Annotated in this window: 36 protein-coding genes; 21 read left to right on the top strand and 15 right to left on the bottom strand. The window is 39.1% G+C overall.

Annotated features, from left to right (window positions below; all coding sequences use genetic code 11):
• The first annotated feature begins 531 nt into the window (after positions 1 to 531).
• From CH362_RS18280 to CH362_RS18270, 3 genes are all read left to right on the top strand, one after another.
• The gene (locus CH362_RS18280; protein WP_100706411.1) at positions 532 to 1,281 is read left to right on the top strand and encodes a YebC/PmpR family DNA-binding transcriptional regulator; all 750 of its coding nucleotides are present in this window, start codon (positions 532 to 534) and stop codon (positions 1,279 to 1,281) included.
• Between the two features lie 185 nt (positions 1,282 to 1,466).
• Positions 1,467 to 1,952 (top strand): crossover junction endodeoxyribonuclease RuvC, encoded by a 486-nt coding sequence (locus CH362_RS18275; protein ID WP_100711754.1) that lies wholly within the window; start codon positions 1,467 to 1,469, stop codon positions 1,950 to 1,952.
• 15 nt (positions 1,953 to 1,967) lie between these two features.
• Entirely contained in the window at positions 1,968 to 2,558 is a 591-nt protein-coding gene (locus tag CH362_RS18270) for a WG repeat-containing protein (RefSeq protein WP_100711753.1), read from the top strand.
• 13 nt (positions 2,559 to 2,571) lie between these two features.
• Here CH362_RS18270 and crcB read toward each other — a convergent pair whose 3' ends face one another.
• Genes crcB through CH362_RS18255 form a run of 3 tightly spaced genes read right to left on the bottom strand, consistent with a single transcriptional unit; the run spans position 2,572 to position 4,452 of the window.
• The gene (crcB, locus tag CH362_RS18265) at positions 2,572 to 2,928 is read right to left on the bottom strand and encodes a fluoride efflux transporter CrcB (RefSeq protein WP_100711752.1); all 357 of its coding nucleotides are present in this window, start codon (positions 2,926 to 2,928) and stop codon (positions 2,572 to 2,574) included.
• Positions 2,925 to 3,701 carry a type III pantothenate kinase gene (locus CH362_RS18260; protein WP_100711751.1) on the bottom strand — a complete coding sequence of 259 codons (777 nt, stop codon included), beginning with the start codon at positions 3,699 to 3,701 and terminating at the stop codon, positions 2,925 to 2,927. The genes crcB and CH362_RS18260 overlap by 4 nt, the downstream gene beginning before the upstream one ends.
• A 1-nt stretch (position 3,702) precedes the next feature.
• A complete protein-coding gene (locus CH362_RS18255) occupies positions 3,703 to 4,452 on the bottom strand; it encodes a biotin--[acetyl-CoA-carboxylase] ligase (protein ID WP_100711750.1) in 750 nt (249 codons plus the stop codon).
• A gap of 171 nt (positions 4,453 to 4,623) precedes the next feature.
• Here CH362_RS18255 and CH362_RS18250 point away from each other — a divergent pair, with 171 nt between their 5' ends.
• Together CH362_RS18250 and CH362_RS18245 are read left to right on the top strand one after the other, a co-directional pair.
• Entirely contained in the window at positions 4,624 to 7,761 is a 3,138-nt protein-coding gene (locus CH362_RS18250) for an efflux RND transporter permease subunit (RefSeq protein ID WP_244280646.1), read from the top strand.
• Positions 7,739 to 9,214: a TolC family protein gene (locus CH362_RS18245; protein ID WP_100711757.1), complete on the top strand. Its 1,476-nt coding sequence runs from the start codon at positions 7,739 to 7,741 to the stop codon at positions 9,212 to 9,214. The genes CH362_RS18250 and CH362_RS18245 overlap by 23 nt, the downstream gene beginning before the upstream one ends.
• Before the next feature lie 34 nt (positions 9,215 to 9,248).
• Here CH362_RS18245 and CH362_RS18240 read toward each other — a convergent pair whose 3' ends face one another.
• Positions 9,249 to 11,012, bottom strand: a complete 1,764-nt coding sequence (locus tag CH362_RS18240; RefSeq protein WP_100711748.1) for an acyl-CoA dehydrogenase family protein — start codon at positions 11,010 to 11,012, stop codon at positions 9,249 to 9,251.
• A 360-nt stretch (positions 11,013 to 11,372) separates the two neighbouring features.
• Between CH362_RS18240 and msrB the strand changes: the two genes are divergently transcribed.
• From msrB to CH362_RS18225, 3 genes are all read left to right on the top strand, one after another.
• Entirely contained in the window at positions 11,373 to 11,768 is a 396-nt protein-coding gene (msrB, locus tag CH362_RS18235; RefSeq protein ID WP_208859618.1) for a peptide-methionine (R)-S-oxide reductase MsrB, read from the top strand.
• 15 nt (positions 11,769 to 11,783) lie between these two features.
• Positions 11,784 to 12,629: an isocitrate lyase/PEP mutase family protein gene (locus CH362_RS18230; RefSeq protein ID WP_100711746.1), complete on the top strand. Its 846-nt coding sequence runs from the start codon at positions 11,784 to 11,786 to the stop codon at positions 12,627 to 12,629.
• Positions 12,630 to 12,737: 108 nt separating this feature from the next.
• Positions 12,738 to 13,634: an esterase/lipase family protein gene (locus CH362_RS18225; RefSeq protein WP_100711745.1), complete on the top strand. Its 897-nt coding sequence runs from the start codon at positions 12,738 to 12,740 to the stop codon at positions 13,632 to 13,634.
• 6 nt (positions 13,635 to 13,640) lie between these two features.
• Here CH362_RS18225 and CH362_RS18220 read toward each other — a convergent pair whose 3' ends face one another.
• The gene (locus tag CH362_RS18220; protein ID WP_100711744.1) at positions 13,641 to 15,311 is read right to left on the bottom strand and encodes a DUF6055 domain-containing protein; all 1,671 of its coding nucleotides are present in this window, start codon (positions 15,309 to 15,311) and stop codon (positions 13,641 to 13,643) included.
• A 39-nt stretch (positions 15,312 to 15,350) separates the two neighbouring features.
• On the bottom strand, positions 15,351 to 17,252 hold the full coding sequence (locus CH362_RS18215) for a CASTOR/POLLUX-related putative ion channel (protein WP_208859617.1): 1,902 nt from the start codon (positions 17,250 to 17,252) through the stop codon (positions 15,351 to 15,353).
• A 960-nt stretch (positions 17,253 to 18,212) separates the two neighbouring features.
• On the opposite strand from CH362_RS18215, the gene CH362_RS18205 reads away from it, so the two are divergent.
• Positions 18,213 to 19,061: a hypothetical protein gene (locus CH362_RS18205; protein WP_100711741.1), complete on the top strand. Its 849-nt coding sequence runs from the start codon at positions 18,213 to 18,215 to the stop codon at positions 19,059 to 19,061.
• 5 nt (positions 19,062 to 19,066) lie between these two features.
• On the opposite strand, the gene CH362_RS18200 is transcribed toward CH362_RS18205, so the two are convergent.
• On the bottom strand, positions 19,067 to 19,678 hold the full coding sequence (locus tag CH362_RS18200; RefSeq protein ID WP_100711740.1) for a TetR/AcrR family transcriptional regulator: 612 nt from the start codon (positions 19,676 to 19,678) through the stop codon (positions 19,067 to 19,069).
• A 154-nt stretch (positions 19,679 to 19,832) separates the two neighbouring features.
• Between CH362_RS18200 and CH362_RS18195 the strand changes: the two genes are divergently transcribed.
• From CH362_RS18195 to CH362_RS18185, 3 genes are all read left to right on the top strand, one after another.
• Positions 19,833 to 20,696, top strand: coding sequence for a thioesterase family protein (locus CH362_RS18195; RefSeq protein ID WP_100711739.1), 864 nt, complete (start codon positions 19,833 to 19,835; stop codon positions 20,694 to 20,696).
• A gap of 52 nt (positions 20,697 to 20,748) precedes the next feature.
• A complete protein-coding gene (locus CH362_RS18190) occupies positions 20,749 to 22,074 on the top strand; it encodes a thiolase family protein (protein WP_100711738.1) in 1,326 nt (441 codons plus the stop codon).
• 218 nt (positions 22,075 to 22,292) lie between these two features.
• Entirely contained in the window at positions 22,293 to 23,618 is a 1,326-nt protein-coding gene (locus CH362_RS18185; RefSeq protein ID WP_100711737.1) for a thiolase family protein, read from the top strand.
• 59 nt (positions 23,619 to 23,677) lie between these two features.
• Here CH362_RS18185 and CH362_RS18180 read toward each other — a convergent pair whose 3' ends face one another.
• Positions 23,678 to 24,574 carry a bile acid:sodium symporter family protein gene (locus CH362_RS18180; RefSeq protein WP_100711736.1) on the bottom strand — a complete coding sequence of 299 codons (897 nt, stop codon included), beginning with the start codon at positions 24,572 to 24,574 and terminating at the stop codon, positions 23,678 to 23,680.
• Positions 24,575 to 24,593: 19 nt separating this feature from the next.
• Entirely contained in the window at positions 24,594 to 26,813 is a 2,220-nt protein-coding gene (locus tag CH362_RS18175; protein WP_100711735.1) for a SpoIIE family protein phosphatase, read from the bottom strand.
• A gap of 333 nt (positions 26,814 to 27,146) precedes the next feature.
• On the opposite strand from CH362_RS18175, the gene CH362_RS18170 reads away from it, so the two are divergent.
• A complete protein-coding gene (locus tag CH362_RS18170; RefSeq protein ID WP_100711734.1) occupies positions 27,147 to 28,223 on the top strand; it encodes a hypothetical protein in 1,077 nt (358 codons plus the stop codon).
• A gap of 73 nt (positions 28,224 to 28,296) precedes the next feature.
• On the opposite strand, the gene CH362_RS18165 is transcribed toward CH362_RS18170, so the two are convergent.
• The gene (locus CH362_RS18165; protein ID WP_100711733.1) at positions 28,297 to 28,884 is read right to left on the bottom strand and encodes a hypothetical protein; all 588 of its coding nucleotides are present in this window, start codon (positions 28,882 to 28,884) and stop codon (positions 28,297 to 28,299) included.
• A gap of 56 nt (positions 28,885 to 28,940) precedes the next feature.
• Entirely contained in the window at positions 28,941 to 29,762 is an 822-nt protein-coding gene (locus CH362_RS18160; RefSeq protein WP_100711732.1) for an extracellular medium-chain-length polyhydroxyalkanoate depolymerase, read from the bottom strand.
• A 350-nt stretch (positions 29,763 to 30,112) separates the two neighbouring features.
• Between CH362_RS18160 and CH362_RS18155 the strand changes: the two genes are divergently transcribed.
• A complete protein-coding gene (locus CH362_RS18155) occupies positions 30,113 to 31,162 on the top strand; it encodes a DUF3089 domain-containing protein (protein WP_100711731.1) in 1,050 nt (349 codons plus the stop codon).
• 92 nt (positions 31,163 to 31,254) lie between these two features.
• Here CH362_RS18155 and CH362_RS19445 read toward each other — a convergent pair whose 3' ends face one another.
• Positions 31,255 to 31,398, bottom strand: a complete 144-nt coding sequence (locus tag CH362_RS19445) for a hypothetical protein (RefSeq protein ID WP_244280645.1) — start codon at positions 31,396 to 31,398, stop codon at positions 31,255 to 31,257.
• Between CH362_RS19445 and CH362_RS18150 the strand changes: the two genes are divergently transcribed.
• From CH362_RS18150 to CH362_RS18135, 4 genes are all read left to right on the top strand, one after another.
• The gene (locus CH362_RS18150; protein WP_244280644.1) at positions 31,373 to 33,580 is read left to right on the top strand and encodes a sigma 54-interacting transcriptional regulator; all 2,208 of its coding nucleotides are present in this window, start codon (positions 31,373 to 31,375) and stop codon (positions 33,578 to 33,580) included. The two genes, CH362_RS19445 and CH362_RS18150, sit on opposite strands and share 26 nt — an antisense overlap.
• 96 nt (positions 33,581 to 33,676) lie before the next feature.
• Entirely contained in the window at positions 33,677 to 34,108 is a 432-nt protein-coding gene (locus tag CH362_RS18145; RefSeq protein ID WP_100711729.1) for a YiiD C-terminal domain-containing protein, read from the top strand.
• A 201-nt stretch (positions 34,109 to 34,309) separates the two neighbouring features.
• Positions 34,310 to 36,610, top strand: a complete 2,301-nt coding sequence (locus tag CH362_RS18140; protein WP_100711728.1) for a neutral/alkaline non-lysosomal ceramidase N-terminal domain-containing protein — start codon at positions 34,310 to 34,312, stop codon at positions 36,608 to 36,610.
• Positions 36,611 to 36,700: 90 nt separating this feature from the next.
• Positions 36,701 to 37,246, top strand: a complete 546-nt coding sequence (locus CH362_RS18135) for a glutathione peroxidase (protein ID WP_100711756.1) — start codon at positions 36,701 to 36,703, stop codon at positions 37,244 to 37,246.
• A gap of 64 nt (positions 37,247 to 37,310) precedes the next feature.
• On the opposite strand, the gene CH362_RS18130 is transcribed toward CH362_RS18135, so the two are convergent.
• Positions 37,311 to 38,009: a dienelactone hydrolase family protein gene (locus tag CH362_RS18130; protein WP_100711727.1), complete on the bottom strand. Its 699-nt coding sequence runs from the start codon at positions 38,007 to 38,009 to the stop codon at positions 37,311 to 37,313.
• A gap of 121 nt (positions 38,010 to 38,130) precedes the next feature.
• Between CH362_RS18130 and CH362_RS18125 the strand changes: the two genes are divergently transcribed.
• The 3 genes from CH362_RS18125 to CH362_RS18115 are packed head-to-tail and all read left to right on the top strand — an operon-like array spanning position 38,131 to position 43,302.
• A complete protein-coding gene (locus tag CH362_RS18125; RefSeq protein ID WP_100711726.1) occupies positions 38,131 to 38,988 on the top strand; it encodes a ChaN family lipoprotein in 858 nt (285 codons plus the stop codon).
• Between the two features lie 47 nt (positions 38,989 to 39,035).
• Positions 39,036 to 41,720, top strand: coding sequence for a transglycosylase domain-containing protein (locus CH362_RS18120; RefSeq protein ID WP_100711725.1), 2,685 nt, complete (start codon positions 39,036 to 39,038; stop codon positions 41,718 to 41,720).
• Complete coding sequence (locus CH362_RS18115) at positions 41,710 to 43,302, top strand: hypothetical protein (protein WP_100711724.1); 1,593 nt, start codon at positions 41,710 to 41,712, stop codon at positions 43,300 to 43,302. The genes CH362_RS18120 and CH362_RS18115 overlap by 11 nt, the downstream gene beginning before the upstream one ends.
• A 13-nt stretch (positions 43,303 to 43,315) precedes the next feature.
• Here the strand turns inward: CH362_RS18115 and CH362_RS18110 are convergent, their stop codons facing one another.
• Positions 43,316 to 44,647, bottom strand: coding sequence for an amidohydrolase family protein (locus tag CH362_RS18110; protein ID WP_100711755.1), 1,332 nt, complete (start codon positions 44,645 to 44,647; stop codon positions 43,316 to 43,318).
• An 8-nt stretch (positions 44,648 to 44,655) separates the two neighbouring features.
• Entirely contained in the window at positions 44,656 to 45,135 is a 480-nt protein-coding gene (locus tag CH362_RS18105) for a DUF4405 domain-containing protein (RefSeq protein WP_100711723.1), read from the bottom strand.
• Positions 45,136 to 45,315: the final 180 nt, after the last annotated feature.

Below are 45,315 nucleotides of genomic sequence, written 5' to 3'. Positions count from 1 at the left end.
GCACTCGTTTGGCATCGATTCTCTCTGCCACCGACTCGTTGAAAACGGTCATCTTCTCGCTCCCTATGGGTCGCTACGATTGGGTGGGGAGATCTTTTTCAAAACAATAGCCCCCATACACAGTAGATCCTTCTCTTACAATTCGCGGCAGCGATGCGAAGGGCTTTAGTCCGGGCTTGCCCGGATGAGCGCTTTTGCGCGAAACCGTAGCAGCGCGGTCTGAGTTTCACGAAGAGCCGCCCAGATTTTTCTTGGAAGAATTTTAAGAATTTATAATATTCCTTTCGTTTTTTCTGACTTAAATTTGGTAGGGGATTGGGAATTTTTGTTAGGCTGACAGGTTTAGATTTTGTTGGAAGGATTTGGGTTTTGGCTTGGATTTCTTGGAAGGATGGGGAGGCCAAAAAGGATGGACAGACTGGAAAAACCGGGTTTTGTTGAAAAAGTAGGATCGGTTTTTGGCCGACTTTCCTGCTTCTGATCTTATATATTTTTTAAACCTATCTATTCTTAAATATAAGGGGAAATCCGATGTCCGGGCATAGTAAGTGGGCAACGATTAAACGTAAAAAAGACGCTATCGATTCTAAAAGAGGGGCGATTTTCACTAAGGTGGTCAAGGAGATCACTGTTGCGGCGCGTATGGGTGGAGGGGATGTTAATACCAATCCAAGACTTAGGCTCGCGGTCCTGAAAGGAAAGGCAAGCAACATGCCCAAAGATAATATCGATAGGGCGATCAAGAAAGGAACTGGAGAGTTGGAAGGCGTTGTATATGAAGAATGCCTTTATGAATGTTTTGGACCAGGTGGAACTGCGATCATGGTGGAAGCAGTAACCGATAAAAAAACCAGGACAACTCCGGAGATTAAAAGTATTCTTACTAAGTTGGGCGGTTCTTTGGCGACTACAGGTAGCGTTAGTCGTCTTTTCGAAAGAAAAGGTATTATCGTAATTCCTTCTGATCAAATTTCCGAAGAGGAATTGTTCGAATTAGCTGTAGGCGCAGGTGCGGAAGATGTTCAGAACGAGGGCGAAGTTTTCAGAGTAGTAACTTCGCCTGACGATTATGAAGCAGTCCAAACAGCTTTGACAGACAAAGGGATTAAATCGGAAGAATCCGAGATTAAATTCGTTGCATTAGTTGGCGCAGAAGTTTCTGACAAAGAAATTGCAGAAAAAGTAATGAAGCTGATCGACAACTTGGAAGCTCATGACGATGTCCAAGGTGTGAACTCCAACTTCGAACTTTCTCCTGAATTGGAAAAAGAATTCGGCTGAGATTTGTTGGAATTCCAACAAGGTTTTGCGCGTGGAATTCGATTGTCAGTTTGATTAGTCTGTGATAGAGGGGAATTTCCTCTCCCACGGGCCACTCCCCCCACCCGAAGCCGGGCGGGGGCGCCCCTTGCCCCATGTAGGAACTCCTACAATAAGAGCATAATTTTAATTCAGGAGTCTTTTTGGTGAAAATTTTAGGAATAGACCCTGGGTCCCATCGTCTAGGTTATTCCGTTCTTCAGAAAGATAAGTCTGTAATTCGTGTTCTCACTTATGGTACGATAGAAGTTCCGAGTGGAACAAAAAGTCCTGTTAATTTAATTGCTATTCGCAGACAGTTGGATGCGATTTTGGATGAATATCACCCTGATCTCGCTTCTGTCGAAGAATTATTTTTTGCTAAGAATAGAACTACAGCAGCTAAAGTTTACGAAGCGAGGGGAGTTGTTTTGCTTACATTAGGAGAGCATAATGTTCCTGTCGTAGAACCGACTGCTTCTCAAATCAAAAAAGGAACTACCGGTAGTGGAACTGCAGATAAAAAAGATATTAAAGCAGCTTTAAAACTTCTTTTGGGTATGGAAAATTTAACTGGGCATGATGATTCTTGGGATGCTATTGCGTCTGCTTATGTAGGTTTCGCGATGAGCGGCTCTTTTAGAAATAAATGATATATTGGAGGATCTATGGATCGAAAAATTTACCTTTTAGTGATTTTGTTATTTTTGCCTTTGCTGGTTTTCTGCTCTAAAAAATTACAATTAACTGCTTTCGAAGAGAATGGTGTTTATGGTTATAAGGACCAGAACGGAAAAGTCCTAATCTCTCCTCAATATGCACTCGCATATGATTTTAATGAGAATGGTGTAGGTTTTTCTTTTCGCAAAGATGGATGGGTCTGTATAGATTCTCAAAACAAGGTCTTATTAAATACTTTTACTTATGATAATGGTCCGGATTATTTTTCAGAAGGTTTAGCTCGGTTTGTAGAAAATTCTAAATTTGGATTTTTCGATGCTTCTTGTAATAAGGTGATTTCTGCAAATTATGATTTTGCTTTTCCGATCCAAGAAGGTTTTTCTTTGGTTTGTAACAGTTGTGAATCCGAAAGTGATGGAGAACATTCCTCTATTCACGGAGGAAAATACGGCATGATCGACAAAACAGGAAAAATTGTGATCCCGATCGAATACGATTTGATTTCCGAGGTTGATCCTAAATCAAAAACTGTAAGGGCATCCAAGGGGAATGTAAAATCAGAGATCCGTCTTCCCTAAGAGTGATCTCTTCTTATTTACTTAAGTAAACACCCAATAGCACGGCAGTAATACAAACTGTCGTGCTGAGAAGTATATATGCAAAAAAACTAAAATAGCTTCCTGATTGGAGTAATTTGAAGTTTTCTAAAGCAAAAGCGGAGAAGGTTGTGAATCCTCCGCAAAATCCTACTGTTGCAAACAGTCTAAATTCTTCTGAAATTTTTCCCTGAGATAATCCGTAAAATACTCCGATGAGGAGTGAACCAGCTATATTTACAATAAACGTAGAGATCGGAAAAGGGCCGGAATCCTTAGGAATCGCCTGAGATATCATGTATCTACAAACTGATCCTAAAAATCCTCCCAATCCAATGATCAAAAGATTCATTTTGCATTATCTTCGTATAATATTTGTAATCCCCTTAAAGTAAGTAAGGGTTCTATCTTATCGAAAATTTTTGGATTTGCTGCGTGAATGGTAGTTACGAGTCCGCCGGTTCCGATCACTCTATAATCATTTCCATGAGCAGCTCTAACTTCTCTGATAATACCTTCTAAAAGGCCAATCCATCCAAAGAAAAATCCAGCCTGTATAGATTCTATAGTAGAATCTCCTAATATTTTACTCGGAGCCTGGAATACGATTGGAGGTAATTGCGCAGTATTTCTAGTCAAAGCATCCATAGAACCTTTTAGTCCTGGAGCAATCACTCCTCCCAAATAATCAGGAGTATCATCTACTACGCAGAATGTAGTAGCAGTTCCTAAATCTATGATGATTGATTTTCCTGGATGATCCTTTACTGCAGCAGCAGCATTTACTAATCTATCTGCGCCTATCTCGAAAGGTCTGGGATATTTTATCCCAAAAGGAAGTTTCATTTGATACTGAACTCTGATAGGTTCTATCTGGAACCAATCCTGTATCATTCTTTCAATGATTGGATTCAGCGTAGGAACCACAGAAGAATAAATTCCACCAACAATTTGGCTGCTATCTATTTCAAATTCTCGGAGAAAACCTTTAAGATAAAGTCCCATTTCATCGGAGGTCCTATCTCTTCGAGTAACTGTTCTTCTATGGAAAATTGGCTCTTTGGAACCGTTCTTATAAATGCCGAAGACAGTGTTGGTATTTCCAACGTCGATTACTAAGATCATTCTATCCCAAGGACCTGAAATCCTCGGGGCTGTCAATGAATTCGACCATGTTTCCGACCGAGGTCCGGGCTAATAATTTTCCTTCTTCATTTACTCCTAACAAAGTTGCGGTTTTTTGTTCTCCGCTTTCTGTCCAGGCTATGGTTTCTCCTTTCCAGAGAAGTTTTTCATTTATGAATTCTATTCTTTTTTCTCCATCTGAGATTGCGAGTACTGCATCGTTCAGAAGAGGAAGTAATGTTTCTAAAAATCGGGCCCTTCTTCCTTTTTCATTTTGATCATCAGTGATAAACCCTGCGTCACTCAGATAATCTGGAATTTCAGTGCCGTACAGATTGGCGCCGATGCCTAGGATCCAATCCCAAACTTCTCCTTCCTTCTCTGTCTCTATCAATATACCGCAGACTTTTTTTCCATTTAAATAGATATCATTCGGCCATTTGATCCTAAGATCTTTTTTACTGGTAGAAGGGTATACGGACAAAATCGCCTTTGCTACCGCAACTCCAACATACAAAGAGAATAGTCCGGGAGAAGATAGGTTAGAATCAGAGGAGAATTTGCCTGAAAAAATAAAAGGCTCTTTTCCCAATATACTCCAGGTTTTTCCTTTTCTGCCTCGTCCGGAAGATTGAAAATCCGCTAGGATCCAGGATCCTGGAGGGAATTCCTTTCCTTTTAGGATGGTATTCGTTGAGCCTGCTTCCGAGAGAAATATTCCTTTTTCGGGATCCAATAATTGAAACGACATGAGTCTGATTTAGTACACTTTTCTGATACTTCGGACAAGAAAAAATCTGGCACTTGTGCGAAAAAGACAGGTCCTATTACTAAACAAAAAATTCCTCCCTACAAATATATATAGAAAGAGGTTCCTTTGAAGCTTTCCGAGGTTTCTATTCGCAATCCAATTTTCGCATGGATGATGATGGCTGCAATCATCCTGCTGGGAAGTATCGGCTTCTCCCGTATGGGTCTTTCTCAGATGCCAGATGTGGACTTCCCGATCGTGAACGTTACTCTCAACTTGACCGGAGCAAACGCTCAGGTTATGGAGACAGACGTAGTCGATCCAATCGAAGAAGTTTTGATGACAGTCCAAGGTGTGGTAGAAGTTCGTTCTGTTTCCACGGACGGTTCTGCCACGATCACCGTTGAGTTGGAACTCAAACGTGACGTAGATGTCGCAGTCCAAGAGATCCAAACTAAGATTGCACAGGTAAGTAATAAACTTCCAGACGATTTAGATCCAGCAATCATAATGAAATCTAATCCGGATGATCAACCGATTATCTGGGTTGCATTAACCGCTCCCAACAGAACTGACCAGGAAAAGATGGTTTTCGTTAAAACCAGGCTCAAGGACAAGTTCCAAGAAATTCCAGGAGTGGGAGAAATCATACTCGGAGGTTATGTAGACCGCACTATCAATGTGTTTTTGGACCCGATCCGACTTTTAAGAGCGGAACTTACTGTAAACGATATCATAAATACATTAACAGAACAGAATATAGAAGTTCCATCTGGAAGAGTGCAAAATAAACTCTCCGAAGTTTCCTTAAGAGCTGTAGGAGACGTTCCAACTGTAGAACAATTTTCTAATATATATATCAATTCCAGAAGCGGTGCTGCGATGTTCCGTCCAGTTCGTTTGAGAGAAGTTGCCAAGATCGAAGATGGTCTAGACGAAATCAGAAGAATTTCCAGATTTAATGGAGTTTCTGCTGTTGGTCTCGGGATCAAAAAGATCAAAGGAGCAAACGCTGTAGAAGTTGGCGACAAGGTGAAGGAGAAATTAGAAGAACTAAGACCTACTCTTCCTCCTGGATTCGAACTGAATGTCTCCAATGATAATACTACTTTTATCAGGGACTCAGTTCATGAATTAGTTTTTACTCTCATACTTTCTGCAGTGCTAACAGGAATTGTATGTAGATTGTTCTTAGGAAATTGGAGTAGTACTTGGAACGTTCTTCTTGCGATTCCTACTTCAGTGATGGGAACTTTTTTGATCCTGTATTTTGCTGGGTTTACATTAAACACATTCACATTGCTCGGACTTTCTTTGGCGACAGGTATAGTCGTGGATGATGCAATCATGGTGTTGGAGAATATCAGTAGGCATAGAGAATCTGGAAAAACCTGGTTCCAGGCTTCATTGGATGGAGCATCCGAAATTAGATTTGCTGCGTTAGCTGCCACACTCGCGATCATTGCGATTTTCCTTCCTGTTGCGTTCATGAAAGGGATTATCGGACGTTACTTTTTGGAATTCGGAGTTACAGTTTCTGTAGCAGTTGCTCTTTCTCTTTTTGAAGCATTAAGTTTTACTCCAATGAGAGCTTCTCGTTATAAAGAAAGTAAAGAAGCACAGAAAAAACAAAAATCAAAGTCTCCGTTTACTTTACCGGCAGATACTCTCTTTTCTAAATTAAAGAATACTGCAGATCGTTTTTCTTTTTTCAAAAGAATGGATCCAGTTATAGAGAACTTTCTTCAATTTACTGAAAGAGTGTATGGAAAAGTTTTAGAATTTGTAATTCGTAAACCTGCAACTGTGATCGTTTCTTCTATTCTGTTTTTTGCATTTTCCATCATCTTTTTATTCTTACTGAAGAAGGAGTTCATTCCTCCCCAGGATATGGGAAGATTTATTGTTCGAGCAAAAATGCCTATTGGCTCTTCTATCATTCGTACTGATGAAGCAATGAAGAAGGTAGAAGGTTATCTTAGTACTCGCCCAATTGTTGAAAAATATATGAGCAATATAGGCGGAATGGGAGGAACGGAATCCAATACTGGCATGTTCTTTGTTACCATGAAGGATATGGGAAACCGTCCTAAGAGTAAAAAAACCGGAAGAGAGATCACTCAGTCTGAAGTATTCACAGAATTCAGAAAGGATCTGAAAGAACTTGTACCTGAAGCGAAATTTTCCGTACAAGATCTTTCTCAAAGAGGTTTTAGTGCTGGAAGGGGTTATCCTGTTGAATTGGTTCTGACAGGACCTGATTGGGCAACGCTCGCAAAACTTTCAGATTCTATTCGAGAAAAATTAGATTCTTCTAAAACGATTTTGGATATAGATACTGATTATGTTTCAGGACAGCCTGAAGTCAAAATTCTACCCAACAGAGAAGCAGCTGCGGTTCGCGGTGTGAGTATGGCGAATATCGGAAATACGATCGGACCTTTGATGGGAGGACGTAACGTAAGTCGTTTTACTGAGAATGGTAGAAGTTTCGATGTTAGAGTCAAGATAGACAAAGACCAAGGAGAAAGCACGGATATTATTCCGAATATCGGTGTTAGAAACACTTACGGAGAAATTGTTCGTTTGAAAGAAGTTTTGGTTCTTCAAGCAACCAACACTCTTAAAAATATCACCAGGGTGAATCGAGATAGATCGATTAAAATTTTCGGAAATCCCCCTAAAGAAAAAGGACAAACTTGGGCGACGAACGAAGCAATTCGGATCGCAAGAGAAATGCTTCCGGAAGGTTATCATGTAGAGGTGACCGGCTCCGCAAAAACTGCTTCCGAATCTCAGTCTAGTTTATCTGGAGCTTTGATCTTAGGGATTATAATGTCTTTTATGATCTTAGCGAGTCAGTTCAATAGTTTAAAGCAGCCTTTCTATATTCTTCTTTCTATGCCTTTCAGTTTTTCGGGTGCGTTAATCGCTCTTTGGATAGCTGGGCAGTCCTTTAATATGTATAGTTTTATAGGATTGATCCTGCTCTTAGGACTTGTGAAGAAGAACTCAATTCTTCTTGTGGAATTCGTGAATCATGTCAGAAGTGAAGGAAAGAATATTGCAGATGCGATCCGTATTGGGTGCCCTGTCCGTTTGAGGCCGGTGCTTATGACAACATTCTCTTCGATTGCGGCTGCTATCCCTCCAGCTTTGGCCTTGGGCCCGGGGGCAGAAACTAGGATCCCAATGGCGATCACTATCTTAGGTGGTTTGATCGTTTCTACATTAATCACTTTAGTGGTCGTTCCAGCCGCTTATTATCTTATGGAAAATGAGAAAGATGAAGTTCGTAGATACTCTTAATAATTATAAAAAAATAATATTCTCGATTCTTACTTGTTTACTCGTTTGGGAATGTGCTTCCAGTCCGGAAGTAAAAGTCGCAGACGGAGTAGTGGAAGAAAGTTTAAAAAATATCACAGGGATCACTACCCAGGACGTGGAGAAAACAGTTTCGAAAGATACTTTCGGTCTGGACGATCTTTATATTCTCGCGGTAGAAAGAACGGAAAGAATTGCGTTAAAGCATGAGGCAACAGAGCAGGCTTTGGCTCAGAAAGACAAAGCATTCGCTGGATTTATGCCTACACTTTCTTATGTGTTTAACAAATTTTACTCTGTTCCTGGCCATACACAACAGCCTTCTATAGTAGATAATTATAAAACGTATAAGGCAATCCAAAGTGGAGATCCACTTAGTTTATTACCTTCTTCCAGTTCGGGAAGTAATCTTCCTCCTACTGTGGGAGCAGGTTCTCGTCTATTACTCAGTATTCCTATTTCTGCAGGACTTGCTTCTTACCAAGATTATAGAGCTTCTAAAAATTTAGCAGAGCAAAGAAGATTAGAAGCAAAACATGAAGCAGGCAGAATGTATTTAGAAATTGCACAGGCCTACTTCAACTTTTTACAATTGGAAGAAAGTGTTAAAATTTCCCAAGAAGCATACGAGTTGAACCAAGATTCTTTGCAGGAAAGAAAAAGAATGTATGCGGTAGGAAGGATCATGAGATCCGATCTTCTGAATTCAGAAACAAGTCTTTCCAATGCAGAAGCAGTTCTTGCTGATGCAAAATTCCAGCTGGAACAAGTGCGTATTACATTGGCCACAATGGTTGGTTATGAAAAACCGATCTCTGTTGCAGGATTTAAAGCCGAATTGGAACCGATCCCTACGGGAATGGAACCGGAAGAATATTTAGCAAAAAGATATGATGTTCTTTCTGCTTTTCAAAGTGTTAAGGTGGCGGAAGCACAAAAAGACAAGGCGTGGGTGGGTTTTGCTCCTACTATTGCATTAAATAATTATTATTCTTTTCCTTATCCCGGCCAAACACATTCCAAGGATGTCACTGCTCAGTTGCAGATTACAATGCCTTTAACACCATTCTCACAAATGGCTGATCTAAAAGCGGCTGACTCTGCAAAGAAGCAGGCAAAGTTAACTGCTTCTCAAACTAGAAGAACTGCAACTCAAGAGATCCGTAATGCTTTTGAAAGTTTTAAGAATTCTCAAAAGATATTAGCGATATATCAAAAAGCATTTGTATCTGCTCAGGAAACTTCTCAAAGTCAGGCCAGTGGTTACCGCTCCGGTAGAAATAGTAGGATAGAAGCAATTGCATCCAGAATCGGGATGTTAAATGCGGAGATGACTTATCGTAAAATGTTGCACCAACATTCTTTGAATCGTATTGCTCTTGGGGTTGCGATCGGAGAAATCCCTCATCTTCCTGGAGAAAAAAAGGAAGAGTAAAAAAACGGCCGACGATTGCCGGCCGTTCTACTTTTTAAACCGCTGCTGTAGCCTGGCGATTTGCTCTTTCTAAACGTAATAGATTTCCTTCTGCGATAGCTAAAGAATCTATATTATAATCTTGTGAATGTTTGGTTCTTTGTTTTCTCAGATCTCCATCCACTTGGCTTAAAGATCTTTCTAAAAGCATTCCTGCTATAAATCTTGCTGCGATCTCGACAGTTTCGAAGGCGAGTTCGTCTTTTGTAAAACCATCTCCAATCGATTTGTAAGAATGAACTGCTTGTTCTAATTTTTCCCAAAGAGATTTGAGATCCGTTGATGGAGAAAATTTGGACATTTCTTCTTCTGCGTAAGCTCTTAGTTGTCCACTTGCAGACATTCCAGAAACTACTCCTCCGATTGCAGCGACGATCTGTAATTGAGTTGTACCTTCGTAGATTGTAGTAATCCTACTATCTCTGTAGATCCTCGCTACATCGTAATCTTCGGTGTATCCACTTCCACCATGGATTTGGATTGCATCTGATGCAAGAGCCACACAACCTTCGGAAGCATAATACTTGCTCATAGGAGTGAATAAGTCTGCGAGTTTTTCCCAACGGCGAATTGTTTCGTCTTGGTTTACATCTCTCTCGCTCTTACCTTCTTCTTTCAGCATTCTTTCTTTTCTCCAATGATAAAGATCGATTGCTCTTCCTGTTTCTGAAACAAGACATCTTGTAGCTAAAATTTCTCTTTCCATCTTATCCAAAATTTTTCGGACTGCCGGTATCTTCTCTATTGGTTTACCGAATTGTATTCTTTCAGAGGCATATTTTTTTGCTTCGTAATAAGCGGCAGTTCCAATTCCTAAAGATTGAGTTGCGATTGTAAGTCTTGCAGCATTCATCATTCCCATGGAATATTTCACAAGACCGTAACCAGTTTTTCCGATCAGCAATCCCGGAGAATTTTCAAAAACCACTTCGCAGGTAGGGGAACAATGTAATCCCATTTTATGTTCTATTCCTGCAACATGAACGTCCTTGCCTTGTACTAAAAAGAATGAAAGGCCTCTTGCTCCACTTTCTGGACTTCCTGTTCTCGCTAACGTAAGAATAACGGAAGGAGAATCTATATAACCGCATGCATGAGTGATAAACCTTTTTGCCCCGTTAATTTTCCAGGTTCCATCAGCATCTTGAGTTGCTCTGGTTTGTACATTAGGAAGGTCTGAGCCATAATTAGGTTCTGTTAGAGCCATGGCGGCGCTGAATTTTCCTGCGGCGATTTGAGGCAACCATTCATTGCACATCTCTTCGGACGCGAATCTTTCCATGATCTCAACTATATTAATATTTCCGTATGCTAAACAGAATGCTGCATCTGCTCTGGCAGCAATCTCACACATAATGGATTGTACAGTTGCAGGTAAGCCTAAACCTCCATATTGTCTAGAGATGGAAATAGGCATAAGACCTGCATCCTTTAAGGTTTTATAACATTCTTCTTGTGCCTTTGGAAATGTAACTTTGCCGTTCTCATATTTCAAACCTGTTTGGTCCATTTCCTTACTACGAGGAGCCACAAAGTCCCCCATAATTTCTCCCAATGCATCCACAGTAGATTTATAATAATCTATAGCTTCTTGTACGGTAGAAGGTGCATATGCAAACCTGTCGTCGTTAGTCTGCTTGTATTTGGCGGCGTCATGAAAATCGCCTTCGTATGCTGTTATGATCTCCTTCCAATCTATAAGATTATCAAAATGAGTTTGTAAGTCGGTGTTATCTTGGAAATAGTTTCCTTGAATCATTTGTATACTCCCTGTCGCTTAAGGCCTTTAGGTGTACTGCTTTATTAAGCTTGTGTCAAGTATTACCTTCACTTCGTCGATGGAATCGAAACTTTGGTTTGTAATGCGAACAAAGGAGAAGGAACCGAACAGGTGTTTGGAAAAATGTTTGAGCTTTACAATTCGAACAAATCACAATAATTTAACTCTTTAAGACCACGGTTTAAAAGTAACCTTTTCGGGAAGAAACCGAAGTATCTGGCGAGGAATAGAACCATGAATAAAATCGGACTATGTATCGGTTTTGTATGTTTATTAGGATACGTTTTGTCAGGATGTTCCGAATCTGTAGGAGCTCCAAAAGATAAGAAAGGAGGTAAGATGAAATACGAAGTGCAGAAGTCAGAGGATGAATGGAAAAAAGTCCTAAGCCCTGATCAATATCGGATCATTAGAGAGAAGGGGACAGAAAGGGCATTTACCGGAGAATATTATTATAATAAAGATAAAGGAAAATACCTTTGTGCCGCTTGCGGTGCAGAATTATTCAGCTCGGATACAAAATATGAATCAGGAAGCGGCTGGCCTTCTTTTTATAAACCTGCAGCTGATAAGTCTGTTCAATCCGAAACAGATACAAGCCATGGAATGACCCGCACAGAAGTTATGTGCGCCAGATGTGGAGGACATTTAGGACATGTATTCCCTGATGGTCCTGAACCGACCGGGCTAAGATATTGTATCAATTCAGCTTCTTTAAAGTTTAAAAAAGATTAATATCCAAAGGAAAGTATGGCTTCTGCGCAAAAGAGATTAGGCGAAATATTCCGTAACTTACATTCAAAAGATATTTTTGTAATGCCTAACGCATGGGACGCGGGAAGCGCTCGTATGTTGGCAGGTGCAGGATATTCTGCGATTGGGACTACGAGTGCTGGTATCGCTTTTGCAGCAGGGTTACCTGATCACCAGATCATGGGCAAAGAAGACATGCTTACCGAAGTAAAATCTATAGTGGATTCTGTAGGAATTCCAGTAAGTGCGGATCTGGAAGGTGGTTATGGGATCCAACCTTCTCAAGTCGCTGAAACTGTAAAACAAGCGATTGGAATTGGAGTGGTCGGTTGTAATATAGAAGATCTAAGTGGAGATCCTTCTTCTCCTTTGTTAGATATCAAACTAGCGTCAGAAAGAATTTCTGCCATCAGAAATGTCGCAGATCAAAGCGGTATTCCATTTACTCTAACTGCTAGAACAGATGCATTCTTAACAAATCATCCTAATGCGATGGAAGAAGCAATCACCCGTTGTAATTCTTATAAAGAGGCAGGAGCAGATTGTCTTTTTATACCTGGGATAGGAGATCCTAAAACGATAGGCACATTGGTAAATTCTATCAATGGCCCTCTGAATGTGGTAATGGGTTTAAGTCATAACCAACTTACTGTAGAAGAATTAAGATCTCTAGGAGTTCGAAGAATTAGTATAGGCGGAAGTCTTGCTAGAGCTTGTTTTCATCTCATTCGACAGGCTGCATTGGAAATAAAGAACTTGGGCACATTTACCTATGCAGATCATCAGTATTCTCATAAAGAATTATGCGATTTTTTTGCAGAATATGAGGCCAAAACAAAATGACATTCTCCTATATTTCATAGAGCAGAATGACATAAAATTCTGTTTGCGCCTCGGGGCTGAGAATGGATTCTACCGTAGGGCGGGATATTCGCCCGCGGCAGAAACCGAATGAAGAGAGACCATCTTACTTACCTTCCCGAAAAAGGGAATATCCGTCCTGTAATCGTACAACATTTAGCTGAGATCTATCACCATATATATTATTTTTTCTGTCATATCCTGGGGATCTTTATAGAACTTCCGGATCATACTGAGGGATATAAACGCCCCATCGTATGTGTTTCTGGATTTTTAGGAAGAGGTCTTACCTGGACCGCGATGCGCAAACATTTAATCTCTCTTGGGCATCCTGTATATGTGGTTCCACTTGGTTTCCAGACCGGGAATATCCGTAAAAAAAGTAAGATACTTGAGAATTTTCTAATAGAGAAGAATATCAAAGATTGTTATTTGATCTGCCACTCCATGGGAGGACTTATCGCTGCAGGTTTAAGTTATAAGGGAAGAGATAGAGTCAGAAAAATATTCGTGGTAGGATCTCCTATGCACGGAACTTATATGGCTTACCTTGCTCCGATCTTTCCTTGCACCTGGCAGATGATGCCTGGATCCAAATTGGTTAAGGAAGTTGTAGAAACTTATTCAAAATTTCATAATGTACAAGCGGTCTTTACAAAGGGAGAAGGTATCGTCCGTCCTTGGGAAAGCGCTACTCTCGGTCATTTTGATGATGTAGAGATCCCTGAATATGGACATTTGAATTTATACTTAGGACCGCTAGGAATAGAATGCCTTGGCTCTTTAGTTACTTCAGAAGAGAAGAAGGACCCACTTCCGATTAAACAAAAACCAGCTGCTAAGGAAGATACGAAGAAGGAAGCAGTTACTTCTGCTCCTTCCAAAAAAGTTTCTCCTAAAACTTCTGTTGCTAAGAAAACAAGTCCTGCCAAAAAGAAAGTAGCTAAAGCTGCTCCTAAAAAAGCAAAACCCAAGAAGAAACGTTAAACTCCTTTATTGTTTCGGCGGAAAATACGTAAGAGTTTTTCCGCCGGAGTCCCATTTCCTTGTTCCATTTCCCCAAACAGTAATCAAATTTTTTTCAGAAGTAAAACTTGTAGTTCCATCAGGGAATACATTCACCTGATACTTTGGAGTTTCGAATCTATAGGTTCCATTCTTAAAAAGATAAACTCTTTCCTTTCTCGAAGATTGAAACACTCCTTCTGCTTTACCTTTTAGAGATTCTATCTTCAAAGAGAAAGGAATCCTAATATCAGGAATAGAAGAGGGATCAGTAATATTTGTTAAGTCCGCAATTTCTTCCGTTTTAAAAGAAGAAGCTTCCGAAGAAGCAAAAGGTAAGGTAATAGTTCCAATGATTTCCCATTCCAAAAATTTTGCAGGAAGATCTTTTGATTCAGAATCCAAATAGTTCAATAGATCCGATTGTAATTTGGAAACATTAGAGTTGAGAACTGATTTTAATGCAGAATCTATATTTTCTCCTTCGCAGGTTTTATCCCAGAGGTCTCTGACCTTAGAATTCCCGTATTTTTGAGAAATGAAGTCCATTGCTAAAAATCCTGCAAGATAAGGATCTGATTTTTCCAAGTACAACTTATTTTTTTTGAGAATAAAGTTTTCATAATATTCTCTATACTTGGTTCCTTTATATTTTGGCCAACCGTATTGGGCTACAAACTCGGCATGACCTTCTACAAGCCAAGCAGGTTGAACAATAGGAGGCTGGCTTTTTCCGGTTCGAATTGTGCCACATCGGATCTGCTGCATATGATGAGTGATCTCATGATAGACCATATGAGTAGGTTGGGTAGAATATTGATGTCTTTTGATTTCAGGATCTGGATCTTCTAGGATCATATCTTTCTCAGAACTTGGGTCACAGAAACTGATCCCGTAAATCCCACCTCTTCCTCCACTACATACTATCCCTGCTATATTATTGAATTCTCTAAAAGACTTAGTATCCTGAAAGAAAGCTACGAGTATCTTGGAAGAAGATACCAGATCGAAATCATTCTCCGCCTTTCTAAAAAAATCTTTAGTAGTTTTGGATTCTGTAAATGCATGAACGAAAAGAGAGTTTTTAGGTTCGAACTCGAAATAAAAACGATCCTTCTCTTCTGAAAGTTTTCCGTATCTTCCCGGCTTAGTGAATCTAAAGAATTTTTTTTCTGCAGGGTTCTCATACAAGTATTCTAACTTACCAGCCACAGAATAAAAAGAAGCTGTGATTTGGGATTTATCTGGAAAGGTAAATACTTTCTCTGATTGGCAGTTTGCGCATTTTTTGGGCCAGGAGTAGATCTTAATTCCTTCTTTTTCTAATCCCCATTCCTCAGAGGATCTATGCATAAAACTAGTTCCATCTTTCAGATCCCATTTATAAACTCCAGGACTCCATTGATAAACAGTTCCGCCATCTGGACCTGTATAATATCCAACTGCATTCGGGATTTTTAATGCAAAATCTTTTCCTTCTGGAAAAGGAAATTTATCCAATTCTTCCCAACTGGAAGGAGCGGTTTTCCAATTTGATAAATTATACTTGGGAAAATTAGAACCATTTTCCAAATCTACTTTGGGTGCCTGGCCTTGTGCATAAAATGCAGAAGCAAAGAGCAGAGTATAAAATACGATCTGAAAAATTTTTAGTCTCAATGTATTTCTCCCGGTTTATCTAAGAAGAGACGAAATAAACTAAGATTGATCTTCGGATAAGACGATCAAAGAATCAGATTCGTGTAAGGTAAAATATTCCAATTTATCCGGGATCAGATAGACTCCGTAACCCTTGGACTCATCTGTTTCTTCCGAGACAATCCTAATTCCAAAACAGGTTTCCTTTCTTTGTTGAGCCGCTAACATGCAGTCTGCAAAATTTACACGTTTTGGAAAATCTTCGAAATATAAAAATGCAGGTTTAAGATAGATCTCACTTCCATCCGGATCGAATAAACTATCATACACTCTCATTATATCTGGTTCTTGGGAAACCTGGGCCATCATTTTGGAAACAAATTGGTTTGAGATTAAAAAATCTTTCACTCCAGTTTCCAAAACTAATTCTGTATTTTCGGAATTCATAATTTCCGTAATTAGCTGAGTTTCTGCCTTTTTACCACCAGCTTGGTGCTTCTTCTTAAAGTATTGGCGAAATCTTAATAGAAGAGAAATGGTTCTTGCATCTACTTCTTCAATATTTTCCTTTTCTTCCGCTAAGAATATTACGGAATCATACTGTTCAGGAGAAAGTTTTTCCAAAATGCCTTCTTGGGAAAGATTTGCGATCAAGGATCTTAGTTTGATCTGAGGATATTTTGTTTTCAGTTTTGCGAGAGCATTTTTGATCTCTTCGTTGGATTCGTTTATCAAAAGATCAATTTGAGAATCGGGAGAAGAAAATTTTGCGTATTCATTCACGATGATCTTACTCTTAGAATTCCAGCCAATGATCAATTGTTTATCGATTGGCCTAGATAAAGTTGTATTCGGATAAGAAAGTGCTGCATTCACAGTCACAGGTTTATCATCAAATTTGATCTTAGAATCATCTTCTGCAAGAATGATTGCGTCTTCTTCATTCTCTGGTAAATATTCAGGAGTTGGGTTTAAAATGATAGTTCCGTTAATTTTTCTGAAACCCAATGGAACAGACTCTTTGAATCTAAATGAAATTTCAGAAAAATTTAAACCTCTCCAGCCATTCTTAGGTTTATAAAAATAGATCTCATTCCCTTCAAAACCAACCAAATTAGAATACACGATCGCAAGACCAGAAGTCCTGGAAGTTTGTACAAGCAATTTAGAAAGAATACTTCTTTCATCCATTACCTGAACTGATTCGGAAAGATCTGTAGCAATATTTCGATTTTCTAATCCATGGAGTTCTGCGACTATTGGAGGAAGTCCAGATTCCCCGTTTAATGCAACGAGTGCCATGATGGACTTTAATACTTTTGCATCTCCTATAGATTTACCTTCTTCTGATTCCTCCGAACCTGAAGGATTTAGTATGATGATACTTTTTGCCTTGGAAGCATTTACTTTTTTTAAGGAATGAAGATGAGAAGGTAATCCTGATCTTGTGATAATTTTTGTTGTCTTCGTATTTTGTAAATTTTCCGAAAGGAAATCATCCATTTCTTCCTTGTCTTTGTCCGCGAGTATAACAGCTGCCTTTCCTGATTCAGAAGAGTTTGCTTCTATCAATTCTCTTAATATTTCAATGGTCCGTATTCCGAATCCTAAGATTAAAGTATGACCAGATTCTAAAACTTCACTTTTTCCCTTTCTGAGCTCTTGTATTTTTTGATCGAATTGGTTTGTGATAAATGCAACTAAGCTCGAAAATAAAACCAAACCTGAAAATACACTTAAGATACCGATGATCTTATTGAACCCATTGGATTCTCCGTCTTCTGCGACAGCCCCTGCGTCGGAGATTTGTAAAAATACTCTCCATAAAAAATCGCCTGACTCTTTAATGGATTCATCCGGAAAGAAGAACGCTCCGAGGATCCTTACAAAAGATAAGAATACGAATGCTCCTAAGAAGAGAGTCATCAATGCCGCGAATACGGAACCTCCTCCCCTAGACATAAAATTATCGAAATGGTAACGGAGCTTTTTGAAAATCCCAGGTTTATCTTTCATGAGGGGAGAAGGGTGAAGTAATAATTATTTATTTCCAGCGGAAAATATCATGTTCGGGAATATTTATTAAGCTTACATTCCATTTGAACAGGTTATTGGACTATAATCTGAAGTAAAATTTTGGATTGAACCGCTTACATTGATTATCTCAGAAAAATCGGCTTTATTCCTAAGCTGCCCAGAGATTGTTCCTGAAATTCCAGAATCGTAAGAGTTTGGAAAAAAGAGAGTCTGCTCTATTTGAAAACTGTCATCAAAGTTTTCATACACTTTAGAATTTGAATCTGTAAATTCAAAAATGAGACCTTGACTTAAAACCATAGTGCCAGAAGGAGAAGGCATTTCTATATGAACGTATTCAGAATGATTCGACGCCCAATGCTGTGGAGTAGTTGAAGATTGAGAGTGGTTCCTCGGAGAATTAGTATATGGGTATTCTATCGAACTATTTGTAAATAAGCTAAAAGTCCCCAAACCTATGTCTATATTCATTTTGCAGTTTGGGCAAGTAGTATTATATAATTTGAATGCTATACAGGATGGACTGTATCCATCTGTACTAACACTTTCTGGGTATAAAAAGTCAAGAGGTAGTAACGAACATTGCAAAAAGAATAATAGGCAAACGATTCCAGATCGGAAAAATCTAATTGTTAACTTATAAGTAGATGAGAATATCTTGGTCCGATTCACAGAAGAAAAAATAACGTTTTTTATTAATTATCAAACATAATTTTTCGGAAAAGATATCCCAACTGAGAGATTGTTTTAAAAGAAATTTAGTCCTAAGAATTGCCGCCATAGAATCTGATTTATAATCAATCTAAATCTGAATATTTACAAATTTCGATATAAGATTTTGACCGACAAAATTCCAGGAATGTGAGATACTCGCTCGATTAGATTATGGCTCGCATCTCTTTCTTTTTTCTATCTAGTTTATTATTTCTATTCTCCTGTAATTCTCCCCAGGTAACCGCTTACCAGGAGCATAGTGAACATCACGAATTTATCGGGAGTTGTTTAGATTTTTTGGCTGGAAATGATTCTTTTGTTCCTCTGACCGATGCAGTTGCCTTGGACGAGTTACGGCAATCTGCTGAGGAACACGCTTCTAATAGTGTGATCATTGGGGATTTGTATTATGATTTGAACCAGAAAGAAGGAAAGCATTTCTATATAGAAGGTGATGACTCGATAGCTTATTATCGTCCTCAAGCCGTTGTACTTGGCGGATGGGAGATGATCCAACATCTATGCGCTCGTCATATCCGACATGAGATTGAAAGAGGATTTGCAAAATCTTCTTCTATTTTGAAAAAGAATCCCGCCTCGATCAAAGAGGCAGAAGCTCTTGCTGAGAAAAATCTGATCCTATATCTGAAGTTTGCTGAGGCTTCTAAAGGGAAACCGAGCCATATTAGAAATTTTCTTTTTATTCCAGTTTCTAGATTTTTGAAGAAGGGAGCGGGGATTTATTTTCCTTCCTGCAATTTGATGGATAAGATGAAAGATCCAATCATATACGGATTACAAAGTGCAAAAAGAAATCCGGAAACTATGACAGCTTGGACCCAGATGATGTTGGCGGTTACAAACTTCTCTGCATCACATATGCAGGACTGTAAGGTAAGTGTAGAAAGTCCTTTGAAACTTTTACATGCAGAAAAAACAGAATTGAGAGATGTAATTGAAGAACCTCAAAAGAATAAATCTGCTTCTAAGATCAAATTCGGAGCAAAGGCTCGGAGATGATCGATTTATTTAGCGGTATAGTCTTCGAAAATTTCTCTAAGACTATCTTCCATTTCTCTGATATAGCGTAGATCTTTGGTCATTCTCCAAAGAGTGATGGAACCATGATACGCCATCAAAACTCTTCTAGAAGTATATTGTATATCCATAGTTCTAGAAAATTGTCCTGAAGCAACTGCGCGACTAAGATAATCTCTGATCATCTTGGTCCATTTTTCAGCGATACCTTTTAGAAATTCTGTATATTCAGGATCCGCATCCATAACTTGATTTGCAAAACCTGCAAACGGATCTCCGAAAAATTCATGATGGCGGATCTGTCTTTCTTTCAAGATCACCCAAGCTCTTAAAAATTCTTGGACCTCTGGATATCTTTCCATAAGAGAAGCAAGATCAGAAAGAGTCTTTTCTTCCTGACGAGCAAGGTAGGCGATCCCTAATTCTTTTTTAGAAGGAAAATGATCGTAAAGACTAGCAGCTACTGAACCGGATTCTTGGATAATCTGTCTCATTCCGGTATTGGAAAATCCCTGTTTATAGAAAAGATCTGTCGCAGTATCTAGAATTCTTTCTCGGACACTGGCACCGGAATCTCTTTTTTTTCTCTGAGCGGTCATGTGCTTAAATACGTTATTTTTTCAGTATTGCCCTAAAAACCTCGTTTCGTCAATAGAATTTGGGTTTAGCGTATAAAAAACCAGAACGAACGTTCTGTATTTTTTTATTGCCCCGATTTCCCAGGGGTCTAAGCTATTGTCAGGACGGTTCAAAATGTCTGTTACGGAAAAAGAACAAGTCAGAACCAGATTTTCGGATCTAGATACGCAAAGACATACCACTAGCAGGACTTATGAGGATTCTTGCCTAGGGGATAGATATCGTATCTTAGAAGAAGCGGGATATTCTTGGAAAAGAATGATCGAAGAATCAGTTCGATTACAAACCGTCGGGGCAGATATACGCTTTCTTGCTCAACAAATGGAAAACACTGAGTTATCCATACGCACTAATTATCGTTCCGGCCAAGATGGCCTATTAACCTTCTCCCAAGAAGTTTTGGATCCAAACGGAAAAGTTGCCGCGGAGATCAGAACATTAGCAAGAACGGAGAAGGACGGAAAACCTTTCCAGTTAATTGTAGCCCAAGATCCTTCCGAAGAATTAATCTCTTCATTTGAATCTATACCGCCTTTTTCCGGATCTTGCGAGCGCACACTTGCAGTAAGGGATCTTTTCTACTGCGAAAGAAATCCATTCGGTGACTATAATCCTTCTCATTATTGGAGACTATTGGAAGAAGGTCGCTGGAATTTCACTGCAGAATGTGGACTTAGCCTAGAGGATCTGGTCGCAATGGATACCACACTTTTCTATATGGGTGGAAAGATCCGTTATCGTAAACCTCTCGCCGCAGGTAGAAGAGCTAAGATACAAACTTGGATTCATAGTTTTGATAAAATTTGGAGCCGTATGAGACAAGAAGTCAGCGACTCCGAAACTGGAGAAATTTTAGCGGAATCCATGGATGATCTACTCGTAGTATCCGTAAGCAAGTCTAGACCTAAAAAACCTGGAGAAGATTTGCTGAAAGTATTCGCAAGGGTCACCGAGTTTCCTGAGGGAGCCTCCAAATGAAATATTATCTTATTCTAATGAACGTATCAAATAAAAGGTCTGGAGAAAGACAATGAAACTCGATCAAAAATTGGCGATTTGTACGCCAAGAAGAACTCCCTTCGCTCAAATTGCGAAAGCTTTAGGACCCTATCCTGGCCATCACCTAGGTCGTATAGTGGCTGAAGACATTATTGCAAAGAGTGGAGTTAAAAAAGATCAAATCGACGGAATCGTAGTTGGAGAAGGTTTCTCTAACGCTCCGAACTCCGCGAGAGTGATCGCTAACCTAATCGGACTTAGAGACGAAGTTCCTTCGATCACTGTTTCCAATAACTGTGTATCCGGAATCGAAGCTCTTTCTGAAGCAGCTCGCCGTATTATTCTTGGAGAAGGTGAACTTTTCCTAGTAATCGGAGAAGAGTCCCAAACTTCTATGCCTTTCGTTGTGAAAAACGCAAGATTGAACAAGAAAGCAGGATCTTTGGATAAACTGAAAAAACTTCTTCCTGACAATCTTCCGGAAGGTGTTGAACTTAGAGACACTCTTGAAGACGGACTTGGCGACGGAGAAACTTCTTACGGAATGCAAGTAACTGCTGAGATCCTTGCTCAGAACTACGAGCTTTCTCGTGAGATCACTGACAAATTAGCTTTCGAATCTTTCAAAAGAGCATTAGAAGCTTCTAAAGCAGGAAAATACGCTCCATTCATCATCCCAATGAAAGACGAAGACGGAACTGAACTTACTATTGATGAAGCAGTTGGACTTCGTGAAGGACTTGTTGAAAACCCAAGCCGTATGGGAAGAGCAATGCTTCTTTTTGACAACCCACAAATGAAATTTGATGAGTTCAAAACTAAGTATTCCAAATATCTTAAAAAATCTCACGGACCAACCGTTTCTATCTTTAACGCGAGCCCTCGTTCTGATGGAGCAGCTGGTGTTATCTTAACTACTGTTGAAAAAGCAAAAGCTCTTGGATTAAAGATCGAAGCAGTTCTTTCCGGATGGAAAATGTATGGTGTAGATCCTAACTTGATGGGAATCGGACAAGCTTACGCTACCGAAGCACTTCTTAAAGACACCGGAGTTAAGATTGAAGACGTAGATTACGTTGAGATCCACGAAGCATTTGCAGCTACTGCAGTTGCAGCTCTTGTTCAAATCGAAAAAGATACCGGTTGGAAATGGGAGCAAAAATTCGACGAGAAGAAGATCAACCCTAATGGTGGATCTATCGCTATCGGTCACCCATTCGGAGCTACTGGTATCCGTTTGGTGAACAATGCGATCATGGACCTTCAAGACGACCCTAAAGCTAAAAAAGTAGTTCTTACTGCTTGCGCTCACGGTGGAATTGCAGGAGCTATGCTCATCGAAAGATTCGAAGGTTAATTTTTAACTTATAGAATTGAATCGAGCCCTGGAGAAGGAAACTTCTTCGGGGTTTTTTATATCTTCTTCAATATCTTTGCTTATTCTTTCGTTTATATACTTAAATATTTTATATACGTTGCCTCGGAATATTTTGCTTTCAATGTTATAGTTTTTGTGGTCTAAATGGTGTATATACACGAATTGAAAATTTTCGAAATATAATCGGGAGAAAAACGATGAAACTCGAAACTAAACTCGCAATTTGCACACCTTTAAGAACTCCATTCGCTCAGATCGCAAAAGGATTGGGGGCTTATCCTGCTCATCATTTGGGTAAGATCGTAGCCGAGAGTATTATACAAAAAAGTGGGATCAAAAAAGAAGATATAGACGGGATCGTAGTGGGAGAAGGTTTCCCAAGTTCTCCGAATCCCGCTCGAGTAATCGCAAATCTGATTGGACTTAGAGATGAAATTCCTTCTATCACTTTATCTAATAACTGTGTATCTGGATTGGAGGCAGTCTCAGAAGCAGCAAGGAGGATTATATTGGGAGAAGGAGAAGTATTTCTCGTAATCGGAGAAGAATCCCAGACTGATATGCCTTTTATAGTAAAAAATGCACGTCTGAATAAGAAAACTGGATCATTAGAAAAATTGAATAAACTCCTACCAGACAACCTTCCGGAAGGAGTGGAGCTTAGAGATACTCTAGAAGATGGTTTAGATGATGGAGAGAATTCTTACGGCATGCAGGTGACTGCGGAGATTCTCGCACAGAACTACGAATTATCTCGTGAGATTACTGATAAGGTTGCATTTGAATCATTTAAACGTACTTACGATGCTTCTATGCAAGGAAGATATGAACCATTTATCATTCCCGTAAAAGACCAAGAAGGTAATATGCTGAAAATTGATGAGGCAGTAGAGCTCAGAAAAGGTCTCGTAGAAAATCCAAGTCGTATGGGAAGAGCAATGCTTCTGTTCGATAATCCTCAAAGCAAGTTTGAAGACTTTAAGAAAAAATACGGTAAAGATCTTAAAAAAACTCATGGACCAACAGTTTCTATCTTCAATGCAAGTCCACGTTCAGATGGAGCTGCAGGAGTGATTATCACCACCGTAGAAAAAGCAAAAGCTCTTGGCTTAAAGATAGAAGGATTACTTTCAGGCTGGAGAATGAAAGGAGTTCATCCGAATCTGATGGGACTTGGACAAGCAGTTGCGACTGAAGGTTTGTTAGAAGACCTACAATTGAAATTAGAAGATATGGATTACGTTGAGATCCATGAAGCTTATGCCTCTACTGCTGTTGCCGCTATGGAACAGTTGAAAATGGATACTGGTTGGGATTGGGAAAAAAGATTCGATGAGAAGAAGATCAATCCTAATGGAGGATCTATTGCGATTGGCCACCCATTCGGAGCCACTGGAGTTCGTTTGGTGAATAACGCGATCATGGATTTACAAGAAGATCCTAAAGCAAATAAAGTGTTACTTACTGCATGTGCTCACGGAGGAATCGCTGGTTCCATGCTGATCGAAAGATATAAAGCTTAACTTAATTCTAACCAAGACCCCGAAGGAAAAAATCTTTCGGGGTCTTCTGTATCTAAATCCTAACTTGCTCTTTCTAAAGAAGGTTGGTCCAAAATGGATCTTCTATTTTTCAAGATGAACAACCCGAATACGAGTGCCGTCACAAACATGAGAAGGCTATAAGTGATAGGAACAACCGTCATAGTAGGGACTTGCAGAATCGTGCCAGTCACCAGGAGTGCAGTGGTTCCATTTTGGATCCCTAACTCGAAAGCGATTGTAACAGCTTGGGTTCTGCTTAATCGTAATAGTAGCCCGAGTAAAAATCCAAGACTGATACAGATACAATTCATAGTAAGGGCTGCTGCTCCACTTTGAGCAAAAAATCCCCACATCTTTTCCCAGTTTTGTTTTACTAACCCAGCAATGATCGCAAATAGAATGATCATTGAAAAAACTTTTACTGGTTTTTCACAACTTTCTGCGAATTTCGGAGAGTAATTTTTTACAGCCATTCCTATTCCAACAGGAAGAACAGTAATTACAAAAAGTTGTAAGATGGTTTTAAGAATAGGAAGATCTATCGTTTTTCCTTCTCCCATAAAATATACCATTGAATAGTAAGTTAAAAATGGAAGAGTGAAAGGTTTGATCACGCTAATTAAAGCGGTTAACGTTACTGATAGGGCTACGTCCCCTTTAAACAAATATGAATACATATTTGAAGTTGGGCCAGAAGGACAGCAAGACAATACCATTAATCCAACTGCAAGCAATGGTTCCAGATGGAACATCGTAGCTACCATAAATCCTAAAAACGGTAATAGTAAAAGTTGGGCTAAAAGTCCAACCAATACGGCTTTAGGAAATAGAGCCACTCTTTCGAAATCTTTGAGTGTCAAAGAAAGTCCCATCCCGAACATGATTATAAAAAGTGAGACCGGGAGAACTATCTCCAGTAAAAATCCACTTTGCATTTTTTTCTCCTTATTGTTTTTAATTTATTTCTTTTGATACGAGTCTTGTAGGTTGTCCGTTTGTTCTAAGCGGCTCTTTAGAATATGAGTATTCTATCTTTAAAAAGGAAATATCATCGGTGAGATATTCTTCCATATCTTGGTAGATCTTATGTAGATCTCCTTTTGCTTCTTCAATTCTGGATAAAAATGCTTCTTGGTTTTCATTGATCTCTTTGCTTCCATCTTCTCGTATACCCACTATCAAATCGTCTTTTCCGTCTGAACCTAAGAACAAACAATCTCCACTCTTTAGTTGAAACGATTGAACTGTAAATATTGCAGATGGATCGAAAGGTAATCCTATACGATTGAAAAAATGTTTGGTTGGGATCAAACTTGCCTTTCCATTTCTGTATAAGATAGGAGAAGGATGTTCGGCGTTTACTAAATATGTTTTGCCCGTGGATTCTTCTATTACTCCGAGGACTGCAGTGACCAACATACTTCCTTCGAAAATTTCAAACACTTTAGAAAGTTCTAAAAAAGCGGATCTCAACCAACGTTGAGGGCTGAACTCTAAAGATTTATCTTCGAATAGTCTGGTTCTGTTTAAGATGGAGCCGAATACGGAACCTAAGACGATCGCACCTCCCGCACCTTGGATAGATTTTCCCATTGCATCTGCATTCATGAATACAATACAATTTGCACCTCCTATCTTGAGGCTGGTAGACATACAAAGATCTCCACCGATCTCGTGATTTTGTTCTTTGAATACGAATTGTTTTTTCTGGCGAGTGAATGATTCTACGAATACTTTTCCGTTTTGAATTGTCTCTATTCCGAAAGGTTTAAGTAGAAGGGATGTTAAAAAATAATCTCCTTGTTGTTGTTCCAATAATTTTGTAAGTCTGGAAGTTCTATCCTTAACCTGATCTTCTAATGTATCAGCGTATACTGAAAGAGCAGTTCTTGCTTCTCGAATGGAACTTACCATTCCGTTGAATGAATCGGTAAGAAAGCCGATCTCGTCTTGGATACGAACTTGGATCTTTGTGTTTAAATCTCCTTGGTTTACTTTTCCAATCCCTATTAATAAATTTTTAAGGGGATTCCAAATCGCTCCTCTGAAAAAAAGTCTGAATCCGAAAAGTATCACAAGTACAGTGATGAATAAAACTGCGAAATAAGGTCGGATCGCTCTATGAAGAAAGTTTCTATATTCTTCATATGGAAATCTTGCCTCGTATTTGTGATCTTCTAAGTTGAACTTATATAATACGGATCTAGATTTTTCTTTGTTATCTTCTACAAAATAACGTTCTGCTTCCGAAGGGAAAACAGAGTCATAATATCCTGAGGATTGTCTTGCATATATTTTGTGAGAATCAGTAAAGCCTGAGCCTGAAATATTCTTCTTAATAAAAATCGAATTCTCTGCTTCTCTTAATTTACTCAGATCGAATGTATCTTCTTGCCTGGAAATAGAAGCGAGCCCTATCCAATATAGAATGAGTAAGAATGTTCCCAGGCAAATCCCGGTAATCCTGTTTAGAAAACGAGTTTGGTCCGAAGTAGTGTTAATATAAAGTACCAGGATCACAAAACTTCCTGGGATCATGAAGAATGTATAAATAGTCAGGAAGTCTGTTCTAGAGATCAATCCTGCTCGACTCATACTATTTGCTATCACTGGAGGAAAGATTAGCAGAGAAAAAAATAGAACGAACAGTCCTGTAAAACGATTGGATTCATTGGGAGCAGTCCAGCTTCTCCATATCCCCGTAAAGATCATAAGAAAAGAATAAACTAAGACCAATACTCCAAGAATCTTATTCTCTGAAGGAAGAGAGAAGGTCCATATTTGTTCTGAGAAATCGAATATAGGAGCTTTATTGAACGTGCTAAAAATATAATATATAGAAAAGGTGAGCCAAACGAATAATTGGCCGCTTAAGAAACGAAAGGCAAATTTTTCATTAACGGGACTTGGATAAAAGAAAAAGAACTGCCCCATACAAGAGAATGCAGGGATTACAGCTAAGATCAACCATCTATGATAAGCAGCTATAGGAGAATCTATACTATACGCGATTACAAATGCAAATGCGTGAATTGATAATAGAAAGAATGCGCCAGCCAAATAGGAACTGGATTTGGATCTATTCCGGATGGCAGCTAAAAAACTTCCAAGCACCGCGGTAAATATACAAACGATCAAAGATCCAAAAGAAAAAAAAGTCAGCTCTAAACTCATAAAGCCCCCAAGGGCTTTTAGCAGGAACTGTGCCAATGTTAGTTTAGATTTTTATTTTAGATGATCTCTCATATCTTGCACCGATTCCGCATTTAATTTATTCCAATCGTTTTGAAATCTGAAACATTGATTGTTTTCAGTCAGTATGGTAAAGAACGGTCGATCGATTTTAATCAGTTGTCTATTGGAATGCTTTAATTCCTCGTTTTATGCATGTTTTGTCGTGGAGTTTAATAAATTTCTTTCTGGCACGAAAACTGCTTAAGGAGGTTAGTCTTCTGAAAACTTCAAATTGGATTTAGAGGACTCGTATAAATAACGAGGAGAATGTTAATGCGATACGGATGGAAATGGAAGTTAGTGAGAGCTTTTGTTCTCTCACTTTTTCTTTCACTTATGGTCTTACCGATCTCCGCAGAGGAAAAAGAAACTGCGGAACCACCTAAAGACAAATGGAGAATTTTACTAGGAGCCTTTGCTGGGCAATTCGATTTACAATTACAAACGAAACTTCCGTTTAACTATGTAAATCCAAACTCTGGCCAAAGGGAAATTCCCTCTTTAGGTAGAGCAAGTGGTCTTACACAAAATGGAGCTATGGACTTGGGAGTAGAAGGGATCGGTCCTCAGAAAGGATTACAGTTCATGGTCTTAAGCGACTCTCTAGTTTTCCAAGCTACATATGCCAGAGTGGATGTGAATTTTGCTCCTCTTAGAAATCCTCCAATAGGAGTGAACACTGCTGAAGGAAATGCGGGAGGTAATGTATATTCTACCAACTTAGATTATTACATGAATATAAGTCGTTATGTTCAGCCTATGGTGGGAATAGGATACGCAGCCTTCGGAGCTTATTATAAGGCGCGTAATGTTGTCGGCACTACTGTGGGTAACGGGCTTTACGAATCCTTTCCTACAATAGACGCGGACGATGGATATAGTTCTGATGTGGGTAAGGCAGGACTTCGTATCAAGTTGCCTATTCAAAGTTGGTATATCACTCCTTACTTCCAATATGCAGGTAACGAATATCATATCAATGTAAGAACTACTGCAGGAACTGTTCAGAATAATGTGAATGGATATCCTGCAGATCCAAATGGAATGTTGGACGCCTGGTATTACCAAGGAGTTGGTTCTGTGAGCACAGTGGATTCGATGACACAAGTGTCTAGACAGGCGAGAAGTGCAGGAGTTGTTTTCTTTATGGATTATAAAAAGTTCATAAGCCTTACAATAAATGCGAGAAGAAACTTCACCCAAGCTGCTTGGAACGTTTCTGCGACCTTGTTAGTATTCCTACATCCTAATATGGGGATCATGGCGAACTATGCATACTCTGAACCTGAGATCTTGTTTAGCTTTAATAGATCCTGGGCAATCGGACCAGTATTCACTACTACATTCTAAAAAGGATATATCGGATAGGAAAATAGAAAGTAAAAAGGTCGATCGAAATGATCGGCCTAATGCGTAAATAAGACTAATGATTTCCGGATTTTTGAGAAAGTTCGGAGATCGACCGATCTAAAGATTCCAGTTCCATTCGGAATTCTTTTCTCCGGGTCTCAGAAAGTTCTTCTTTAAGCTTTTCGAATGTTTTGTATAGGATCTCTCGAAGATCCTTTTTTTTTCTCAACTGCAATATAAGATATTCTTCTTCTTCGAAATTGTTTAGGCCTGTAAAAGATTTTTTGTTCTCTAAATATTCTAGTTTTTCATGAAAAGATTTTGTCTTCTCGGTTTGGTTTAGATCTGGGCTGAAAATATTCTCACCTAAGTTTTCAAAAATCTCTCGGGTCTTAGATAAAAAGGGAAAACCGACTAATTCGATTAATACAAAAGAGTCCGTAAAATTTTTATCCAGATCACTTTCGGGAGCTTCTTCAGTAAAATTAGGGTCATTGGTGGTTGTTTCTGTAAAGCTGAACTGTTCTTCTGAGGACTCGGGAGTTTTCGAACTAGAGGTGTTTTTAGGATCAGATCCGGAAAATATAAAATAAAGGCAAAGTATTATTACAATGAAAAGAGATAAGAAGATTGGAATTCGGAATTTAGATAATGATCTCATACTTTTTCCTAAAAAAAGAATCCGGCGGGGAACACCGGATTCGAGTTGGAATTTACTTAACGGTATTGGTTAAACCAAGAATATATTTTTCCTGCGGATGCGGATACCCATTCATGTCCAGCTAGGTAATCCGTATATCTGTCCGTAGGAATTCCTTGGGATCTGAGTTTGTCATAATACAAATCCATGGTCCACCAAGGAACGACTGCATCCAAGAATCCGTGCATAAAGAATGTAGGCGGATGATTAGAAGGAAGAGTTGGAACAATACAGATCGTTCCGCTACAAGTAGCATAAGAGCCGGATTGGATCGCCAGCGCTTTGAATTCTCCCGGGAAAGATACTGCCATACGGCTTGTGTTGTATCCTCCGCTGGAAATACCTGTTGCGAATTTTTTATTCGAATTGATAGGACCAAAACTTCCATTACGGATAGCAGCGAATAGATTATTTAAGAAAATGTAATCTGCTGTCAGTTCATAGATCGTAGGTAAATTGGTTTCCCAGAAAAGATCCAATCCCGCGTCCGGAGCGATCACTGCGAATCCATTATCTAACATCTTCTCGATGACTTTTACTTCGTAATATCCACCGAACGGTTCTCCTTGAGTACGGGAGAATTGTACCGTAAAGAAAGATCCTTGGTACATCACTACGACTGGCCATCCGCCAGCAGGAGCAGTTCCTTCAGGTACTTGGTATCTTACATCCCTAAATATCCCTGGTCTAGCTTCGATTTTTTTTGTAGAGTAAGAGCAACTAGTCGTCTTAATCAAGAGACCGGTTGTTTTACAACGAGCAGCATCTACTTCTTCAGCTCCTGTAAATAGCAGAGCGCCGATCAGTATAGGCATTAACATCGTGATTCTCTTCAGCATTTTTTTCCTCCCCGAACCGAATTCATTCGGCCGGTATGCTTCCTAAAGCAAGACCTGTGCCTAACGCAAAAAATGTTTTGCATAGCATATGTTCTACAAAATGGATTCAAAATTTTGAAAGTATTCGCTGAATCGTTATTCTAAAAAAATTTGGATGATCAGTTTCAATCGCTGAAAATGGACAATTGATTGATTTCAATCGATTTTTATTCCGCCAAACTAGTAGAATCGCTGTTATATGCGAATGATTGAAAGTTTGGAACCTTCTCCACTCGGCACGGATATTGCTTTATATCTTCTGCTATCTTTCCCAAAATAAAATCAGAGGGAAAGAGGAGGATTTCTAACGTATGAGACTTTTCTTATATTCTTCTATATTGTTTTGGGGATTTTTATTTTCAAACTGTACTTCGATCTTTCTGTATTTGATTAAACCTTCTGGTCCTTTTACGCAGGAGAATGTTCCCACTTCTCCTGATTATTCTAAAAAAGAATCTTGGGCAGCTCTTCCTGAATTAAGGGATGATCCAGATGAAGTTCCTGCAATTTCCGGTTTTAAAGATGGGCAGAATATTGCGAGGGCAGACGTATTCTTCGTTCATCCTACAACTTTTATTAAAGCAGAAAGGTGGAATGCAGAGATAGGAAGTAGTCTGATCGTTTACGGACTTTCTCCCTTAAAAATGCAGGCATCTGTTTTTAATGAATCTGCAAAAGTTTATGCACCTAGATACAGGCAGGCCGCATTATATTCTTTTATTGATGATTCTGGAAATGGAGAGAAGGCGTTCGAGATTGCAAAAAAAGATGTTCTATCTGCATTTGATCATTACATAAAACATTATAACCAAGGAAGACCGTTTTTTATCGCGGGCCATAGCCAAGGTTCTATGATGCTTATTCATGTACTAAAAGAATATTTGGATATGAAGAAGGTCCCGAACTTTGTTGCGGCATATCTCCCTGGCTGGGCAGTACATTCTTCTGAATTTAAAAATCTAAAAGTATGTAAGAACTCCAAAGACCTAGGATGTTATATCAGTTGGAATTCCAAAAAATGGGGTTCTCAACTTTCTGATTTTGCACTTCCTCCAGAAAGATATGTAGGAGGAGTTTGCGTGAATCCAGTAAACTGGACTCAAAACAGTCCTGAAACTCCTAAGGAAGAGCATAAGGGTGGAGTTGGTATCCAGTTTTCCGAATTGGACAAGTCCTATGTTAGAACAAAATGTGAAGGTGAGATGCTTTGGGTAGATCTACCTTCCAATCAGAATTATGAATCTAGAAGAGGGAATAAGAAAAATTATCATATTTCGGATTATGGACTCTTCTATTTAGATATCAGAGAAAACGTAAAAGAAAGATTAGAAGAATATTTTAATAAAAAAGGAAAACGTTAGAAATATCACTTAAGCGGCGTTTCGACTTGCTTCAATAAAATCGAAATGTCGCTTGACCTTCCGTTTCGGAATGGTCTTTTTAAACTCCGCTTTTATTTCATGTATCTCCAATTTCTGACCCTTTCCTTTTTAATCGCAGTACTGCTATGTATTTTAGGAGTAGTGTATTGTCTGAGTGTAAAAAATAAGATCTCAGGGATCAGAGAGTTAATGCTCTCTTTTTTATGTTTGGTCATCTTATATTCTGCATGTGTTTATGCTTCCATCGAAACAGATCCGAGAGGCGCATTACATAGATGGATCACTGTTTCTGCTGCGTTATTCGCTGCAGTTTTTTTCCAAAGATTTTTTCTAAAGTTTCCATCCGTACTTTTTCCTAAAGTTTCAGCTTATCTTTTTAAGATCCAACTGGGGATTGCTGCATGTATTTCTCTCTGGTTTGTATTGGAAACAAAAGATGCAGTTAAAACTTTTAGATTTAACGGACAATACTGGGATCTAACTGCTACTTTTCCTGGAAGAGTAGTCGCGATCTTTTCTTTGTTTTTTGTTTTGAGTGTGATCGGGATTGCGATAGTTCAAATCTTAAAGAATAAAGACCAGAAAAGGATCGCTCTTGCTGGGATTTTAGGCTCCTTCTTCTTAAATTTTTTGATACCTACAATCTATCTTACTTTGTTCAGATTAGGGCAAGTAAGTGCAGAAGTATTTGTGAATGCATTAGCGATCTCTGTTATTTCAGGATTTTTTGTATTCCATATATTTTTCGTAAGTTACGGCGGACATAGAACTTCTCTCACTGTTAGGATCTTAACGATAGTTCTGGCAATGGCGCTATCGGTGACTCAGGTAATGTCTGGTGGATTGAGTAAGGCGATAGAAAATGAATATGATAGTATTCAAACTAATGTATTACAAAATGCGAAACTAATATCTCCTCCTAAAGATTCTGTTTTTCTCTCTAAAATTGGGGAGAATACTTCTAAATCGGATTTGAGCGCTGCAGTTCTTGGGATTCGCTCTTTCATTTTAACTTCTTCCGGAAAACCAGTCATAGTATATCAGAATTTTGTAACTAATACCGAGATGGGTCTGGAATATTCTTCATACAGGAGTTTTGTCCACGGATATGTTTTGGATTGGGCGATCCGACTTTTTGTAGTATTATGCGTACTGATCTTTGGATTTTTGCTCTTCATGAAGATTTCCATCTTAAATCCACTATTTGCTCTATTGAAAGGCTTGGATAGGGTAGAAGGAGGAGAACTTTCTGTCGAAGTTGAGGTCCGCAATAAAGATGAGATCGGATTATTAACACAAGCATTCAACGCGATGGTTCGTTCCATTCGAGAAGCAAGGCAGGAGCTACAACAATACACTTCTAATCTAGAAAGAACTATTTTAGAAAGAGATTCCATCTATGATGCTGTTCCTCAAGAAAGAGTATTATCTAATAAAACCTTAATATATGCCTCCAGAAGTATGCAGGCAGTAGTGGATCGAGTAGAAAGAATTTCAGGAAGAGAACAACCTGTATTGATTACAGGCGAAACAGGCACCGGAAAAGAGATCATTGCCGGGCTTCTTCATGAATTGGGAAAAGGAAAAGATAGTCCATTTGTGCCGATCAACTGTGCTGCAGTCCCGGCAAATCTTTGGGAAAGTCAAATTTTCGGATACGCAAAAGGTGCATTTACTGATGCAAAATCTGATTACGCAGGTCTTGTCGCAGAAGCAAGCGGAGGAACTTTATTCTTCGACGAGGTGGGTGAGATGCCTATCGAGATCCAACCCAAAATATTAAGATTATTGCAAGAACGTAAATACAAACAAGTGGGTGGCCGCTCCGAACTTAAGGCAGAATGTAGGGCGATCTTCGCTACTCATAGAAACCTAAGATCCATGGTAGCAAAAGGGACTTTTAGAGAAGATCTATATTATAGGATCAATGTATTCGAGATTGGGATCCCACCTTTGAGAGAAAGAAGATCAGACATTCCATTTCTTGCGAATCGATTTGTAGAACATTATTCTAAACAAATGGAACTGGATAAACCCAATATAAGCGAAGAAGTTATGGATCTTTTCTTAGAATTTCCTTGGTCAGGAAATATACGAGAATTGGAGAATTGTATTATCAGAACTCTTGCCGATCTAAAAGGGGACCATATCAAAATTTCGGACCTTCCTCCTGAGTTATTAGAGCTCAAAAATTCCAGCAGAGAAGATATCGGAGAAGTTCCGATTGCGAACGGGTCTTATGCAGCAGGGTTTGAACCTTTGGTCTCTATGTATTCCAGAAGATTGATTGAAACAGCATTACAGAAATGTAAAGGAAACAAATCTGAAGCAGCCAGGCTTTTGAAAATTTCCAGAGGAAAATTACAATACCAAATGAAAATGCTGGATATGGAATAACTCAAAAGTTCGTTTTACAAACGAATCTAAGAATAAATCGATATTCTATGTTCTTTTCGATTTGATATAAAACGAACAAAATTCCTAACTAGGTATATGACAGAGAAATTCGACGTTTTATCCATACCATTCAATGTACATATCCAACTTTCCAGACCTAAACAAGGAGAGGATGCTCTCTTAGTCATGGAAGACAAACCTATCTATAAAAACCATGTAGGCTCAGGCCATGCTGCGGCGTTATTTGCTCTCGCAGAAGGAAGTGGAGGAGAATATTTACTTTCTAAAGTAGCTTCTCTACCTTTCGAAATTATTCCTGTAGTTCGTAAGTCCGAAGTAAAATATAAAAAGCCAGCCCAGGGAAGAGTTGTCTCCAGAGGAGTTATCGATGAACAGGAATGGTCCGCGTTCATGGCTCAGCTTGAAAAAAAGGGAAGAGCAGGGCTAACTGTTGGAGTGGAACTTTTTGATGAGACTCAAGCGAATGTAGCAAGTTTCAGCTTTGATTGGTTTATCGCTAAGAAATAGAACTCCACTTACATCGATGTACCGATCACTTATATTTTAATTATAAAATTCTCTAATGAGTGATGCTGCTACGTTCGAAATAAATTAAAAACTTATAATGTTTTTTTCGAACGTACGCGCTTACTTACATCTTTTTTAAAAATCGTTTGACCTTCCTTAAATTTCGGTTAACCCACTTTGTGAACTGTGGAGGCAAGGGAAATGAAAAACAAACAAACGAAAATTTTAACCTTGGCATTGGCTCTGATATTCATCCTTACCGGTTGTGATCAGAAGTCAGACGACGATAAATTATTAGAACTGGCCGTTTCTTCTAATGGAGTAAAAGAATCTAGCTCTAATCCTATTCTAAATAGTCTCGCTTTACCTACATCTACTCCTGCGGATGTATTTTTGGTAGGCGCGGCAAAGGCTGATATCACCGGACCTTTTGTGCAATCAAGCACAGGATATAATAGTCCAGGTGACCAGATGTCAGGCTTGGCTATGAGGCTTTATTCCAGAACATTCGTGATTGAACGTCCGGGCGGGGCGAGAGTCGCAATTGTTACCAACGATATGATCCATATGTACCAAAGCGTAAAGATGGGCGTCGTTAAAAAATTACAGGCCGACGGTTATGGATCTGCGTTTAACAATGATAACGTTCTTTTGTTTGCGACCCATACACATTCCGCTCCTTCTAATATTTCTTGGTACACATTATTCAACTTATTCAATGGAGTGATCGGTTTTGATAAGGTTCACTATAATATCGTGGTGAATGGTATCGCTGATTCTATCAAGGCTGCTTATAATAATAGGAGAGAAGCAAGGATCAAATTTGCTGCTGGAAATCTTTCTAATTTTGCAAATAACAGATCTTCTGCTGCTTACGCTTGGAACTTAGACAAAGCAAATTATTCTTCGAATATAAATGAGACTATGAGTTTACTTCGTTTTGAAGGAACTGACGGTTCTCCAATCGGGTTATTGAACTGGTTTGCGGTTCACGGAACTTCTCTAGGAATTACAAATCGTAGGGCTCACGGAGATAATAAGGGTTACGCTTCCTATTTGGCGGAAAGCACATTTGGTGGAAGCTTTGTGGCTGCATTCCCTCAGGGACCTATGGGAGATGTGAGTCCGAATACTCCTGATCCGACTGATATAACAAAACCTTTCTTAAGACCGAATGATATAGATCCAAGTTTAGATGCTTTGGAAAATCCTATTGTTCATGGAACTAAACAAGGAAGCCGAGCATTAGAATTATATAATGCGGCTACTACTACACTTACTGGGAACATTGGTTATAGACATTCTCATGTGGTTTGGAATAATAAAGTTGCCGTAGATCCTTCCTATATCGGGACCTTCTCCATGCCTTGGGATACAGGAACTGGAAATACAACCTGTGTGGCCACGATCGGTGGTGGATTTTTGGCAGGAGATGAAGAAGGTGCTCCTGTAGAATTTGCAAAAGAAGGTGAGATCCGAAATGATTTCGTATTCGAGAATGGAGCCTGGGTTAAAAAGAATTATTCTTTGACCAACTTAAGTGGAGCTGCTCAGATTTTAGGATATCTCTGGCCTCTTGCTCAATTGGCATTGAGTTCTACAAAGTATGAGGCATGTGATAAAGAAAAATTCACTCTTCTTCCTGTGGGAGAAGTGGATAGTTTCTGGTTTCCGAATCCTCAGGTGCCTTTTGTTCCAGTGGTTCTTCCATTACAAGTGATCACGATAGGTAACACTGCGATTGTGGCTTCTCCTTTCGAAGTAACTACGAATGCAGGAAGAAGATTGAAAGCAAAGTTAACTACAACTCTTGCTCCGGCGGGGATCTCCAACGTAGTTGTAGGCGCAATGGCGAATGCTTATGCTCAGTATCTGACTACTCGTGAAGAATATTCCGCTCAGAACTTCGAAGGTGGTTTTACTGCTTACGGCCCTTGGGCGAATGCAGCATTGATCCAAGAGTTTGATCGGATAGCAAAGGATATAGTTGCGAATCGTTCTACTGCAGCTGGACCAAATCCTCCTGATCTTTCGAACCAACAGTTTATACAAACTGGGTTATCCCAAAACGGCGTAGTGAATGATGGAGGAGATTTCGGAAAAGTTCTGACTGATTCGAATTCTTCCTATAATAGGGTTAAAGATACTGTTACAGTTAAATTCCAAGGTTCACATCCAAGAGTGGTTCAGGATAAAAAACTGGATGGATCTCTTTCTTCTTATTATGATCCGAATACTTATACATATTTGGAAATTCAGAAAAAGAACGGAAGTTCTTGGACTACTGTTGCAAACGATAATAATCCGTATACGGCTTATGATTGGGCGAGAACTGGCGGAGATCTTTCAGCTACATCCGAAGTTACGATCACTTGGTTGATCCGCAATCAACAGGCTGGAACTTACAGAGTTGTATACAATGGTTTGGCAAAACAGTTCTGGGGAATTTTCTGGACTTACAAAAAATTCACTGGGACTTCCAAAGAGTTCGTTTTGCAATAAAACGATCTTCTCTTAAAAAACCGGTTTAAGACCTAAAGAATATCCCGGAAACGGATGGACCTGTTTCCGGGATTCGTATATGATTCCACTATGGCTCTCAAATCTGTTTTGATCTTTCTTTCCTTATTGATTGTTTCCTCTTCTTTATTTGCAGCTCCTAAGGCTGTGTATGATTTTACAGTAAAGGATATCAAAGGAAAGGATGTTACACTTTCTAAATATAAAGGCAAAACTCTACTTATAGTAAACGTTGCTTCTAAATGTGGGTATACCTACCAATATGAAAACTTGGAAAAGGTATATAAAAAATATAAAGAGAAGGGTTTCGAGATCGTAGGTTTTCCTGCGAATAATTTTCTCTCCCAAGAACCTGGTAGTGATGCAGAGATAGAACAATTCTGCAGAGTGAAAAAAGGTGCAACCTTCGATATGATGTCCAAGATCTCAGTCAAGGGAGAAGATCAGCATCCTCTTTATACTTATTTAACTTCTTCTTCTCCGGATCCAGGCGATGTAAAATGGAATTTCGAAAAATTTCTGATCTCTCCTGCGGGTAAGATTGTGGCGAGATTTCGTTCTGGAACTGAACCGGACAGTAAAGAAGTCACAGATCAAATTGAGAAGGTACTGAAGTAGTAAATTTTATTTTTATGTGCGATGTTGGAGTTCCAACATTACAGTTTGAATAATGTAGGAGTTCCTACAAATGTTCTTTCAAAAAAGCTAATGTGATCGCCCAGGCCTGAGCGGCAGAAGTTTTATGATACGCCGCTCTCGCATCGCAGAAGAACCCATGCTCTGCTTCTGAAAAGACTAACTCCACGTAATTTTTCCCCGAACTTTTTAGTAATTCTGAGATCGCGGCTATATGAGTTTGTTTTACACTTCTATCCTTTCCCGCCCAAACCAAAAGTAAAGGTGCGTTTTGTTTGGGAGAATATTCTTCCGAAGTTTGGACTATTCTGGATCCGTAATACGAAATTGCTGCCTTGAAAGTATAAAGTGAGTTTGCGAAAAAGGAAACCCATCCACCCAAACAATAACCAATACTTGCAATTCTATCTGGAATACTTTTGGGATTTGTTTTGATCCAATCTAAAACTGCATTTAGATCCGATTGTAAATTTTCAGGAGTCAATTGACTGAAATGAGGCTTTAATGCCATGAAGTCTTCGTAACTTCCGGCAAATCCTGGAGGAGCAGTTCTATAATAAAGTTCCGGAGCAACAGCAAGATAACCTTCTTTGGTAAATCGAACTGCAATATCTTTGATATGATCGTTTACTCCAAAAGCTTCTTGTAATACTAAAATACAGGGAGAAGGAAAAGAATCCGGATAAGCCACAAAAGTTTGCATTTCACCATGAGCGGTTTTGATAATAATAGTTTCCGTATTCATTTTCACCTCTTCAAAAGCAGGTAGAATGATCTGTTGATTCGGATCCTTGTCGATCGATTTACAAGCTTCTATACTTATTTAAGTTCTTTTCTTTTTTCTTTTGATTTCCAAACTAAGTTTCATGCTGGTTCGTATTTTTTGCTTCCTTCTTCTTTTCCCATCTTTCCTATTCTCACAAACTTTTAATCCTGAAGTTTACGATTCAAAAAGTAAATCCAAGGTAGACCTTTCGTCTATCATAGAAAAGGCGAAAGATGCAGATGTTATTATTTTCGGAGAAGAACATAATGATAAGGTGGGGCATGCTTGGAAATTGGAGGCTTTCAAAAAAATTGCCTCGACATATTCTACACTTCTTTCCTTGGAGATGTTGGAGAAGGATCAGCAAAGATCAGTGGATGAATATTGTAAGGGAGAGATTACCGAAAGAGGTTTTTTGAACTCTGGAAAATTTTGGCCGAATTACCAAACGGATTATCATCCAATGGTTTCTTTTGCAAAAGAAAAAAATCTTCCTGTGCTTGCGGCTAACGCTCCCAGAAAATATGTAAACCTTGTATCTCACCAAGGATTAGATTCTTTATATAAGATCAGATCTCCTTTTCTTCCACCTAGATATACTTATAATTTATTCAGGCAAAAGGAATACGAAGAACTTTTGTCTGCAATGATCGCAGAACATTCTCCTACGGGATTTTCTCCAGATAAACAAAAGTTTATAGATGCACAATATGTTTGGGATGCTTCTATGGCGGACTCAATTGCTGAGGCGTACTTTTTATTAAAGAGAAAGATTATACATGTGAACGGAAGATTTCATTCTGATCGAAGTTTAGGGCTGACATATAGGCTGAAACAGATGGGACTGAATGTTTTGACGGTCAGTATTTTTCCATCAGAAGAAGGCAAAAGTTTTCAAGAAGAAGATTGGAAATTGGCAGATTTCCTGGTAATCACCGAAAGAAAACCGGTGCCGTAACACTTTCTTGCTTGTAGGGTTAGCGGATCTCTCCGACATTAATAGAGATGTTGGAAACTAAGGTCCGCACTCTTACAGAATCCAAGTTTGAATGCCTTTCTTGCGGAACCATTTCCAGGCTGCCTGAAGGAGTTCCTACCGGCACTGTTTTTAAGCTCACTTGTTATCGTTGTGGCCAGAAGGCATTAGTCAAATACGTATCTTCTCCCATTGAAACTATAGAAGAAAAACCATCTCCCAAAGAGGAGATGCCGGCACTACCTGTTGGAACTCCAACATATCAGGAAAGAGAAAGACCTGTTATTCGTCCTGTTAAAAAAGAAGTCCCTAAAGAATCTCCAATCGCAAACTTTCTAGAAGGTATTCAATCTAAATGGGAGAATTGGAAAGAGTCCCGGTCTAAAAATACTTCTGAAGATCGTCCTTGGTTCCAAAAGGTAAGAACTGAAACTGAGTCGTCTCCCACTGCTTTTCATCGCCCGATAAAAACTTTGTCGGAAAGATTATTAGAAAAGGGAAGAAGATTCCAATTTCCTAAATTCCGCCCGAATATCTGGCTCGTTCTGATCCCATTACCTTTAGCATTAGTCTTCCTGATCTTTTTCTGGATGGGAGTTATTCAAAGAGAAGCAGAAGTCCCTGGTCTATTAAGTATTTTTTATATTCATCAACCGACTGTCATTTATGATAGAGACGGGAGAAAAGTTTCCGAAATTTTCGGTAAAAAAACCAGTAACTTAGAGTGGGAAGCTTATCCTGAAAATTTAAAAAGAATGGTACTTCTTGTAGAGGACCGTAGCTTTTTCTCACATGGTGGAATTCATTATTCTTCTGTGTTGCGTGCATTTTTTGTAAATATAATCAGTTTTAGATTTAAACAAGGCGCTTCTACAATCACTCAACAGTTGGCTCGTATCCTTCTGAACGATCGTGAAAAAAGTTTGGGCAGAAAGTTGAAAGAAGCCCAATTAGCCTATGCACTTGAATCCTCTTTAGATAAAGAAAAGATCCTATTACATTATATGAATAATGTGTATTTGGGTCATGGCGCCTTCGGGTTTGCAAGTGCTTCTGAGTTTTATTTTGGGAAAAAGCCGAAAGATTTAAATGTATCAGAGATGATCGTTCTTGCTTCTTTGGCATCTGCTCCTAATCGTTTTTCTCCATTAAAAAATCCTGATCTATCTTCTGGGAGGGTAGAGGCGATCCTCCGATCTCTCGAAAATGATGGTGCATTAAAAGAAGATCTTAGACCCGCGATCCAGGACATCTACCAAACATTCAATACTCGCTCTCCTGGAGAGACAGTTTACGGAAATCGTAAGGATGATTCTCCTTATGTGACTGAACATGTCCGAAAATTTCTCCAAACAATGTATCCTGATACGAATATTTATGAAAGCGGAGGATTTTCAGTTTATACCACAATTTCTCAACCAGTTCAGGCTGAATTGCAGAAGGTGGTCAAAACACATGTGGAAAATCTTCTAAAAAGTGGACAGGTTAGACGAAACCGTCTCACAGAGAACGGTAAAAATGCGGATGTAACTCCTTTCCGAAATTTAGTCGCGGATCTTTCTCCTGCATTGGAATTATTCATAGATACGGATCGATTTGTAACTGGAGGAGATAGTGGACTTCAGGCTGCAGTAGTAGCAGTGGATCCTCAAACTGGAGATGTTCTTCTTTTACATGGGGGAACAGAATTCAAATCGGATAACCAATTTCCGAGAGCGACAGGGATGTTTAGACAAACAGGATCTACGATCAAACCGATCCTGTATTCAGAAGCGATTGATTCTGGGATTGCAAATCCTGCTACACATATCTTAGATGCACCTTTGATATATAAAAACTCAGTTTCGAATTGGATGCCTGAGAATATAGGAAACCAATACGACGGAGATATTTCTCTTAGAGTTGCGCTTGCAAAATCCAAAAACACAGCAGCGGTCCAGATCGCCGAGAAACTAGGATTAGGCGAGATCTCTACAGCATTCGAAAGATTTTTCTTTCCGGAAGAGAAAGTCCTAAAAAGTAGATTCAGACGAGATCTTTCTTTGGCATTAGGTTCCTTAGAACTTTCTCCTTTAGAAATGGCTTCTGCATATTCTGCATTTGCAAATGACGGAAATATAGTACGACCTCATTTGATCGAAAAAGTAGTAGATAGAGCGGGTAACGTAGTCTACCAAAGAAAGGACCAGGACGAATTTAATTTGAAATGGCCTCAGACCAGAAAGGCGATCACGCCACCTACTGCTGAGATCATGGTGGATCTACTACATGGAAGTGCAAATCATGCAGGTGTTAGAAACACAGGCTATAGGGGAGAAGTCGCTGGAAAAACAGGGACTACAAACGAACATAGAGATGCTTGGTTCGTAGGAGTTAGACCTGGGATTTCCATGGCAGTTTGGTTAGGTTATGATTCTCCAGGATTTGGAATGGGAAATTCTGCGTTAGGCGGAACAATTGCGGCTCCTTTATGGGGAACAATCGCTAAACTATTTGATTCTGCAGAATCTGGAGATAAGGAAGAAAGAAGAAAATACTCATACTCCCAAAGAGCTGTGACTATGGAGATCTGTCCTGAATCTGGAAAACTTCCTGGGCCTGATTGTCCTAAAAAGATCGGTGAATTATTCCATCCTTCTCATCTTCCTGCGGAAACCTGTCCTCTGACCCATAAGTCGGACGCAAAACAGGAGCTTTTGAAGAATGTTTTCTAAAAGAAAGAATGCGGTTCTTTTCTTTCTGGCATTTTCACTTTTTCCTAGTTTGAGCTTTGCGGTTTCTTATGAAGAAGCTTACGAGTTGGAGAAACTTTCTCCTGTATTTGCAATCCCATTATACGAGGAAGTAGTTCGATCTTCAGGCACAGGAGACTTTAAAAAAACTGCATCTTCCAGGCTTTACTTTTTATACGAAAAATTTAATAAATATCTTCCTGCCATCCAATACCAAACCAGAGCTGGAAGTTTAAAAAATAAAAAAGGAGAATGGTCTTCTTTAGTAAAGACACTTTCAGATGGATTGGGCGTTACACCATTCTCATTATTAGCTGTTATAAATTCTTGTTCTAAGGAAACTCCAGTTTGGATCCCACCTGAGCCAACAGTTCATCCAGAAACAGGAGAGCTGATCCAACCAACACCTCCAGATCCTTATAGAGTATTATCCAAAAAAGAAAATCATTCATTGATCCGTCTTTGTTATTCACTCAAAATGAAACAAAGAGATTTTGAAGGATGGGATAATATATTCTTTTATCTATTCTCCAAAGATGTTCTTACAAAAGATGAGGCACTTCCACTTTGGGTGGGATCTTCTATACAGTCTGGAAAAGGAACTCCATACAAAAGAGTATTCCTTTCTGGAAGATTCAAAGACTTAAGCAATGAATCCAAATCAGACCTTTTATTTTTATATGCAAAGTTTCTCAGACATAGCGGAAAATTTGAATCCAGTACCAGATATTTTTTGACAAGCGGTACTTATGCTTCTTCCAAAAGAGGAAAATGGGAAACTGCAAAAAATCTACTGATCATGGACAGAAAAAAAGAAGCCTGTGCTATGATAGGAGATTCATTCAATGCAGGTGATGAATCCGAAATATTAATGAAGAAGATCTGTCAGTCAGGCAATTGGGACTGGATCCAAACCTATTTACCTGCTCTCAAAATCCTAATGAGGGAAAATCCAGACCCGGTATTTGCTTATGCGCTCGAAGGCGGTGGCAGAGAAGCAATCGATCTGTTCGTAAAACAAGTCGGTTCTAAAACTTCTGATAAAGACGACGACTCTGAAGAAGATTCAGAATCAGCAGACATTCTGAATAAACTTATTCCTCCAGAGAGCAGAAATAAATTTCCTTTCTGGGATGCTCGAGATAAAGAAGCGGATCTTGTAGTTCCAGACAGAGCAAAATATTTATGTAAGGTAATACGTAGGCCATTCTTCGGAACTCCTTCTATACAACCTCAATTCTGCAAAGAAGTTTCTCCAGGAAGTTTGGAAACATTACTTTCTATAGTAGCAGAAGAAGAGGAAGAGGCAAGTTTTGCATTTGCTGATCCTGCTTATCTTCCACTTTCCGTAAAATGGATCTGGAAAAACGGATCGGAATCCGAATCGAACGCGGAGTCCACGCAACCAAAAGTTTTGGGTCCTTCTTCTGAGCCGGGTCCTTGGAATCTGGAATTTATAGTATATCGTAAAATTCTAAATCGAGCTTACGCAGAGATACGAATCAAGGACAAATACTTTGTGGTTTCAGTAAAACCTTCTTATGTGGTTTGGAGTAAGAACTAAGAATTACTCCGACTTACTGCTGAATACCGGCGCGCCAAACATTTCGAATAGATAAAGTCTCTGAAATATTCTGAAGTGGATTTCCATCAATCAATAGTAAGTCAGCCCTGGCACCTGGAAAAATCCTACCACGATCGTTTAGGCTAAACCTTCTCGCAGGGACAGAAGTTGCAGCACGTAATGCTTCTATAGGTTTGAATCCTGCCTCTACCAATAATTGTAATTCATGATGAAGGCTTGCACCATGAGCAAGTCCTCCAAGATCTGCGATAGGCTCTGATACATCACTTCCTGCTAATATATCCACGCCAGATTTATGAAGAGCCATTACACTTTCGAAAGAATCTTCTAATTTCCCCTTAGGATAAACATTCATACTTTTGGAAAGAGCTTCTAACCATTCTTTGCTCAGTTTGGAACTAACACGTTTATCTGAGACTAATGTGCGAGGACTATTTCCGAATGCTGTAGAGAGTGTAGTTAATGTTGGTACTATAAAAGCGCCAGAAGATCGAATCTCAGCAATCAGATCGTTATCAGGTTTCTCATCAAAGAACATATGAGCAAGTCCATCTACTCCTGCAGAAATTGCTCTTCGCCCTCCTGCAATAGAAGTAACATGAGCGATTGCCATCTTTCCGCGACGATGAGAAGCTTTCACGGAAGCAATTAGAGTAGCATCATCAATTACAGGAAGTCCTGGTGTTCCGACTGTGTCTCCGTCTTCTATAATGATCTTAATGAAGTCGGAACCTCCTTCTACTTGTTTATCCACGAACTTAATTGCTTCTTCCGGAGTAGAAACAAATGGATAACGATAAAATGTTTTTAAGAACCAGTTACTACTTAATTGCATGTATTGAGTTGGATGTCCACCAGGAGGAGTGATTCCCATACCTGCAGAACGCATGTCCGCAATATCATTTCGATTTGCAAGCTGCCAACGTTCCCAAAACATCCATTGACCGGTCATCTCTAATTCTGTAGTCACTCCGAACAAAAGTGCATCATGTAAACCATCTATATCCGTATGAACATGAGAATCCATCAGACCCGGCATTAACATGCTACCTTCAGCATCTACAATCCTCGCACCTGCTGGAATTTCTCCGCCGATTGAATGAATACGATTCCCCTTAATTACCAACGTGCGATCTTTAATCAGATTTTCTCCATCAAAGATATTTGCATTGATGATCGCGATTGTTTGGTCTTCAGAGATGGCAGATTTTTTGCATTCAATCAAAAAGCAAGCAGCGGCTATTATTATTACAGCGACTGTAAATGTTTTTAGAACGTAGTGCTTTGGCTTTTTATAAGTTTTAATCCAGCTATTCCAGTTCATATCTCTGATCACTTCAAAATCAATTCTACAATTTCTTCTGGAGACTTTTTATTTTGGATACTGATCTCTTCTAAAGACTTAGAAGGATCATCTATGATTACATTATTCTTTTTTAGAATTTCTTCGGCTTGCTGATAGTCTCCGTTCAGCAATTTAAAAGAATCTGAAACAGGAGATCTTAATACTTTCTCCAAAATATCATGCTCTAGATTCCCATGCATTTTTCCACCAACGATAAACGCGATTGAAATGATAAGGATTGCAATACTCGGAAGAAGAAGTTGTTTCTTCTTTGCGTAATTTTTGATGCTGCTCCAATTCATTCGTATATGAAAGATCGCAAACAAAACAAAACATATACCCAAAAACTCATGAACAACTTTTGTATAATCATCCAAGAGATGAAAGAACATCAAGACACCTGTGGCCCCGACGATAAGGAATATAAAAACTAAATAAGGTGTAACGAATTCTTTTTTGAGTTTCATAGGTAAGCTCTCTTGTTCTTCATGAGACCTTGGTTAGTATGGAGGTTCCACGAAAAGGATTGGGCGACGGCCGCGCTCTACGCTCCAATCAGCAAAGCACCATAAATGGTGCATTGCCGGATTTCCGCTGCGATCGCTGTCGCGTACTAATTTGAGAATGTTCAGTAAGGTTATGAGGAA

Origin of the sequence: Leptospira saintgironsiae, assembly GCF_002811765.1 — a bacterium.
Lineage (GTDB): Bacteria > Spirochaetota > Leptospiria > Leptospirales > Leptospiraceae > Leptospira_B > Leptospira_B saintgironsiae.
Note: the sequence above shows the minus strand (reverse complement) of the source record. Positions and strands in the feature narration are given on the sequence as shown.

Excerpts from the sequence above, each read along its gene's own strand:
- CH362_RS18280 (WP_100706411.1), top strand. The coding sequence starts at position 532 with ATGTCCGGGCATAGTAAGTGGGCAACGATTAAACGTAAAAAAGACGCT.
- CH362_RS18270 (WP_100711753.1), top strand. The coding sequence starts at position 1,968 with ATGGATCGAAAAATTTACCTTTTAGTGATTTTGTTATTTTTGCCTTTG.
- crcB (WP_100711752.1), bottom strand. The coding sequence starts at position 2,928 with ATGAATCTTTTGATCATTGGATTGGGAGGATTTTTAGGATCAGTTTGT.
- CH362_RS18260 (WP_100711751.1), bottom strand. The coding sequence starts at position 3,701 with ATGATCTTAGTAATCGACGTTGGAAATACCAACACTGTCTTCGGCATT.
- CH362_RS18255 (WP_100711750.1), bottom strand. The coding sequence starts at position 4,452 with ATGTCGTTTCAATTATTGGATCCCGAAAAAGGAATATTTCTCTCGGAA.
- CH362_RS18250 (WP_244280646.1), top strand. The coding sequence starts at position 4,624 with ATGATGATGGCTGCAATCATCCTGCTGGGAAGTATCGGCTTCTCCCGT.
- CH362_RS18245 (WP_100711757.1), top strand. The coding sequence starts at position 7,739 with ATGAAGTTCGTAGATACTCTTAATAATTATAAAAAAATAATATTCTCG.
- CH362_RS18240 (WP_100711748.1), bottom strand. The coding sequence starts at position 11,012 with ATGATTCAAGGAAACTATTTCCAAGATAACACCGACTTACAAACTCAT.
- msrB (WP_208859618.1), top strand. The coding sequence starts at position 11,373 with ATGAAATACGAAGTGCAGAAGTCAGAGGATGAATGGAAAAAAGTCCTA.
- CH362_RS18230 (WP_100711746.1), top strand. The coding sequence starts at position 11,784 with ATGGCTTCTGCGCAAAAGAGATTAGGCGAAATATTCCGTAACTTACAT.
- CH362_RS18225 (WP_100711745.1), top strand. The coding sequence starts at position 12,738 with ATGAAGAGAGACCATCTTACTTACCTTCCCGAAAAAGGGAATATCCGT.
- CH362_RS18215 (WP_208859617.1), bottom strand. The coding sequence starts at position 17,252 with ATGTCTAGGGGAGGAGGTTCCGTATTCGCGGCATTGATGACTCTCTTC.
- CH362_RS18205 (WP_100711741.1), top strand. The coding sequence starts at position 18,213 with ATGGCTCGCATCTCTTTCTTTTTTCTATCTAGTTTATTATTTCTATTC.
- CH362_RS18200 (WP_100711740.1), bottom strand. The coding sequence starts at position 19,678 with ATGACCGCTCAGAGAAAAAAAAGAGATTCCGGTGCCAGTGTCCGAGAA.
- CH362_RS18195 (WP_100711739.1), top strand. The coding sequence starts at position 19,833 with ATGTCTGTTACGGAAAAAGAACAAGTCAGAACCAGATTTTCGGATCTA.
- CH362_RS18190 (WP_100711738.1), top strand. The coding sequence starts at position 20,749 with ATGAAACTCGATCAAAAATTGGCGATTTGTACGCCAAGAAGAACTCCC.
- CH362_RS18185 (WP_100711737.1), top strand. The coding sequence starts at position 22,293 with ATGAAACTCGAAACTAAACTCGCAATTTGCACACCTTTAAGAACTCCA.
- CH362_RS18180 (WP_100711736.1), bottom strand. The coding sequence starts at position 24,574 with ATGCAAAGTGGATTTTTACTGGAGATAGTTCTCCCGGTCTCACTTTTT.
- CH362_RS18175 (WP_100711735.1), bottom strand. The coding sequence starts at position 26,813 with ATGAGTTTAGAGCTGACTTTTTTTTCTTTTGGATCTTTGATCGTTTGT.
- CH362_RS18170 (WP_100711734.1), top strand. The coding sequence starts at position 27,147 with ATGCGATACGGATGGAAATGGAAGTTAGTGAGAGCTTTTGTTCTCTCA.
- CH362_RS18165 (WP_100711733.1), bottom strand. The coding sequence starts at position 28,884 with ATGAGATCATTATCTAAATTCCGAATTCCAATCTTCTTATCTCTTTTC.
- CH362_RS18160 (WP_100711732.1), bottom strand. The coding sequence starts at position 29,762 with ATGCTGAAGAGAATCACGATGTTAATGCCTATACTGATCGGCGCTCTG.
- CH362_RS18155 (WP_100711731.1), top strand. The coding sequence starts at position 30,113 with ATGAGACTTTTCTTATATTCTTCTATATTGTTTTGGGGATTTTTATTT.
- CH362_RS18150 (WP_244280644.1), top strand. The coding sequence starts at position 31,373 with ATGCTCTCTTTTTTATGTTTGGTCATCTTATATTCTGCATGTGTTTAT.
- CH362_RS19445 (WP_244280645.1), bottom strand. The coding sequence starts at position 31,398 with ATGACCAAACATAAAAAAGAGAGCATTAACTCTCTGATCCCTGAGATC.
- CH362_RS18145 (WP_100711729.1), top strand. The coding sequence starts at position 33,677 with ATGACAGAGAAATTCGACGTTTTATCCATACCATTCAATGTACATATC.
- CH362_RS18140 (WP_100711728.1), top strand. The coding sequence starts at position 34,310 with ATGAAAAACAAACAAACGAAAATTTTAACCTTGGCATTGGCTCTGATA.
- CH362_RS18135 (WP_100711756.1), top strand. The coding sequence starts at position 36,701 with ATGGCTCTCAAATCTGTTTTGATCTTTCTTTCCTTATTGATTGTTTCC.
- CH362_RS18130 (WP_100711727.1), bottom strand. The coding sequence starts at position 38,009 with ATGAATACGGAAACTATTATTATCAAAACCGCTCATGGTGAAATGCAA.
- CH362_RS18125 (WP_100711726.1), top strand. The coding sequence starts at position 38,131 with ATGCTGGTTCGTATTTTTTGCTTCCTTCTTCTTTTCCCATCTTTCCTA.
- CH362_RS18120 (WP_100711725.1), top strand. The coding sequence starts at position 39,036 with ATGTTGGAAACTAAGGTCCGCACTCTTACAGAATCCAAGTTTGAATGC.
- CH362_RS18115 (WP_100711724.1), top strand. The coding sequence starts at position 41,710 with ATGTTTTCTAAAAGAAAGAATGCGGTTCTTTTCTTTCTGGCATTTTCA.
- CH362_RS18110 (WP_100711755.1), bottom strand. The coding sequence starts at position 44,647 with ATGAACTGGAATAGCTGGATTAAAACTTATAAAAAGCCAAAGCACTAC.
- CH362_RS18105 (WP_100711723.1), bottom strand. The coding sequence starts at position 45,135 with ATGAAACTCAAAAAAGAATTCGTTACACCTTATTTAGTTTTTATATTC.